Source organism: Pseudomonas sp. UM16 (assembly GCF_050312595.1).
Classification (GTDB): domain Bacteria; phylum Pseudomonadota; class Gammaproteobacteria; order Pseudomonadales; family Pseudomonadaceae; genus Aquipseudomonas.
In genome coordinates, this window is sequence record NZ_JBNPJT010000023.1 from 1 (window position 1) to 53,838 (window position 53,838).

The 53,838-nt window shown below is 59.3% G+C and carries 59 protein-coding genes, 1 tRNA gene and 1 pseudogene (1 of these 61 only partly in view); 33 read left to right on the forward strand and 28 right to left on the reverse strand.

Features of this window, described 5'->3' with window-relative positions; genetic code table 11:
• The coding region (gene tnpB, locus ACQRAX_RS22435) for an IS66 family insertion sequence element accessory protein TnpB (protein ID WP_427867757.1) at positions 1-161 on the reverse strand (161 nt) is incomplete at its 3' end.
• Positions 162-389: 228 nt separating this feature from the next.
• Here tnpB and ACQRAX_RS22440 point away from each other — a divergent pair.
• From ACQRAX_RS22440 to ACQRAX_RS22455, 4 genes are all read left to right on the forward strand, one after another.
• Complete coding sequence (locus ACQRAX_RS22440) at positions 390-1,775, forward strand: undecaprenyl-phosphate glucose phosphotransferase (protein ID WP_412040801.1); 1,386 nt, start codon at positions 390-392, stop codon at positions 1,773-1,775.
• A gap of 26 nt (positions 1,776-1,801) precedes the next feature.
• Positions 1,802-3,064 (forward strand): O-antigen ligase family protein, encoded by a 1,263-nt coding sequence (locus ACQRAX_RS22445; RefSeq protein WP_412040800.1) that lies wholly within the window; start codon positions 1,802-1,804, stop codon positions 3,062-3,064.
• A 297-nt stretch (positions 3,065-3,361) separates the two neighbouring features.
• Complete coding sequence (locus ACQRAX_RS22450; protein ID WP_412040799.1) at positions 3,362-3,688, forward strand: ComEA family DNA-binding protein; 327 nt, start codon at positions 3,362-3,364, stop codon at positions 3,686-3,688.
• 143 nt (positions 3,689-3,831) lie between these two features.
• Positions 3,832-4,626 carry an SDR family NAD(P)-dependent oxidoreductase gene (locus ACQRAX_RS22455; protein WP_412040798.1) on the forward strand — a complete coding sequence of 265 codons (795 nt, stop codon included), beginning with the start codon at positions 3,832-3,834 and terminating at the stop codon, positions 4,624-4,626.
• A gap of 30 nt (positions 4,627-4,656) precedes the next feature.
• Here ACQRAX_RS22455 and ACQRAX_RS22460 read toward each other — a convergent pair whose 3' ends face one another.
• Positions 4,657-4,824, reverse strand: a complete 168-nt coding sequence (locus ACQRAX_RS22460; RefSeq protein ID WP_010224101.1) for a DUF2897 family protein — start codon at positions 4,822-4,824, stop codon at positions 4,657-4,659.
• Positions 4,825-5,003: 179 nt separating this feature from the next.
• Between ACQRAX_RS22460 and pyrF the strand changes: the two genes are divergently transcribed.
• Positions 5,004-5,705 carry an orotidine-5'-phosphate decarboxylase gene (gene pyrF, locus ACQRAX_RS22465; RefSeq protein ID WP_038608358.1) on the forward strand — a complete coding sequence of 234 codons (702 nt, stop codon included), beginning with the start codon at positions 5,004-5,006 and terminating at the stop codon, positions 5,703-5,705.
• A 5-nt stretch (positions 5,706-5,710) separates the two neighbouring features.
• Here the strand turns inward: pyrF and ACQRAX_RS22470 are convergent, their stop codons facing one another.
• Entirely contained in the window at positions 5,711-6,715 is a 1,005-nt protein-coding gene (locus ACQRAX_RS22470; RefSeq protein ID WP_412040797.1) for an NADP-dependent oxidoreductase, read from the reverse strand.
• Positions 6,716-6,946: 231 nt separating this feature from the next.
• Here ACQRAX_RS22470 and ACQRAX_RS22475 point away from each other — a divergent pair, with 231 nt between their 5' ends.
• On the forward strand, positions 6,947-7,708 hold the full coding sequence (locus ACQRAX_RS22475) for an SDR family oxidoreductase (protein WP_412040796.1): 762 nt from the start codon (positions 6,947-6,949) through the stop codon (positions 7,706-7,708).
• Here ACQRAX_RS22475 and ACQRAX_RS22480 read toward each other — a convergent pair.
• Entirely contained in the window at positions 7,669-8,829 is a 1,161-nt protein-coding gene (locus ACQRAX_RS22480; protein WP_412040795.1) for an MFS transporter, read from the reverse strand. The two genes, ACQRAX_RS22475 and ACQRAX_RS22480, sit on opposite strands and share 40 nt — an antisense overlap.
• 114 nt (positions 8,830-8,943) lie before the next feature.
• Here ACQRAX_RS22480 and ACQRAX_RS22485 point away from each other — a divergent pair, with 114 nt between their 5' ends.
• Together ACQRAX_RS22485 and ACQRAX_RS22490 are read left to right on the forward strand one after the other, a co-directional pair.
• Positions 8,944-10,341, forward strand: a complete 1,398-nt coding sequence (locus tag ACQRAX_RS22485) for a PLP-dependent aminotransferase family protein (RefSeq protein WP_412040794.1) — start codon at positions 8,944-8,946, stop codon at positions 10,339-10,341.
• A 213-nt stretch (positions 10,342-10,554) separates the two neighbouring features.
• A pseudogene (locus tag ACQRAX_RS22490) lies at positions 10,555-10,734 on the forward strand (methyl-accepting chemotaxis protein); the annotation flags it as partial.
• Here ACQRAX_RS22490 and ACQRAX_RS22495 read toward each other — a convergent pair.
• Positions 10,712-11,905 (reverse strand): benzoate/H(+) symporter BenE family transporter, encoded by a 1,194-nt coding sequence (locus ACQRAX_RS22495; RefSeq protein ID WP_412040793.1) that lies wholly within the window; start codon positions 11,903-11,905, stop codon positions 10,712-10,714. The pseudogene ACQRAX_RS22490 and the gene ACQRAX_RS22495 sit on opposite strands and share 23 nt — an antisense overlap.
• 145 nt (positions 11,906-12,050) lie before the next feature.
• Between ACQRAX_RS22495 and ACQRAX_RS22500 the strand changes: the two genes are divergently transcribed.
• Positions 12,051-12,653, forward strand: a complete 603-nt coding sequence (locus ACQRAX_RS22500) for a glutathione S-transferase family protein (RefSeq protein ID WP_412040806.1) — start codon at positions 12,051-12,053, stop codon at positions 12,651-12,653.
• Between the two features lie 4 nt (positions 12,654-12,657).
• Here the strand turns inward: ACQRAX_RS22500 and ACQRAX_RS22505 are convergent, their stop codons facing one another.
• The 5 genes from ACQRAX_RS22505 to ACQRAX_RS22525 all read right to left on the reverse strand — a co-directional run bounded on the left by ACQRAX_RS22505 (position 12,658) and on the right by ACQRAX_RS22525 (position 15,298).
• A complete protein-coding gene (locus tag ACQRAX_RS22505) occupies positions 12,658-13,026 on the reverse strand; it encodes a glutathione S-transferase N-terminal domain-containing protein (protein ID WP_412040792.1) in 369 nt (122 codons plus the stop codon).
• A 59-nt stretch (positions 13,027-13,085) separates the two neighbouring features.
• Positions 13,086-13,631 (reverse strand): GTP cyclohydrolase I FolE, encoded by a 546-nt coding sequence (folE, locus tag ACQRAX_RS22510; protein WP_028943701.1) that lies wholly within the window; start codon positions 13,629-13,631, stop codon positions 13,086-13,088.
• A gap of 70 nt (positions 13,632-13,701) precedes the next feature.
• Entirely contained in the window at positions 13,702-14,259 is a 558-nt protein-coding gene (locus ACQRAX_RS22515; protein ID WP_412040791.1) for a Smr/MutS family protein, read from the reverse strand.
• A 52-nt stretch (positions 14,260-14,311) separates the two neighbouring features.
• On the reverse strand, positions 14,312-14,632 hold the full coding sequence (locus ACQRAX_RS22520; protein WP_412040790.1) for a hypothetical protein: 321 nt from the start codon (positions 14,630-14,632) through the stop codon (positions 14,312-14,314).
• A gap of 75 nt (positions 14,633-14,707) precedes the next feature.
• A complete protein-coding gene (locus ACQRAX_RS22525) occupies positions 14,708-15,298 on the reverse strand; it encodes a cysteine hydrolase family protein (RefSeq protein WP_412040789.1) in 591 nt (196 codons plus the stop codon).
• A 189-nt stretch (positions 15,299-15,487) separates the two neighbouring features.
• Here ACQRAX_RS22525 and prmB point away from each other — a divergent pair, with 189 nt between their 5' ends.
• Entirely contained in the window at positions 15,488-16,396 is a 909-nt protein-coding gene (prmB, locus tag ACQRAX_RS22530) for a 50S ribosomal protein L3 N(5)-glutamine methyltransferase (protein WP_412040788.1), read from the forward strand.
• A gap of 49 nt (positions 16,397-16,445) precedes the next feature.
• On the opposite strand, the gene ACQRAX_RS22535 is transcribed toward prmB, so the two are convergent.
• Entirely contained in the window at positions 16,446-17,237 is a 792-nt protein-coding gene (locus ACQRAX_RS22535) for a hypothetical protein (protein WP_412040787.1), read from the reverse strand.
• A 106-nt stretch (positions 17,238-17,343) separates the two neighbouring features.
• Positions 17,344-18,306, reverse strand: a complete 963-nt coding sequence (locus ACQRAX_RS22540) for an alpha/beta hydrolase (RefSeq protein ID WP_412040786.1) — start codon at positions 18,304-18,306, stop codon at positions 17,344-17,346.
• Between the two features lie 133 nt (positions 18,307-18,439).
• Here ACQRAX_RS22540 and aroC point away from each other — a divergent pair, with 133 nt between their 5' ends.
• Genes aroC through ACQRAX_RS22555 form a run of 3 tightly spaced genes read left to right on the forward strand, consistent with a single transcriptional unit; the run spans position 18,440 to position 21,246 of the window.
• Positions 18,440-19,531, forward strand: coding sequence for a chorismate synthase (gene aroC, locus ACQRAX_RS22545; protein WP_412040785.1), 1,092 nt, complete (start codon positions 18,440-18,442; stop codon positions 19,529-19,531).
• A 38-nt stretch (positions 19,532-19,569) separates the two neighbouring features.
• Positions 19,570-20,715 (forward strand): MFS transporter, encoded by a 1,146-nt coding sequence (locus ACQRAX_RS22550; RefSeq protein ID WP_412040784.1) that lies wholly within the window; start codon positions 19,570-19,572, stop codon positions 20,713-20,715.
• A 12-nt stretch (positions 20,716-20,727) separates the two neighbouring features.
• Positions 20,728-21,246 carry a 1,2-dihydroxy-3-keto-5-methylthiopentene dioxygenase gene (locus tag ACQRAX_RS22555; protein WP_412040783.1) on the forward strand — a complete coding sequence of 173 codons (519 nt, stop codon included), beginning with the start codon at positions 20,728-20,730 and terminating at the stop codon, positions 21,244-21,246.
• A gap of 74 nt (positions 21,247-21,320) precedes the next feature.
• On the opposite strand, the gene ACQRAX_RS22560 is transcribed toward ACQRAX_RS22555, so the two are convergent.
• Positions 21,321-21,593 (reverse strand): DUF3509 domain-containing protein, encoded by a 273-nt coding sequence (locus ACQRAX_RS22560; RefSeq protein WP_412040782.1) that lies wholly within the window; start codon positions 21,591-21,593, stop codon positions 21,321-21,323.
• Between the two features lie 272 nt (positions 21,594-21,865).
• Between ACQRAX_RS22560 and ACQRAX_RS22565 the strand changes: the two genes are divergently transcribed.
• Positions 21,866-22,390 carry an ankyrin repeat domain-containing protein gene (locus ACQRAX_RS22565; RefSeq protein WP_412040781.1) on the forward strand — a complete coding sequence of 175 codons (525 nt, stop codon included), beginning with the start codon at positions 21,866-21,868 and terminating at the stop codon, positions 22,388-22,390.
• Positions 22,391-22,450: 60 nt separating this feature from the next.
• Positions 22,451-22,981, forward strand: a complete 531-nt coding sequence (locus ACQRAX_RS22570; protein ID WP_412040780.1) for a hypothetical protein — start codon at positions 22,451-22,453, stop codon at positions 22,979-22,981.
• On the opposite strand, the gene ACQRAX_RS22575 is transcribed toward ACQRAX_RS22570, so the two are convergent.
• Entirely contained in the window at positions 22,978-23,919 is a 942-nt protein-coding gene (locus ACQRAX_RS22575) for a ZIP family metal transporter (protein WP_412040779.1), read from the reverse strand. The genes ACQRAX_RS22570 and ACQRAX_RS22575 overlap by 4 nt on opposite strands.
• A gap of 128 nt (positions 23,920-24,047) precedes the next feature.
• On the opposite strand from ACQRAX_RS22575, the gene ACQRAX_RS22580 reads away from it, so the two are divergent.
• Positions 24,048-24,239 (forward strand): PLDc N-terminal domain-containing protein, encoded by a 192-nt coding sequence (locus ACQRAX_RS22580; protein ID WP_045187011.1) that lies wholly within the window; start codon positions 24,048-24,050, stop codon positions 24,237-24,239.
• A gap of 13 nt (positions 24,240-24,252) precedes the next feature.
• Here the strand turns inward: ACQRAX_RS22580 and ACQRAX_RS22585 are convergent, their stop codons facing one another.
• Complete coding sequence (locus tag ACQRAX_RS22585; RefSeq protein ID WP_412040778.1) at positions 24,253-24,726, reverse strand: methylated-DNA--[protein]-cysteine S-methyltransferase; 474 nt, start codon at positions 24,724-24,726, stop codon at positions 24,253-24,255.
• A 233-nt stretch (positions 24,727-24,959) separates the two neighbouring features.
• On the opposite strand from ACQRAX_RS22585, the gene ACQRAX_RS22590 reads away from it, so the two are divergent.
• The 6 genes from ACQRAX_RS22590 to ACQRAX_RS22615 all read left to right on the forward strand — a co-directional run bounded on the left by ACQRAX_RS22590 (position 24,960) and on the right by ACQRAX_RS22615 (position 31,268).
• Positions 24,960-27,044: an LTA synthase family protein gene (locus tag ACQRAX_RS22590; RefSeq protein WP_412040777.1), complete on the forward strand. Its 2,085-nt coding sequence runs from the start codon at positions 24,960-24,962 to the stop codon at positions 27,042-27,044.
• A 144-nt stretch (positions 27,045-27,188) separates the two neighbouring features.
• On the forward strand, positions 27,189-27,425 hold the full coding sequence (locus ACQRAX_RS22595) for a hypothetical protein (protein ID WP_412040776.1): 237 nt from the start codon (positions 27,189-27,191) through the stop codon (positions 27,423-27,425).
• Positions 27,426-27,613: 188 nt separating this feature from the next.
• The gene (locus ACQRAX_RS22600) at positions 27,614-27,946 is read left to right on the forward strand and encodes a ribonuclease E inhibitor RraB (protein WP_274293648.1); all 333 of its coding nucleotides are present in this window, start codon (positions 27,614-27,616) and stop codon (positions 27,944-27,946) included.
• A 164-nt stretch (positions 27,947-28,110) separates the two neighbouring features.
• Complete coding sequence (locus ACQRAX_RS22605) at positions 28,111-29,520, forward strand: circularly permuted type 2 ATP-grasp protein (protein WP_412040775.1); 1,410 nt, start codon at positions 28,111-28,113, stop codon at positions 29,518-29,520.
• A gap of 3 nt (positions 29,521-29,523) precedes the next feature.
• On the forward strand, positions 29,524-30,474 hold the full coding sequence (locus ACQRAX_RS22610; RefSeq protein ID WP_412040774.1) for an alpha-E domain-containing protein: 951 nt from the start codon (positions 29,524-29,526) through the stop codon (positions 30,472-30,474).
• Positions 30,471-31,268: a transglutaminase family protein gene (locus ACQRAX_RS22615; protein ID WP_412040773.1), complete on the forward strand. Its 798-nt coding sequence runs from the start codon at positions 30,471-30,473 to the stop codon at positions 31,266-31,268. The genes ACQRAX_RS22610 and ACQRAX_RS22615 overlap by 4 nt, the downstream gene beginning before the upstream one ends.
• 3 nt (positions 31,269-31,271) lie before the next feature.
• Here the strand turns inward: ACQRAX_RS22615 and ACQRAX_RS22620 are convergent, their stop codons facing one another.
• Positions 31,272-32,075 carry a c-type cytochrome gene (locus ACQRAX_RS22620; RefSeq protein ID WP_412040772.1) on the reverse strand — a complete coding sequence of 268 codons (804 nt, stop codon included), beginning with the start codon at positions 32,073-32,075 and terminating at the stop codon, positions 31,272-31,274.
• Between the two features lie 525 nt (positions 32,076-32,600).
• Here ACQRAX_RS22620 and ACQRAX_RS22625 point away from each other — a divergent pair.
• Positions 32,601-33,329 carry an amidotransferase gene (locus ACQRAX_RS22625; protein WP_412040771.1) on the forward strand — a complete coding sequence of 243 codons (729 nt, stop codon included), beginning with the start codon at positions 32,601-32,603 and terminating at the stop codon, positions 33,327-33,329.
• Between the two features lie 9 nt (positions 33,330-33,338).
• On the opposite strand, the gene ACQRAX_RS22630 is transcribed toward ACQRAX_RS22625, so the two are convergent.
• The 3 genes from ACQRAX_RS22630 to ACQRAX_RS22640 form a co-directional block, all read right to left on the reverse strand.
• Entirely contained in the window at positions 33,339-34,310 is a 972-nt protein-coding gene (locus ACQRAX_RS22630) for a magnesium and cobalt transport protein CorA (RefSeq protein ID WP_412040770.1), read from the reverse strand.
• A gap of 65 nt (positions 34,311-34,375) precedes the next feature.
• Positions 34,376-35,098 carry a lysophospholipid acyltransferase family protein gene (locus ACQRAX_RS22635; RefSeq protein WP_412040769.1) on the reverse strand — a complete coding sequence of 241 codons (723 nt, stop codon included), beginning with the start codon at positions 35,096-35,098 and terminating at the stop codon, positions 34,376-34,378.
• Positions 35,099-35,219: 121 nt separating this feature from the next.
• On the reverse strand, positions 35,220-35,909 hold the full coding sequence (locus ACQRAX_RS22640; RefSeq protein ID WP_412040768.1) for a crotonase/enoyl-CoA hydratase family protein: 690 nt from the start codon (positions 35,907-35,909) through the stop codon (positions 35,220-35,222).
• Positions 35,910-36,198: 289 nt separating this feature from the next.
• On the opposite strand from ACQRAX_RS22640, the gene ACQRAX_RS22645 reads away from it, so the two are divergent.
• A tRNA-Ser gene (locus ACQRAX_RS22645) sits at positions 36,199-36,288 on the forward strand.
• 112 nt (positions 36,289-36,400) lie between these two features.
• On the opposite strand, the gene ACQRAX_RS22650 is transcribed toward ACQRAX_RS22645, so the two are convergent.
• A complete protein-coding gene (locus ACQRAX_RS22650; protein WP_412040767.1) occupies positions 36,401-38,557 on the reverse strand; it encodes a TonB-dependent siderophore receptor in 2,157 nt (718 codons plus the stop codon).
• 114 nt (positions 38,558-38,671) lie between these two features.
• Positions 38,672-39,052, reverse strand: coding sequence for a hypothetical protein (locus ACQRAX_RS22655; protein WP_412040766.1), 381 nt, complete (start codon positions 39,050-39,052; stop codon positions 38,672-38,674).
• 429 nt (positions 39,053-39,481) lie between these two features.
• On the opposite strand from ACQRAX_RS22655, the gene ACQRAX_RS22660 reads away from it, so the two are divergent.
• The 5 genes from ACQRAX_RS22660 to ACQRAX_RS22680 are packed head-to-tail and all read left to right on the forward strand — an operon-like array spanning position 39,482 to position 45,839.
• Positions 39,482-40,945, forward strand: coding sequence for a serralysin family metalloprotease (locus ACQRAX_RS22660; RefSeq protein ID WP_412040765.1), 1,464 nt, complete (start codon positions 39,482-39,484; stop codon positions 40,943-40,945).
• Positions 40,946-41,004: 59 nt separating this feature from the next.
• A complete protein-coding gene (locus ACQRAX_RS22665) occupies positions 41,005-41,382 on the forward strand; it encodes an AprI/Inh family metalloprotease inhibitor (RefSeq protein WP_412040764.1) in 378 nt (125 codons plus the stop codon).
• Positions 41,383-41,428: 46 nt separating this feature from the next.
• Positions 41,429-43,177 carry a type I secretion system permease/ATPase gene (locus tag ACQRAX_RS22670; protein WP_412040763.1) on the forward strand — a complete coding sequence of 583 codons (1,749 nt, stop codon included), beginning with the start codon at positions 41,429-41,431 and terminating at the stop codon, positions 43,175-43,177.
• The gene (locus tag ACQRAX_RS22675) at positions 43,174-44,487 is read left to right on the forward strand and encodes an HlyD family type I secretion periplasmic adaptor subunit (RefSeq protein WP_412040762.1); all 1,314 of its coding nucleotides are present in this window, start codon (positions 43,174-43,176) and stop codon (positions 44,485-44,487) included. Before ACQRAX_RS22670 ends, ACQRAX_RS22675 begins: the two co-directional genes overlap by 4 nt.
• An 11-nt stretch (positions 44,488-44,498) precedes the next feature.
• Positions 44,499-45,839 carry a TolC family outer membrane protein gene (locus ACQRAX_RS22680; protein WP_412040761.1) on the forward strand — a complete coding sequence of 447 codons (1,341 nt, stop codon included), beginning with the start codon at positions 44,499-44,501 and terminating at the stop codon, positions 45,837-45,839.
• Here ACQRAX_RS22680 and ACQRAX_RS22685 read toward each other — a convergent pair.
• Positions 45,836-47,029, reverse strand: a complete 1,194-nt coding sequence (locus ACQRAX_RS22685) for an MFS transporter (protein ID WP_412040760.1) — start codon at positions 47,027-47,029, stop codon at positions 45,836-45,838. The two genes, ACQRAX_RS22680 and ACQRAX_RS22685, sit on opposite strands and share 4 nt — an antisense overlap.
• A 106-nt stretch (positions 47,030-47,135) precedes the next feature.
• Between ACQRAX_RS22685 and ACQRAX_RS22690 the strand changes: the two genes are divergently transcribed.
• On the forward strand, positions 47,136-48,023 hold the full coding sequence (locus ACQRAX_RS22690) for a LysR family transcriptional regulator (RefSeq protein WP_412040759.1): 888 nt from the start codon (positions 47,136-47,138) through the stop codon (positions 48,021-48,023).
• Between the two features lie 5 nt (positions 48,024-48,028).
• On the opposite strand, the gene ACQRAX_RS22695 is transcribed toward ACQRAX_RS22690, so the two are convergent.
• Positions 48,029-48,778: a 3-oxoacyl-ACP reductase family protein gene (locus tag ACQRAX_RS22695; protein ID WP_412040758.1), complete on the reverse strand. Its 750-nt coding sequence runs from the start codon at positions 48,776-48,778 to the stop codon at positions 48,029-48,031.
• Between the two features lie 124 nt (positions 48,779-48,902).
• Here ACQRAX_RS22695 and ACQRAX_RS22700 point away from each other — a divergent pair, with 124 nt between their 5' ends.
• Entirely contained in the window at positions 48,903-49,832 is a 930-nt protein-coding gene (locus tag ACQRAX_RS22700; protein WP_412040757.1) for a LysR family transcriptional regulator, read from the forward strand.
• 29 nt (positions 49,833-49,861) lie between these two features.
• On the opposite strand, the gene ACQRAX_RS22705 is transcribed toward ACQRAX_RS22700, so the two are convergent.
• On the reverse strand, positions 49,862-50,344 hold the full coding sequence (locus tag ACQRAX_RS22705) for a GreA/GreB family elongation factor (RefSeq protein WP_412040756.1): 483 nt from the start codon (positions 50,342-50,344) through the stop codon (positions 49,862-49,864).
• 5 nt (positions 50,345-50,349) lie between these two features.
• Positions 50,350-50,724: a hypothetical protein gene (locus ACQRAX_RS22710; RefSeq protein WP_412040755.1), complete on the reverse strand. Its 375-nt coding sequence runs from the start codon at positions 50,722-50,724 to the stop codon at positions 50,350-50,352.
• Positions 50,725-50,845: 121 nt separating this feature from the next.
• Here ACQRAX_RS22710 and earP point away from each other — a divergent pair, with 121 nt between their 5' ends.
• Positions 50,846-51,979, forward strand: coding sequence for an elongation factor P maturation arginine rhamnosyltransferase EarP (earP, locus tag ACQRAX_RS22715; protein ID WP_412040754.1), 1,134 nt, complete (start codon positions 50,846-50,848; stop codon positions 51,977-51,979).
• A 48-nt stretch (positions 51,980-52,027) separates the two neighbouring features.
• Positions 52,028-52,600, forward strand: coding sequence for an elongation factor P (locus ACQRAX_RS22720; protein WP_045187067.1), 573 nt, complete (start codon positions 52,028-52,030; stop codon positions 52,598-52,600).
• Positions 52,601-52,667: 67 nt separating this feature from the next.
• On the opposite strand, the gene ACQRAX_RS22725 is transcribed toward ACQRAX_RS22720, so the two are convergent.
• The 3 genes from ACQRAX_RS22725 to ACQRAX_RS22735 form a co-directional block, all read right to left on the reverse strand.
• Positions 52,668-53,096: an organic hydroperoxide resistance protein gene (locus tag ACQRAX_RS22725; protein ID WP_412040753.1), complete on the reverse strand. Its 429-nt coding sequence runs from the start codon at positions 53,094-53,096 to the stop codon at positions 52,668-52,670.
• Between the two features lie 126 nt (positions 53,097-53,222).
• Positions 53,223-53,678 carry a MarR family winged helix-turn-helix transcriptional regulator gene (locus ACQRAX_RS22730; RefSeq protein WP_412040752.1) on the reverse strand — a complete coding sequence of 152 codons (456 nt, stop codon included), beginning with the start codon at positions 53,676-53,678 and terminating at the stop codon, positions 53,223-53,225.
• Between the two features lie 58 nt (positions 53,679-53,736).
• On the reverse strand, positions 53,737-53,838 hold the 3' portion of the coding sequence (locus ACQRAX_RS22735) for a LysR family transcriptional regulator (protein ID WP_412040751.1). It continues 852 nt past the right edge of the window; the window shows 102 of its 954 coding nt (coding positions 853-954); its start codon lies beyond the right edge, outside the window — the gene reads right to left on this strand; it ends in the stop codon at positions 53,737-53,739.

Below are 53,838 nucleotides of genomic sequence, written 5' to 3' on the forward strand. Positions count from 1 at the left end.
ATGCGGTTACGGGCTTTATTTAGGAAGACGAAAAGGACAGGGTCGAACACGGCGACTTTGATATCCAGCTCGACCAGCGCAGCCAGGCCATCGATGGACTTTCGAAAATCCACAGGCTTGGGGTAGAGATAGACTTTTTCCACTTGACTGTCGGGGCGCATCGAATTTAATTCTGGCGCGTGAAAGCATTGCTGAAAGGCCCTGATCTCAGGGTTTAGGTTTCAGTTGGTGCGGTCTGAAGAATCGAATGAGCTAGTCGATTTCCGACTGTGCACCGACCTCGTGGCAGTGCCCATGCCTGATTTCCGAGCTTTCGCTAGGATATTTATGGGAAAGGGCTTTAATATTCTCGACTTTGGTCGAATCCCGTCGGAGTTTTTGTAAAGGATATGCAAGCTATTCCTCGTTATCAGCCAACCTTTGCCGAGCGCTACCCAGTGCCCTTTTTTGTAGCGCTGCTGGATTTCTTGATAGTGATATCCGCGGGTCTCTTGGCGCATTACTACCGCTTCGGCACCCTTGAGATGACAGGACGCTACAACACCGCGACGATGCTGACTGCGATAGTGGTTGTGCTGTGTCTGGGAATGGGGGGGGTATACGGCTCGCAACGCGGCCATGCGTTTCTACGGCAATTCTCCGTACTGCTAGCCGGTTGGTTTGCTGCAGCTGGCATAATCCTTTCACTGACATTTTTCCTTAAGGTCTCAGAAAATTACTCCCGAATTTGGTTCAGCACCATGCTGGTAACCGGGGGCGGTCTGAGCCTGGTGTTGCGTCTTTCGGCATTTCTGATGCTGAGGAGGCTACGCGCTTCAGGTATGAACTTGAAGACTGTGCTGCTTGTGGATTCAGGAGGAAGCTCAGCGAGTCAGTTGAGTAACGGCCGAACCCTTGAGGAATATGGCTTCAAGGTGGTTAATAATCTAGCTTTCAGCGCGCAGCCGGATTGGACTCAGAGCTTGGTGGAAAAGGTCAATGAACTTGGGGTTCATGAAGTCTGGCTGTGCTTGCCGCTGAGCGAGGGCGGTGTGATCAGCTCGATTATGTATGCGCTTCGTCACCACACGGTAGCGGTACGATTTATTCCAGAGTGGGGTGACATTCGCCTGCTCAACCACAAGGTCAGTCATATTGCAGGTGTCTACTCGCTAGACTTGAGCTGCAGCCCGATGGATGGGCCGCCACGGGTATTGAAACGGTTGGAAGATTTGGTGCTAGGCGGCTTGATTTCGCTGTTGATCCTGCCTGTATGTCTGGTCATTGCTTTGGCTATCCGCTTGACATCTCACGGGCCCATCCTGTTCAAGCAATATCGAACCGGCATCAACGGTAAGCGCTTTAAGGTTTACAAGTTTCGATCCATGGTTGTACATCGCGAAAGTACTGGCGATGTGACTCAGGCTACTCGCAACGATGTGCGAATTACCCGAGTGGGGGCCTTTTTGCGTCGAACCAGCCTTGATGAGCTACCGCAGTTTTTCAATGTCATGCAGGGACGGATGTCCATAGTCGGACCCCGCCCTCATGCCTTATCGCACAACGAGTACTACAAGGATCTGGTCGAGTCCTACATGCAGCGCCACAAGGTCAAGCCAGGTATCACTGGATGGGCCCAGGTCAGTGGTTATCGTGGCGAGACAGACACGCTGGAGAAAATGCAGAAACGCGTAGAGTATGACCTCTGGTACATCGACAACTGGTCGCTTTGGTTGGACCTGAAAATTATCTTTTTGACTGTGTTCAAGGGTTTTATCAATAAAAATGCGTACTGATGCGCGCGTAGGCATAGCAGGAAGATATGAAGGCTAGAGAATTTCAAGGAAACGCCCACCCTGTGCCGGGGGGCTGGTGGTCTGTTGTGATGCTTTGGGCCTTGGCCATTGGCTTTTTTGTCCAGATAAGCGGCAAGGTCTGGTTGGTATCAGGTAGTGGTCGTAACGCTCAAATTTACCTTTGGCTATTGTTGCCCGCGCTGATTTTCTCGGTTTACAAGGTCGTTACACGTAAAGGTCCGAAACCCGACCTCTACTATCTGCCATGGGCTTTGTTTCTCGGCTGGGTTGCACTGAGCACGCTGTGGGCAACTGACTCGGATGCGAACGCTTCCTCCTTGGCTAAAAGAGGCCTATTTATAGGTCTTTATTTGGTAGCAATCCACCTGCTGTTTAATCGGCAAGAGGTGTTTTTTCGGCGAGCCTTATTGCTTGGTTTGGTGGCAGTGACCGTGGGGGCGCTGGCCAGCTTGATTTACCAATATGGTTTTTTGCAGCGGCCGTTAGCCTATCGCGCTTTTCGTATTGACCGTTCGGGAATTGGCGATATAGCCAATTATGGTTGGCCTGTCGCTGCTGGAATCTTTCATGGTGCCGTGGCGACTTGGGTGCTGGGGATTGCTCTGGATAAGCGCATAGGCCATCGTCTGGCGGTTTTCTGGCTTTTGTGTTTTGCGGTGTTGAGTTTGTATGTACTATTGACCTATACCCGCGGCGCCTGGATTGCGCTAATGACTAGCTGCGCGGTTGCGGTGATTATGCATAACAACCGTCGAGGTTGGCTCTTGATGGCTTCCGGATTACTGGCGCTGTTACTTGCAGTGTTCCTGTGGTGGGATAAATTGGTGTTCGAAGCAACCCACCGTCAGCTCTCTGGGCGTGGTCCGATATGGGACTACTTTTTTTCGACCATGCCGGGTAACTGGTGGTTCGGACATGGCTTGGGAACACCATTTCATTACGTCTGGCCCAATGTCAAAGCTGTTTCTCCCCATGCGCATAGCCTTTACCTTCAGCAAATCTATGACAGTGGTTTGATCTCTTTGTCATTACTCACAACAGGATTGTTGGGGCTGCTCTACAAAGTATGGATTCTTCGTAACGAGCCATGGGTACGCCTAGCCTTTCCTTCATTGATTTTCGCGTTGGTTGCAATGCTGACCGACGTAGAGCGTATTTTCACTCGGCCGGGTGACTACTGGACGGTATTCTGGTTGCCGGTAGCGGTACTGCTTGCTTTACCTCCGCGTACTAAGAAACCCGGTTTGACGGCCTGCTCTTCAGACTAAAATCAAACACAGAGTATTGATTTTTCCTACATACGAACTCTGGTTTCTTGATTCGGAAATGGACCAACGTTGTCGAATGAAGAGTAGAATTCATTTTGCGTTAATACGGGCTAACAATTTTATTCAAGATTGTTAGTCGCGCTAGCGTAAGGGACGTGTAAGGAGGTACGCGGAGTTAGTGTTTGATTTAGTAAAAATTCCCCCTTTATTGCGTGTTTGACTCTAGCAAGAGACGGTCTACGTTTCAAAGGCAGCCAAGGAAAAGCTGCCTTCGCAACCACCTAGGAGTCTCAACCCATGCGCAACACCGTCCTGTCCTACCTGCTCCTCCCCCTGTTCGCCAGCGCCTCCTTCTCATTAAGTGCAGCCCCCGCCGCTGACCCTGTTGCAGCCCCGGTCCCAGTCGTCGCGGCGCAACACCCCGTCGCCCGCCTTGACCTCAACACCGCCGACGCCCCAACCTTGCAATCCACCCTGACCGGCATCGGTAAAACCAAGGCTGAAGCCATCGTCGCTTACCGCGAGGAGCACGGCGCGTTCGCCACGGTAGATGAACTGCTGGAAATCAAGGGCATCGGCAAGGCGCTACTCGACCGTAACCGCGACAAGCTCACCATTAACTAGCGCTTTCATAACGGCCGGTCACTGACCGGCCTTCTTGTTTTGGGAATGCCTTTGGTCGCTCGGATTTGTATAAATATTATATTGGTAATATTTTCTGTTGAACCGGCTCATTCTTCCTCAGGCAGCCCCCGGAGAGCACCGCTATGACAACATTCTCGGAAACCCCCACCGCGCTCGTCACCGGCGCTTCTTCCGGCATCGGTGCGGTCTATGCCGAGCGGCTGGCAGCTCGTGGCCACGATGTGTTGCTGGTCGCGCGTGACCGGCAGCGGCTCGAAGTGCTGGCGGCGGATCTGCAAGCCCGCCATGGGGTCAATGTCGAGGTATTGGCGGCGGATCTCTCGCAGTCGACAGACCTCGCTCGCATCGAGCAGCGTTTACGCACTGATCAGAGTATCGGTGTGTTGGTCAATAATGCCGGCGTCGCCATGCACGGCACATTGGCCGAGGCGGTACCAACGCAAATCGATGCCTTGGTGGCGCTCAATATTGTCGCCGTTACACGCCTGGCTTCAGCTGCGGCCGCCCAGTTCGGCAAAGCAGGGCGCGGCACCATTATCAACCTGGCGTCGGTGGTGGCCTTGGCACCGGAGATGTTCAATGCTGTTTACAGTGCCAGCAAAGCATACGTGTTGAGTCTCACCCAAACACTGCACGGCGAGCTGAGGGACAAAGGCGTACAAGTGCAAGCGGTGCTGCCTGGCGTAACCCGCACCGAAATCTGGGAACGCTCAGGGCTGGATGTCGCGCATATCGACCCACAGATGGTCATGGAAGTAGGGGAGATGGTCGATGCGGCGCTCAGTGGCTTGGACAGCCAGGAGTTGGTGACTATTCCTTCGTTACCCGATGCTGCAGATTGGCAGGCGTTGATTAAAGCGCGCGATGCACTGGGGCCGAATTTGTCGCGCAGCTCAGCTGCAGCACGCTACAAGTGATGCTTCAGATGGAGCGAGGCACGCGCGGGCTCAGCGGTCTTGCGCATCCTTGGCATCCATCTCCGCATTGCGTTCATGCACGCGCTTGAGCTGTTCCTCGGTCAGGGGCAGCTTTTTCGCGGTATCACGCAGCAGCATCAGGCCACCAACGATGGAGCCTATTGCGAGCACCAGTATCAACCAGGCATACCAAGGCATGTAGTTCTCCTATGAGCGACGAATAATGTCGCTCCTGTAAATTGGAACCGTTCCATCATTCATTGGTTCAATTATAGGGGCGCCACCAGCGGCGGGCCAATTGGCGATCATTGGCCCCCAACAATCCGTTACATCGTTTACAATGCGCGCCGTTCAAGACTTGCCAAGAGACCCGACTCATGTCCGCCTGCCAGACGCCCATCATCGTCGCCCTGGATTTCCCTACCCGTGACGCCGCCCTGAAGCTGGCGGATCAGCTCGATCCGTCCCTGTGCCGGGTCAAAGTCGGCAAGGAGCTGTTCACCAGCAGCGCATCGGGGATTGTCGAAACCCTGGTTGAGAAGGGCTTCGAGGTGTTCCTCGATCTGAAATTCCACGATATTCCCAACACTACGGCCATGGCGGTTAAAGCCGCTGCAGAAATGGGTGTGTGGATGGTCAACGTGCATTGCTCCGGCGGTCTGCGGATGATGTCGGCTTGCCGTGAGGTGCTGGCCAAGCGCAGTGGCCCGCAGCCGTTGTTGATCGGTGTAACGGTGCTGACCAGCATGGAGCGTGAGGACCTGGCCGGTATCGGTCTGGATATCGAGCCGCAAGAGCAGGTGCTGCGTCTGGCGGCACTGGCCGAGAAGGCCGGGATGGACGGTCTGGTGTGTTCGGCGCTGGAAGCGCCGGCACTGAAGGCGGCGCATCCGTCACTGCAATTGGTGACACCAGGCATTCGCCCGGCAGGCAGTGCGCAGGACGACCAGCGTCGTATCCTGACCCCGCGCCAGGCCCTGGACGCCGGTTCCGATTACCTGGTGATCGGTCGCCCGATCAGCCAAGCCGCCGATCCGGCGCAGGCCTTGGCGGCGGTGGTCGCAGAAATCCGCGCCTGAAGGCGTTAGACCTTCAACACCAGCTTGCCGAAATTTTCCCCGCTGAACAGCTTCAATAGCGTCTCGGGGAAAGTTTCCAGGCCTTCGACTACATCTTCCTTGCTTTTCACGTTGCCGCTTGCCAACCAGCCGGCAATCTCTTGTGCTGCTTTGCCGTAATTGGCGGCATGGTCCATGACCACAAAACCTTCCATCCGCGCACGGTTGACCAGCAATGACAGGTAGTTGGCTGGGCCTTTGACCGCCTGTTTGTTGTTGTACTGGCTGATGGCGCCGCAGATCACGACGCGCGCTTTGAAGTTCAAGCGGCTGAGTACGGCATCAAGGATGTCGCCACCGACGTTGTCGAAGTACACGTCGACGCCTTTTGGGCATTCGCGCTTAAGACCTTCCAGTACCTCTTCAGCCTTGTAGTCGATGACGCCGTCAAAGCCCAGTTCTTCCTTCAGGTACTGGCATTTCTCGGCACCGCCGGCAATACCGACGACCCGGCAGCCTTTGAGCTTGGCAATCTGCCCGGCAATGCTGCCCACCGCCCCGGCGGCACCGGAGATCACCACGGTTTCCCCTGCTTTCGGCGCACCGACGTCGAGCAGGGCGAAGTAGGCGGTCATGCCGGTCATGCCCAGAGCCGACAGGTAGCGTGGCAGCGGTGCCAGTTTCGGATCGATCTTGTAGAAGCCCTGCGGCTCACCAACAAAGTAGTCCTGCACGCCGAGGGCGCCATTAATGTGGTCGCCGACGGCAAAGCCGGGGTGTTTCGAGGCGATCACTTCGCCCACGCCCAACGCGCGCATCACTTGGCCAAGCCCCACTGGCGGGATATAGGACTTGCCTTCGTTCATCCAGCCGCGCATGGCTGGGTCCAGCGACAGATACAGGTTTTTTACCAGAACCTGGCCGTCGCCGGGCTCGCTCACCGGCACTTGTTCGAAGGTGAAGTCGTCACGGCTGACTGCCCCGATCGGGCGTTTGCTGAGCAGGAAGCGGCGGTTGGTCTGAACAGTCATGACAGGGGCTCTCGTGTGTAGGGCAAAGAGTGTTGATAGACCCTCCCAGGCATTCCGGCAAGGTTTACCGGATTGGCGAATGCAATGAGATCCACAAGGGTGATTCAGCGCAGCTTGCATAATCACCTGCAGCGATAACCCTTCAACCGGCCCCCTGATGATGCTGCCCATCGCGGTGATTGCCTGCCTAGACTCCAGGCCACTGACCTCACTTTGTTGCAGGAGCTAGCGATGAGCATGAGTTTTTCTGGCCAGGTTGCCCTGGTCACTGGCGGCGCCGCGGGTATTGGCCGGGCGACCGCACTGGCCTTTGCTGCTGAAGGTTTAAAGGTGGTGGTGGCTGATCTTGACGCAGCAGGCGGTGAAACCACGGTCGAGCTGATCCGCGCGGCAGGCGGTGAGGCACTGTTTGTCGCCTGTAACGTAACCCGTGAAGCTGATGTGCAGCAGATGCTGGCTCGCACCGTCGAGGCCTATGGGCGTCTGGACTATGCCTTCAATAATGCCGGCATCGAAATCGAGCAGGGCCGTCTGGCCGAGGGCAGCGAAGCCGAGTTCGATGCGATCATCGGTGTCAACGTCAAGGGTGTGTGGCTGTGCATGAAACACCAATTGCCGTTGCTGCTGGCCCAGGGCGGCGGCGCGATCGTCAACACCGCATCGGTGGCCGGGCTGGGCGCGGCACCGAAGATGAGTATCTACAGCGCCTCCAAGCATGCGGTGATTGGCCTGACCAAGTCAGCGGCGATTGAGTACGCCAAAAAGAAAATCCGTGTCAATGCCGTGTGCCCGGCGGTAATCGACACCGACATGTTCCGCCGCGCTTATGAGGCCGATCCGCGTAAAGCCGAGTTTGCCGCAGCGATGCATCCGGTTGGACGTATCGGCAAAGTCGAGGAAATCGCCAGCGCCGTACTCTACCTGTGTAGTGATGGCGCCGCGTTCACCACCGGTCAAGCCTTGGCGGTGGACGGTGGCGCAACGGCAATCTGAAGCAGGCGTGCGCCAACACTGAGGCTGCCGATCAGCACACTGGCGCCAAATACCAGCAAGGCAGCCCTGGAGCCCAGGTGGTCGACGAGCAGCCCAGTGAAAATCACTGGCAGGCTGAAGCCCAGATACGCGAGGAGAAAGAAGCCTGCGCTCGCGCGGGCTTTTTCTGCGCGCGCCAGTATGTTCACGGCCGACAAGCCTCCCAGATAAACAAAGCCATAGCAGGCGCTGCTCGCTGCCACGGCGCCGAGCAGCACCGCTACAAGCTGGCCGCTGTCAGCGCCCCAGGCCAGCAGGGCATAGCTGCAAGGCAGGATCAGCAAGCCGAGCAGGGTCGCTTTGGCTGGCGCCAGGCGTTGGGCCAACGGTTGGAATAACAAGCCACAGCTGATAACACAGAAGGTTGAGAACCCCGACCAACTGGCCAAGCCATGCTGTTTGAGGATCGACGGTAGCAAGGCGATCACCAGGCCGACGCAGGCCCAGGCCAGCAGTATTGCCAAACCATAGACCAGGCTGCCAGCGGGGTAAAAGGGCAGGCGCAGCCACGCACCTTGCCTGTCGCCGCGTTGATCTGGCAGGCGCCAGACCGCCAACAAGGCCAGGCAGGCGAGCAGCAGGTGCAGGTAGAAACTGTCCGGTGCCAACGTTGGCCCGCGTAACAGAAACAGGCTGGTCAGGGCGGCGCCGAGGCCAAAACCCAGCGATGTGCTGGCGGTAACCCATGTCGCGGCGCGCTGGCTGTCATCGCCGGGCATCAGCTCGCTCATGTAAGCGGTACCTGTCGCCGAAGCGAGGGCGGTACCAAGTCCGAGCAGCAAGCGGGCAAGCCCCAGTGTCTCCAGGGCTGGTGCCAGCAGCATTAACACAGTGGCGAGCATCGACAAGCCCAGGGCAAGCATAATCAGCGGCCGCCGCCCGACCCGGTCCGCCAGGCCGCCGAGTAGCAACAGCACGGGGATCACCCCGACAACATAAGCCGAAAAAGCCACCGCCGTGGCCGCCGCGCCTCGTCCAGAAAGCTCGGCATAGGCGCCATACAGCGGCGCCTGCAGGTTGACCGCGAACGTGATCAGGCACAGCGCAAAGGCCAGCAGGGCAGGGGAACGCGGGTTGGGCATGGCACAGCTCCTTGTCGATGCCGCGACTATCCGGCGATCACCCAAGGCTCACAAGGCACACTCGGTGGGGATTTGTGATTAACTGTTTGGACAAAATCTACGAACACTTAGCCCATGAACCTGACACTCGACCGCCAATCCACCACACCGTTGGTACAGCAGCTCGCCGATCAGTTGCAGGCCTGGATTGAGCAGCAGCGCCTGCGCCCTGGCAGCCGCTTGCCGTCAATTCGGCAACTGGCGCGCGAGCAGGGTGTCAGCCAATCCTGTGTCATCGAGGCCTATGACCGGCTGGTGGCTAAAGGGGTGTTGGAAGCGCGCCATGGCGCCGGTTTTTTTGTCGCCGAGCAGCGGCTCAGCGAACCGCTGCGCGACCTGCCAGTGCCTGATGAAACGCTCAGCAACCGCTGGCAACAGTTCAGCGACGACCGAGCCGAGCTACTCAATCTGTGTTGCGGCTGGCTGCCTTGCAGTTGGCGCGCCAGCGAGGCGATTGCCCAGGCGGTGCGTCAGGTCAGTCGTGGGCCGCTAGTAGATTTACTCGATTATTGTCCGCCCATGGGCTTGGCCAGTTTGCGTAGTCAGTTGCACAAAGGCCTGGGGCAGATTGGTATTCAGGTCAGCCCGCAGCAGATTCTGACCACCCAAGGGGCCAGTCATGGCCTCGACCTGCTGGTGCGCACCTTGCTCCAGCCGGGCGACAAGGTGCTGGTGGAAAGCCCTGGGTACTACAACCTGTACAACCTGCTGCACGAGCATCAGGTCGAGATGCTGCTGATGCCGCGCACCGCTAATGGGCCGGACCTGCAGGTGATGGAAACACTGCTCAAGCGCCATCGTCCGCGCTGTCTGTACATCAACAGCCTGTATCACAACCCCACCGGCAGCAGCCTGACACCGAAAGTGGCGTATCGCTTGTTGGAACTTGCCCGTGAGCATGACGTGCAGATCATCGAAGACGATATCTACGCCGACTTCCAGGACGGTGCGGTGACCCGCCTGGCCACCCTCGACGCCGAGCAGCGGGTGATTTACCTCGCCAGTTTTTCCAAGACCCTGAGCAGTTCGTTGCGCTGTGGCTACCTGGTGGCAGCACCGGCGCTGATCGCTAGCCTGGCTGAGCTGAAGATGGTCTCGGGGCTGGGCACTTCGCGCTTCACCGAGCAGGTGGTGGCACAGATGCTCGCCAGTGGCAGCTACCGCAAAAGCGTCGCACGTCTGCGTCCGCGCCTGGCGCAGCATATGGCCAAGGCGCTGGGGCAGTTGGAGGCCTGTGGCTGGCAAGTGTTCACCGAGCCTTACGGCGGGATGTTTGTCTGGGCGCGTTGCCCAGGTTGGGATTTCGCCGCGCTCAACCGTCAAGCGCTGGCCTGTTCGGTGTTGTTGGCACCGGGCAGTGCTTTTGATCCGCACGGTGCTGCCAGCGATTGGTTGCGCATTAATGTTGCCTACCTCCAGGACCAGCGCGCACAGGCGTTTTTGCAGGGCACCAGGCGACCTCCGTCGTCCTGAAAGCGACGTCTCGGTAGCCATTTGCCATTAATGCGATGCCTGCATCTTGTGCCACCACCAGCGCCATTGCCACTCTGCACCCTTGAGTCTTTGCCGGGGCAGTGGGGGAGGTGTGATGAGTTCGCTCAAGCGTGGTGTATTCGACAACCTGAATATGGCGCGCAAGCTGGGGCCAGGCCATTGCGCCGAGTGATCGCGCGTGCCGAGCAGATTGCCGCAGGCGACCTCAGCGCTGAGATCACGAACCAACAGATTGCCGCTGCGGCCGAAGAGCAGAGCTCGGTGGCCGAGGAAATCAACCGCAGCGTTACCCGGATCCGCAGCAGCGCTGATCAATCGGCGCTGGCCACTCAAGCTGTAACCGCTGGATTTATACCGCCTTGCGCCAATTGAGGATCATCAGCGTCAACACCCCAGCGACAATCCCCCAGAATGCCGAGCCAATCGAGTACAAAGTGAAGCCCGAAGCGGTCACCATAAATGTGATCAACGCCGCTTCGCGCTCCTTGGCTTCGTTCATGGCCACCGTCAGGCCGTTCATGATCGAGCCGAACAGCGCCAGCGCCGCAATCGACAGCACCAGCTCTTTAGGCAGGGCGGCGAACAACGCCGCCAAGGTAGCGCCGAATATCCCGGCAATACCGTAGAACACCCCACACCAGACGGCAGCAGTGTAGCGTTTGTTCGGGTCTTCATGGGCATGCGGCCCGGTGCAGATGGCCGCGCTGATGGCCGCCAGGTTGATGCCGTGCGAACCGAACGGCGCCAGTACCAGCGAGGCCAGGCCCGTCACCGAGATCAGCGGCGAAGCGGGGACCTGGTAACCGTCGGCGCGCAATACGGCAACGCCAGGCATGTTCTGCGAAGTCATCGCCACCACGAACAATGGAATGCCGATGCTGATGGTTGCTGCCAGGGAAAAGCTCGGCGTTGTCCATACCGGCGTTGCCACTTCCAGGCTGAAGCCGCTGAAATCCAGCAGGCCCATGGCGCCAGACAAGGCGGTGCCCACTAGCAAGGCGGCAAGCACTGCATAACGCGGCGACAAGCGCTTGATGATCAGATAGCTGAAGAACATCCCCAACACCAGCGTTGTGCGGTGTTGGGCGGCGATGAAGATTTCGCTGCCGATCTTGAACAAGATACCGGCCAGCAACGCCGCCGCCAGTGACGCAGGGATGCGCTTGACCAGGCGTTCGAAGCTGCCGGTCAAGCCGCAAATCAGCACCAGTACGGCACAGGTGATGTAGGCGCCAATCGCCTCGCCGTAGCTGACGCCACCAAGGCTGGTGATCAACAGTGCGGCACCCGGGGTCGACCAGGCGATGGTCACCGGTGTGCGATAGCGCAGCGAGAGGCCGATGCTGCACACCGCCATGCCGATTGACAGAGCCCAGATCCACGATGAAATCTGCGCGCTGGTCAGGCCGGCAGCCTGGCCTGCCTGGAACATCAGCACCAGCGAGCTGGTGTAGCCGGTCAGCATGGCGATAAAACCGGCGACCACGGCCGAGGGGGAGGAGTCAGCCAACGGGCGCAATTGCGCAGACGTGGTATCGGGCATGGGGCAATCCTTGGGCTAGGTGTAAGCAGATTTTGCAGGCTAACGCGCAAGCAGCTGATGCTTGTCATACAGCAGGCATTGCATTTAGCCGTACAGTCGCCAACTATGGGCGGCGAGCAGGATGAGCTATCGAACGGGGGGAGTGATGTACAAGGTTTACGGTGATTACCAATCTGGCAACTGCTACAAGATCAAGCTGATGTTGCACCTGCTTGATCTGCCGTATGAGTGGCACTCGGTGGATATCCTCAAGGGCGAAACAGAAACCCCGGCGTTTCTGGAAATGAACCCCAACGGCAAAGTGCCGGTGTTGGTGCTGGAAGATGGCACCTACCTGTGGGAATCCAACGCGATCCTCAACTTTCTTGCCGATGGCACCGAGTACCTGCCCACCGAGCCGCGCTTGCGTACCCAGGTGCTGCAATGGCAGTTCTTCGAGCAGTACAGCCATGAGCCGTATATCGCCGTGGCACGCTTCATCCAGTTTTACCTCGGGCTGCCGCAAGAGCGCCTGGAGGAATACAAAACCCTGCACAAAGGCGGTTACAAAGCCCTGCGGGTGATGGAAAAGCAGCTACAGCTAACGCCGTACTTGGTTGGTGACAGTTATTCGATTGCCGATGTTGCGCTGTACGCCTATACCCATGTCGCCCACCAGGGTGGGTTTGATCTTGACGCCTATCCGGGCATCCAGGTCTGGCTGGAGCGGGTGGCCAGCCATCCCCGTCATGTGACCATGCTCGGTTAGGCGATCAGGCGGCAAAGCGCTTGTTGAGATACTCGATGATCACCTTGGAGTCATACATCCAGGTGGTCTGGCCGTCTTCTTCAATACGCAGGCACGGCACTTTGATCTTGCCACCTTCATTGAGCAGGGTCTGCCGATCCTGTTCGTTGTTTTTCGCATCGTGCAACGCCACCGGGACGTTCAGGCGGTGCAGGGTACGGCGGGTTTTCACGCAGAACGGGCAGGCATGAAATTGATACAGGCGTAGGCCCTTGGCCTGTTGTTCGACCAGGGCTTGAGCTGCTGCGTCGCGCTTGAGCTTGGCCGGGCGGCTGATCCAGTCGCCGAATACGATCACTTGGCCGAGGCCGACACGCAGTGCTTTGACAATCATGACAACTCCTCAGAATGAAAAAAGCCGACCCCTGAGGATCGGCTTGCAGACGCACCCGATTACTTGATCAGGCTGAGAAACTCGCTGCGGGTCGCGGCATTTTCGCGGAACTCGCCGAGCATCACCGAAGTGATCATGGTCGAGTTCTGTTTTTCCACACCGCGCATCATCATGCACATGTGCTTGGCTTCGATGACCACCGCCACGCCCAGGGCGCCGGTGACCTTTTGGATTGCCTCGGCCACCTGGCGGCTGAGGTTTTCCTGGATCTGCAGGCGACGTGCGTACATGTCGACGATCCGTGCAACCTTGGACAAGCCCAAGACCTTGCCATCGGGAATGTAGGCGACATGGGCCTTGCCGATGAATGGCAGCATATGGTGTTCGCACAGCGAGTACAGCTCGATGTCCTTGACCAGGACCATTTCACTGTTGTCGGAGCTGAACAGGGCGCCGTTGGTCACTTCTTCCAGGGTTTGTTCATAACCGCGGCAAAGGTACTGCATGGCCTTCGCAGCCCGCTTGGGCGTGTCGAGCAGGCCCTCGCGGGAGACGTCCTCGCCGAGTTGGCCGAGGATAGCGGTGTAGTTCTGTTCCAGGGACATGGATCTACCTGTGGGGAATTATCGCAAACGCGAAGGGTACGGCGGCGGCGGCGGCGCTGCAAGTACGGCGTTACTCGTCACGGCCTTCGAGCATGGTTCGTTTGAGCATTACATACACCGCTCCGGTCCCGCCATGACGCGCCTGGCACGAGGTAAACCCCAGCACCTGGGGGTGTTGGCGCAGCCAGGTGTTGACGTGACTCTTGATCATCGGCTTCTTGCCATCCAGGCGAACGGCCTTGCCATGGGTGACGCGCACGCAGCGGACTTCGAAACGGGTAGCTTCGGCGAGAAACGCCCACAGGGTTTCTCGGGCTTTTTCCACGTTCATGCCGTGCAGGTCGAGGCTGCCTTCAAAACCGATCTGGCCCAGCTTGAGCTTGCGCATCTGGCTTTCCTGGACGCCGTCACGGCTCCAGTGCAGGTCGTCTTCGGGGCCGACATCGATCACAAACTGGTCCGACAAGCCATCAACCACGCTCTGGTCGCTACGCACGGTAGCGGCTTGACGCAGGCCGGCCAATTGTTTGCGGTCGGCCTTGGGTTTGCCAACTTCGGCGCGATCATGCGTGATCGGCTTGACGCCGCGCATCTCGCTTTTGAACAGGGAAAAATCGTCGTCTTGCATGTAAGCCTCCGCCTGGACGGCGCAGTTTACGCGACTCCTGCTCAGGTTGCAGTCAATCGTGTTTTTTCATCAAGTGCGGTGACAGGTTCAGCTCGCGGCTGCGGCGCAGGCGTAAACGGCTGCGCCGCCAGAACCAGATACCCAGGTACAGCAGCACCAGGCCGCCGGCCAGGATCACCGCCGCGCCGCCGCGGTTGGCGTTGAGCTCGGCCAGCGCTTCGAGGTTGCCGAGCAGGCTGGCAGCACCGGCCATGGCCAGCAACACCCCGACGGTCGCCAGCAGCGCCGAGAAAGCTGCGGCCAGGCGTGCGCCCCAGTTGCGTGGCTGACGCTGGCGCAAGCGCTTGGCATCAAAACCGTCCTTCAACTTCATGCCGATTCCTCTATGGATATCCGCTGTTGGACTGATGCGCCGCCCGCTGGTTCCACCAGCCCGTCGGACGGCCTATCAGATCAGGCTGCTGGTCGGTGCCACGCAGGCAAAGTTGTCAGCCATGATCGCCATCTCACTCTGCTGGATCTGCGCGGCTGGGATCACCCCGTCTTTGAACGGCAGGTCACGGGTGGCGCAGGCATCCTCGATCAGGGTGCAACGATAACCATAGTCCTTGGCCCGGCGCACGGTGGTGCTGACGCTGGAATGGCTCATGAAACCGCAGACGATCAGGTCCAGGTGTCCGTATTTTTGCAGGGTTTCATGCAGGGTGGTGTTCTTGAAGGCGTTGGGCATGCGCTTTTCGATGATCACTTCATCGCCCTGTGGCTCAAGGCCAGGGATGAACTCACCGCGCGGTCCCTGAGGATCGAACATGCCACCAACGGTGCCCAGATGGCGCACGTGGATGATCGGGCGACCGGCCTTGCGGGCAGCCTCGAGCATTTTAGCGATGTTCTTCACAGCTTCGTCCATGCCCGACAGGCCCAGAGGACCACTGAGGTACTCTTTTTGCGCGTCGATAATGACCAGGCTGGCATTGTTCAGCTTCGCCGGTGGATAACCACGGCCGCTGAGGTGGAACATCGTCATTGGAACAGACATCAAGGGCTCCTTTGGGTGGGGCTTTTCACCTATTGTCCCCTGCCTGAGCACTTATGTGAATCGCTTCGCGTACAAGCAGCGTCGTTAGTGGCCTGCAGCCATGTCGGTGAAATGCTTACAGGCCATTTCCAGCGACCTTTTCTGTGGTTGGGCTGTTAGAATTGCAGGTCGTCTTTCAAGGAGTCTGTTGTGATCACTTCTCGCTTGCGCACCCTGCGCGATCATATCCGTTGGGCCGTCAGCCGTTTCCATGAGCATGGCCTGTTTTTCGGACACGGCGCCGACAACGCCTGGGATGAAGCCCGGTTGCTGGTGTTGGGCTCGGTCCACCTGCCTTGGGAGGTTGCCGACAGCTATCTGGATTGCCAGCTGGAAGACGATGAGCTGGTGCACCTGCAGCGTCTGCTCAAACGCCGCATCGAAGACCGCGTACCCACCGCCTACCTATTGGGGGAGGCGTGGTTCTGTGGCCTGGCCTTTATCGTCGACGAGCGCGTGCTGATTCCGCGTTCGCCGATTGGCGAGCTGATCGAAAAGCGTTTCGAGCCGTGGCTGGCCGCTGAGCCTGCGCGCATTCTCGACCTGTGTACCGGTTCCGGTTGCATCGGCATCGTCAGCGCCGAAGTGTTCCCAGACGCCGAAGTGGTGCTGGCTGACCTGTCCTTCGAAGCGCTGGAAGTGGCCAACCAGAATATCGAGCGCCATGGCCTGGAAGAGCGTGTCTATACCGTCCAGGGCGATGGCTTCGACGGTTTGCCGGGGCAGCGTTTTGACCTGATCCTGTCCAACCCGCCGTATGTCGATGCCGAGGATTTCGCCGACATGCCGGATGAATACCATCACGAGCCGGAACTGGGCCTGGCCTGTGGCAACGATGGCCTGGACCTGGTGCGACGCATGTTGGCCGAGGCGGCAGAGCACTTGACCGAGAAAGGCTTGTTGATTGTCGAGGTTGGCAACAGCCAGGTGCACGTCGAGGCGCTGTATCCACAGGTGGACTTTGCCTGGCTCGAATTCGAGCGTGGTGGGCACGGGGTGTTCATGTTGACGGCAGAGCAATGCCGCCAGCATCAGGCGCTGTTCGCTTCGAAGGTGTAAGGCGTCAGGTCTGCAGTGGATTCATCGCCGGCCTTGCCGGCGATGGGTTTCAGCGGTGCGTGGCAATCCAGATCAGCAAACCGGCCTGGAACACCGCAAAGGCCACCAGGCAGGTAATGGTAAAGCGCAGGCCGCTGTCTTCGCGGCGGTATTTGCTGACTCGCTCATCGCGTTCGCGCAGTTGCGCTTCCTTTTCCTGCAGGTTCTGTTCGGCCTGCTGGAGCATTTGCGCAGCGTCGAGAATCTCCACGCGCTGCACTTTGTCAGTGTTCCAACCGCCCTTGAGCTCACCGACCTGCACGTCGATGTAACGCCCCTTTAAGTGCTGGGCATCGGCGTATTCCACTTCCAGGCCATGGCTGCGCAACAGGTGGTCACGGCGCAGGCGGGTGTCTTCGTTGAGCGCGTCCTTGTTGGCCAGGGCAGCACCTTCGACCCGGTAGTGCGACCACTTGCGCTGGGCCCAGCTCACCGCTTGGGCTAGCAAGAAGCGCCCAAGGCCACGGCTTAACGGTTCGAGCTGCAGGCCGCTGTCGGGGCCGATGCGCACGCGTTTTTCCTGGTGATCAACCCAGATATCCAGGTGGTTCTGTTCCTTGCGCACTTTTTGCCCAGGCAGCTGGATAGCCATGCGCAACAGGCTGGTGTCTTTGTTGTGGCGCTCGGCAAAGCCGTACTGGACGAAGCGCAGCGGTCGTGCGCCGCTGTTGCGGTCAGTCGGCAGCGGCGCCAGGCGCAGCATCTGGAAATGTTCCGGTGCAACCTCGGCCCACGGCAGTGGGGCGGGTTCCGGCGCGGCCTCTGGGGCTTCGGGGGCTTCCTGGGGGGCGGCTTCAGTCATCACGGCAATCCTCTTGTGCACAGCAAGCTGGACACAATCACGATGCCAGCACCGGCTTATCGGCAGAATCGACCGGGACTGGAGACTGAATTTCGCTGAAATTCGCTCAAGCCGCGGGCAGCCTGTGGATAAAGTCGACGACCTGGGTACCCAATTCGCTGGCTTGCGGCAATTTCGGGTTGAGGTAGCTGTCACGCTGCTCGCTGGCGGCTTGCGGAGCAATCCTGAGCATGTGGTTCATGCCTTGGATCAAGGCCAGTTCGGCATCGGGTTTGGCCGCTTTAAGTCGTTGAGCGTTGCTGACATCCACTTGTATATCGTGGGTGCCCTGGATAATCAGTGCCGGCACCTCCACTTTGGCGAACGCTGCCGCCGGGTCCTGGCGCAACAGTGAAATCAGGTAAGGCTGGACTGATGGGCGAAACACGTCCTGTAACGGTCCAGGAATACCGGCGGCCATGCGCCCGGCTTTGAGGTTGTCCAGTATGTGCAGGACACGTTGGTTGTAGCGCGGTGGGATTTGTCCGGCAAGTTGCGCACGAAACACCTCATCAATCGGTCGACCACTGCCCGCCACGCTGATCACGGCGCTGGCACCGCTCGCCGGTGCAGCCAGGCTGGCAATCAGTGCGCCTTCACTGTGGCCCAGCAGGATCAATTGGCCAAAACGCGGGTCAGCCTTGAGTTTGTGACTCCAGGCCACGGCATCGGCGACATAGCGTTCGACCGTCAGGTCGCGTTCGTCCGGAGTCGCCGCGCGGCTGGCGGCCACGCCGCGCTTGTCGAAACGTACGCTGGCGATGCGGTTTTTCGCCAGCACCAAGGCCAGTTGCCGCAGGTTGTCGGTGTGGGCGCCGTCTGGGCTGTTGCCATTGCGGTCGGTCGGGCCTGAGCCGGGGATGATCAACACCACTGGCGGCGGCTGTTCGGTGCGCGGCAACAGCAAGCTGCCGTAGAGCACACCGCTGCCGGTATCGAGGCTGATTGGGCGTTGCAACACAGTGGGGGCAGCGGCCTGGACCAGGCCACTGAACAGCAGGGCGATTACCGCGAGGACGCGCAACATCATCAGGCCACTATCGAGGAGATGGCTGTTGGACCGGGGGTTGCGCAGAAGGTTCGCTGTCAGGGATGAACTGAATGGTTAGCCTGCGTATACTGGCGGCCTTGTTCAAATCAGGCTGATTCGCGGAGCGTCCTGCATGTCCGGCAATACCTACGGCAAGCTGTTCACTGTCACCACCGCTGGCGAAAGCCATGGTCCGGCGTTGGTCGCCATTGTCGACGGCTGTCCGCCGGGCGTGGAAATTTCCCTGGCCGACCTGCAGCATGACCTGGACCGGCGCAAGCCCGGCACCAGCCGGCACACCACCCAGCGCCAGGAAGCCGATGAAGTCGAGATTCTCTCCGGGGTTTTCGAAGGGCGCACCACCGGCTGTTCGATTGGTCTGCTGATTCGCAACACCGACCAGAAGTCCAAGGACTACTCGGCGATCAAAGACCTGTTCCGTCCGGCCCACGCCGACTACACCTACCACCACAAGTACGGTGAGCGTGACTACCGTGGCGGAGGCCGCAGCTCGGCGCGGGAAACCGCCATGCGCGTGGCTGCTGGCGCCATTGCCAAGAAGTACCTGGCCAGCCAGGGCATTCGTATTCGTGGTTACATGAGCCAGCTTGGGCCCATCGAGATCCCGTTCAAAACCTGGGAGTCGGTGGAGCAGAACGCCTTCTTCAGCCCTGACCCAGACAAGGTGCCAGAACTGGAAGCCTACATGGACCAACTGCGCCGCGACCAGGATTCGGTCGGGGCGAAAATCACGGTAGTGGCTGAAGGGGTCATGCCCGGCCTGGGTGAGCCGATCTTCGACCGTCTGGATGCCGAACTGGCTCATGCCTTGATGAGCATCAACGCGGTCAAGGGCGTCGAGATCGGTGCAGGTTTCGCCAGTGTGGCGCAGCGTGGCACCGAGCACCGTGACGAGATGACGCCACAAGGTTTCCTCAGCAACAACGCGGGCGGTATTCTCGGCGGCATTTCCTCTGGTCAGCCGATTGTTGCCCACCTGGCCTTGAAGCCGACCTCAAGCATCACCACCCCGGGTCGTTCGATCGATGTCGACGGCAACCCGGTGGAGGTGATCACCAAGGGCCGTCACGACCCGTGCGTGGGTATCCGCGCCACGCCAATCGCCGAAGCGATGATGGCGATCGTGTTGATGGATCACCTGCTGCGTCATCGTGGCCAGAATGCCGATGTTCGAGTAACCACGCCGGTGCTGGGTCAGCTGTAATGCCATCACCTGGCATGTGCGCTGCGGCCTGCTGAGCCGTGGCGCCGATTCCCTACTGGCGGTTGTCCAGCTTTTACCTGTTCTACTTCGCCTTGCTCGGTTCTACAGCGCCTTTCCTGGCGCTGTATTTTCATCACTTGGGTTTTTCCAGCGCGCGCATTGGCGAGCTGGTCGCCATCCCTATGCTGATGCGTTGCGTCGCGCCCAATCTGTGGGGCTGGCTCGGTGATCGCAGTGGTCGGCGCCTGTTGATCGTGCGCCTGGGGGCGCTGTCGACGCTGGCGAGTTTCTCGCTGATCTTTTATGCCAAGAGTTATGCTTGGCTAGCGCTGGTGATGGCCTTGCATGCGTTCTTCTGGCACGCGGTGTTGCCACAGTTCGAAGTCATTACCCTGGCGCACCTGCAGGGGCAGACCGCCCGCTACAGCCAGATCCGCTTGTGGGGCTCGATTGGTTTCATCCTCACTGTGGTCGGTCTGGGACGGTTGTTTGACTGGCTGAGCCTGGATGTCTATCCGCTGGCGCTGATGATCATCATGGCGGGTATTGTCCTGGCCAGCTTCTGGGTCCCCAATGCCCAGCCACCCGGGCAGAACGAACGTAGTGGCGGCGGTTTTCTCAAGCAGTTGCGCAGCCCCGGCGTGGCGGCGTTCTATGTTTGTGTGGCGTTGATGCAGCTCAGCCATGGGCCGTACTACACCTTTTTGACCCTGCATCTGGAGCAATTGGGCTACAGCCGCGGGGTTATCGGTTTGCTCTGGGCGTTGGGCGTGGTCGCTGAGGTGTTGATGTTCCTGGCCATGAGCTGGATCCTTGCACGAGTTTCGCTGCGTCGGGTGCTGATGGCCAGTTTCGCCTTGGCGGCCTTGCGCTGGCTGCTGCTTGGCAACTTTGCCGAGCAACTTTGGGTGCTGTTGTTCGCTCAGGTTTTGCACGCGGCCACGTTCGGCAGCTTCCATGCCGCCGCCATCGCCTTTGTGCAACGCAGTTTTGCTGCCCGTCAGCAAGGCCAGGGCCAGGCCTTATACGCGGCCTTGGCCGGCACCGGTGGTGCCTTGGGCGCGCTGTATTCCGGCTACAGCTGGAACCTGCTCGGTGCCACTACCACCTTTAGTATTGCCAGCGTCGCAGCCTTGGCTGCAGCCGTTATCATTGCAACCCGAATGCAAGAAGCCCAGCCATAGGAATTGCCGCTGATGAGCAGCCTGACCGTTTACCACCAGTCCACCCCTGATATTCCCAACAAGGTCCTGACCCATCTTGAGGACATCGCCGCCACCCTCGCTGAGCAGGGTGTGCGCTTTGAACGCTGGCAAGCCGAAGCGCCAATCCAGCCGGGTGCCAATGAGCAGCAGGTGATCAGCGCTTACCAGCAGCGTATCGACGCATTGATGACTGAGCAGGGTTATCGGCAGGTTGATGTGCTGCGTGAAGCGCATACCAGCCTTCGCAACGAACACACCCGTGGGGAAGACCTGGTGCGTTTCTTCGCCGCTGGTCGCGGGCTGTTTACCCTGCACATCGAAGATTATCTCTACGCGGTATTGTGCGAGAAAGGCGACCTGATCGTGGTGCCGGCAGGGGTCAAACACTGGATCGATATGGGTGAGGAGCCGCGTTTCGTCGCGATTCGGTTGTTCAACCAGGCGCAAGCTCAGGTTGAAAACTTCACGGGCGATAAGATCGCCGAGGCTTTTCCCCGGCTGGACGACTGATTTTCTGCGCTCGTGAGGCTAGCAAAGGGTGAGAGCCGGCGTTGCTGGCAAGGCCAGCTCTCACAAGCTCAGCTTCAGCGATAGGTCGGTAGGGCGAACCGTTGCTGACTCTGCAGCATCGAAATCACCGGCAGTTCGCTGGCTTGCTCGGCCAGGTCACGGCGAATCGCACTGATCGCCCAAGACAGCTGTTCGGCACTGTGCAGTTGCGCATAGGAAAGGCAGCGCTTGGTCTGCATACCGTCGGCGGCACGCAAGGTCAGCAGAATACCGCCGTCGGGGCGCGCCTGGGTGGTGACTTCGTAGGCGGAGAATACCGAGGCGAATTTTTCCTGGATGAGGTCCATATCAGCTCCTGACTGTTAGTGGCAGACATGGAGTGATAGGTGCAGCGAGCGTGCCAGCCTTGATTTTGATTAAAATTCTTTTAAATCAATAAGTTACTGCGAGGTTCTGTAATTGGTGCCGTGCAATCTGCATGGTCGTGCAATTTGCACAGTGCATTTTGCAGGGTTGCCGAGCCAATAGATTTCCTCTGTCGGGGCCATGACTTATCCGCAGTTGACCCCGCGTGCGTACTGACAAAGACTTGGGTTTTCTGGCAGCCAGGAGGTTCCCCATGTCCGACCAACGTAGCCCAACGCCTATGAATGATGAAGAAGCTGCAGCATTTGCTGAGGAGGTCTTCGACCGGGCGCGCAATGGCGATGCCGAGATGCTTGGGCGTTTGCTCGAGAAGGGGCTGCCGGTCAATCTGCGCAATGGCAATGGCGATACTTTGCTGATGCTTGCCAGTTACCACGGTCATCTCGAGGCGGTACGGGTGTTGCTTGCCCATGGCGCTGACCCGCAGATGGCTAACGACAAAGGCCAGCTGCCTATCGCCGGGGCGGCGTTCAAGGGTAACCAGCAGATGATCGAACTGTTGGTCGAGCAGGGTGCGCAGGTCGATGGCACTTCGGCTGATGGCCGCACGGCACTGATGCTGGCGGCCATGTTCAACCGTACCGCTATCGTCGAGTACCTGTTGCGTCAGGGGGCCAACCCTGCGCACCGCGATGCTCAAGGCACGACGCCTCTGGCTGCTGCCCAGACCATGGGGGCCGTCGATACCGCCGCGCAATTACAAGCGCTGGCCGGCTAACCCTAAGGGGCCTTTTGCGGCTATCCTTGGCGACTTTTTTCAGTGTCGCAGGGCCCCTTCATGAAATCCCAACTGGTCGAACTCATCGGCAAAATCAGCGCTGGTTGCCTGCGCGAGGAAGACATCGCGCGCATCGCCGACGAAGCCGCCCAGGCCTATGCCGACCCGCAAGCCTTCCTTTCCGCCAATCCGGATATCAACTACGACGACAGCTTCCCAATCCCACTGGGGGAATGGGTCGTCGTTGGCAGCCTGCCAGACACCGTGCTGTTCCAGGCCGATACCTACCAGGACCTGTTTGCCCAGATCGTCGACTCCTTCGACAAGAGCGTGGACTTCAACCTCAAGCCCAAGCAGTTGGCCAAGGTCGAGCCGTTGACCGCGCTTAACCGCATCCAGGTGCAGATGGGCGCGATGAACAAAGACGTTGGTGGCTATGTGCTGATGAACTTCAGCCAGTTGCTCGACGACGAGCTGCAGATGGTCATGGTTGGCGGCAACGATGTGCCGCGCGTGCTGGAGTTGTGTGCCGAGGTGGGGATTGCCGCAGCGCCTGCGCTAGAAGCGCTGCGGGTGGCCGTACACGTTTAACCAAGGGCGGTATCGAGGAACATCATTACCGCAAAGCCGCCCATCAGGCCGAGGGTCGCCGAGGTTTGGTGGCCATTGCGGTGGGTTTCCGGAATCACCTCGTGGGAGACCACGAAGATCATCGCGCCGGCCGCCAGGCCCATGCTCACCGGGTAGGCGATGGCAAAGCCGGTGGAAATCCCTAGGCCAATGACCGCGCCGATCGGTTCCATCAGGCCGGAGCCGATCGCCACCAAGGCCGCTTTTATCGTCGAAAGTCCGGTAGCGCGCAGCGCCAGGGCCACGGCCAGGCCTTCAGGAATGTCTTGAATAGCGATGGCACTGGTCAGTGGTAAACCCACATTAAGGTCGCCGTTGGCAAAGCTGACGCCGATGGCCATCCCTTCAGGCAGGTTGTGCAGGGTGATCGCCAGCACAAACAGCCAGACCCGGTTGATGCGTTCAGCCTGCGGCCCGCAGGGGCCAGTGCTTTCGTGCTCGTGGGGGGTGAAGCGGTCGAGGCCGAGCATTAGCAGCACGCCCAAGCCCATGCCTACCACTACCGTCAGGGCTGCATAGGGGCCATTGCCGGTAATCTCGCGTGCGGCATCCAGCCCCGGCAGAATCAGTGAGAACGAGCTGGCAGCGAGCATCATCCCGGCGGCAAAACCGAGCATCACATCCTGGCTGCGTGCGCTGACTTCGCGCAGCACCACCGCCATGATCGCGCCCAGCGCCGTGGCCGCAAAACCGGCCAAGCCACCGAGCATGGCCATGTGCAGGTTTTCTTGCTGATCACCGTGCACGGCATTCCAGGCGCTGGCCATCAGCAAACCGAGCACCGCCAGTAGGCTCAAGCCCAACCCGGCGCTCAGCCAAGGGGTGTTTTGTGCCTGTTGCAACCAGGCGTTCCAGAGCGACACCGGCGCAGGGCTGCTGGAGCTGTGAGCGGGGGGCATATCAACCTCACTGAATCAAATCAATGCGTCGAGTGTAACCAGTGCGTTGGCGGCGCGGCCAACGAATAGCCTCTATGGGCTTCATAGCCAGCTATCCTTTGGGCAAACTTGATCAAGGGAGCGATAGCATGGGTTCCACATTCAATGGCCTGGTAGGCCTGATTATCTTCGCGCTGGATATCTGGGCCATTATCAATGTGGTCAAAAGCGGTGCCAGCATGGGCAGCAAGATCCTCTGGATCCTGTTGATCGTGCTACTGCCGGTGCTTGGCCTGATTATCTGGGCGATTGCCGGGCCGCGGGGGGATGTGCGGATGTAATGGGGGCCACGGTTTAAATCAACCACGTGCCCTCAAGCTCCAGCAGCAACTGCTTGCGCTCCACGCCACCGGCATAGCCGGTCAAGGTGCCGTTGCTGCCAATGACCCGATGGCAGGGCACGATGATCGCGATCGGGTTGGCACCATTGGCGGTACCGACTGCCCGCACTGCGCGCGGACGGCCGATTTGCTGCGCCAGGTCACCGTAGCTGCAGGTGGTGCCGTAGGGGATGCGCTGCAAGGCTTGCCAGACTTCATGCTGAAACGGTGTTCCGACCGGGGCCAGCTTGACCTCAAACTGTTCGCGCGTGCCGGCAAAATACTCATCCAGCTGTTGGGCCACTTCATCCAGTTGATGCGTCGCTGGCTGCCATGACGCTGGCAGCTCCCACGGTTGTGCGCCATCCATGTGCAACAGATGCAGGCCTTGCTCGTCGCCGGCCAATAGCAGCGGGCCGAGCGGGCTGGGTAGGTAGCGGTAATACATGGCATGGCACCTTGAGCGATGAACCCTTAGCAACAATACCGCAAGCCTGGCTTGTCATCATCGGTAACTTAAGCGCCCTGTTGGACAACGAAATTTTCACATTCGATTATGGAAAATTCGCGCGCGCAATTATCCGTTCGCCGAATGGCCGTGCATTGCCCTCGGGTTTAGTGCACATTTGCCGATTCGTTTTTTCGCCTTCTTGAATCTGAATCCTAGGGATCTTCCAATCCATGGCTAACACGGACGCCTTGAGTGAACAGCGGGCTGCGTCGCGCCCGTTGCAACCAACGCTAAAATCGCACCTGGCCTACACCCTGCTGTGTGGCCTGGTGATCATGATCATGCTCAGCCTGGTACGCCTGGCGCTGCTGATCTACAACAGTGACATGATCGGTGACACGCCGATGTCGACCGTGGCCGAGGGTTTCCTCAATGGTCTGCGCTTTGACCTGCGCGTTGTCATTTACCTGAGCATTCCCTTGCTGCTGGCTACCCTCAGCGCTCGTGCCATGGCTGCCCGCGGCCTGTTCCGGGTATGGCTGACGCTGGCCTCGAGCATTGTCATGTTCCTCGGCCTGATGGAACTGGACTTCTACCGCGAGTTCCACCAGCGTCTTAACGGTCTGGTGTTCCAGTACGTCAAGGAAGATCCCAAGACCGTACTGAGCATGCTCTGGTACGGCTTCCCGGTGGTGCGTTACCTGTTGGCGTGGGTTTTCGGTACGTGGCTGCTGAGCCTGCTGTTCAAGGGTGTCGACCGTCTGACCCGTCCGCATGGCGCTTACCAGAACCAGACCGCAGACAGTCGTGCGGTGGCTCCGTGGTATGTGCGTGGCGTGGTGTTCTTCATGATTTTGCTGGTGGCGGTCATCGCCGCTCGCGGCACGCTGCGTCAAGGCCCGCCGATGCGCTGGGGTGATGCTTTCACCACCGACTCGAACTTCGTCAACCAGTTGGGCCTCAATGGCACCCTGACGTTGATCGACGCGGCCAAGAGCCGTTTCGGTGAAGACCGCGCCAACGTCTGGAAGTCGACCATCGAGCAATCGCTGGCCACCCAGACTGTGCGCGACATGCTGCTCACCGAAAACGACAAACTGGTCGATGCTGATGAGGCTGCGGTGCGCCGTGATTTCACCCCGCCAGTCACCAACACCCTGCCGATCAAGAACGTCGTGGTGATCCTCATGGAGAGCTTCGCCGGTCATTCGGTAGGCGCCTTGGGCAGCCCGAACAACATCACCCCGTACTTCGACAAACTGGCCAAAGAAGGTGTGTTGTTCGACCGTTTCTTCTCCAACGGCACCCATACCCACCAGGGTATGTTCGCCACCATGGCCTGCTACCCGAACCTGCCAGGTTTCGAATACCTGATGCAGACTCCGGAAGGGGGGCACAAGCTGTCTGGCCTGCCAGCACTGCTCAGCGCCCGTGACTATGACGATGTCTATGTCTACAACGGCGACTTTGCCTGGGACAACCAGTCCGGTTTCTTCGGCAACCAGGGCATGACCACCTTCATTGGCCGCAACGACTTCGTCAATCCAGTGGTCTCCGATCCGACCTGGGGTGTGTCCGATCAGGACATGTTTGACCGCAGTGCCGAGGAGCTGGCCAAGAACTATGGCAAGAAGCCGTTCTATGCGCTGCTGCAGACACTGTCCAACCACACCCCGTACGCCTTGCCTGCCGATCTGCCGGTAGAACCTGTGACCGGCCAGGGCCGTCTCGATGAACACCTGACTGCCATGCGTTACTCCGACTGGGCGCTGGGCCAGTTCTTCGAGAAGGCGCGCAAAGAGCCGTACTTCAAGGAAACCCTGTTCGTCATCGTCGGTGACCACGGCTTCGGCAACCACCAGCAAGTGACCGAACTGGACCTGGGGCGTTTCAACGTGCCGCTGCTGCTGATTGCCCCTGGCATTCAAGAGAAGTTCGGTGCGGTGAATCACACCGTCGGTACCCAGATCGACATCGTCCCGACCATCATGGGCCGTTTGGGTGGCGAAACCCGTCACCAGTGCTGGGGGCGTGATCTGCTCAACCTGCCGGCGGGTGATCAGGGCTTTGGCATGATCAAGCCATCGGGCAGTGAGCAGGTGGTTGGCCTGATCAAGGGTGATCGCATCCTGATCGAGTCCAAGGACATGGCGCCACGCATGTATCGCTACGAGTTGGGGGCCAACTTCAAGGCCGAGCTGATCGAAAGCCCGGACCAGCAAGAGCTGACCCAAAAGCTTGAGTCGTTCATCCAGACCGCGACCAAGAGCTTGCTCGACAACACCGCCGGTGTAGTCCACGGGACGCCGGACTAAGCGGTAAACCTTTGCTGAACAGAAGAGGCCCAATCGGGCCTCTTTTTTTTGCCGATGGCGCGCTGCAGCTGAACATTCACCTGCGGTGCGGGTCAACGGAAGGTAAGTCGATTCACCCTGAGTGCCTGTACTGAGGAGAATCCAATGAAAGCGTGGGAAATTACCTTTGTCGATCAGAAAGGCGAGCGTACTTCGTTACCCGTCACTTGCGAGCAACAGCCCAGTGTCGAAGAGGCCGCGCGGCTGATTCGCTCCCACCTCTATCCGGTTATGGACGAACTGGACCTCAATGATTTCCAGGATCGTGACACTGCCCCCACCGCCAAATGGCTCAAAGAGCAGAGCGGCGTCGAGATCACCGCGATCACGGAAAAGCCCTGACCCGCTGTTTTCTGGCACAGCGGTCAACTTGGCGCTACGCTGCAATCAAGGTCGGGCCGCTTTTTGCAAGCGCCCGGACTTGCCGATCCACGTCATGCATCAGCTCGAATTGCCCTCACACGCCTTGTGTGACGGGCAGGTGCGTTTTGCACTGAAAGTCTATCCATCGGTAGTTAGGAGGACGATTCATGAGCAGCCAATACGAGGACATCAGCAGCACGGTTCTACGCCAGATGAAAGAGGGCGGTTTCAATTTTGCCCAGATTCATCCTATTGAGTTCTATGCAGTTTTTCCTGATGAGGCACGGGCAAGACGGGCAGCGGGACAGTTTCGCGGAGAGTCGCTCAGCGCCCAGGTGCATGAGCGCGACGATGGTGCCTGGCACCTGGAGTTGAGCAAAGTGATGTACGCCACCTACGGCGGTATCGATGAATTCGAGCAGGACTTCGAAGCCGTGATCGCGCCGTTGGGCGGTGAAATCGAAGGCTGGGGCGTGAAACAGGAACGTCCCCTGGCCTGACCAACGCTTCGCAATGAAGCGTTGATCGCTGCACAGCCGCAGCGGTTGCACGCATCTGGTGCAACCGCTGGTCTTTGAAAATACAACCTACTGAAATTCAAGGAATTATGCCGCTGGCACGGGGCTTGCGAAGGCTCAGGTGCACGGGTGACAAGGAGTTCGGCATGATCCGCACCTTTTACGATGAGATGTACAGTGCAGACGGCCAGGTCCGTGCGCACTACCGGGAGTTCGCCCGCTGGTTGGCCGACACCCCGCCGGAACTGCTGGCGCAACGTCGGCGTGAAGCCGACCTGCTGTTTCATCGCGCCGGTATCACCTTCACCCTTTATGGCGATGAGCAGGGCACCGAACGCCTGATTCCCTTCGACACCATTCCACGCAGCATTCCCGCCAGTGAATGGCGGATGGTGGAGCGTGGCTGTATCCAGCGGGTCAAGGCCCTGAACCTGTTTCTCGCCGATCTCTACCATGGTCAGCGGATTATTCGCACTGGGATCATTCCGGCCGAACAGGTGCTGGCCAACGAGCAGTACCAGTTGGCCATGCAGGGCCTGGACCTGCACCGCGACCTCTATGCGCATGTCTCCGGCGTCGATCTGGTGCGTGATGGCGATGGCAGCTACTACGTACTCGAAGACAATCTGCGCACCCCCAGCGGCGTCAGCTACATGCTCGAAGACCGCAAGATGATGATGCGGCTGTTTCCCGAACTGTTCGCCGCCCAGCGCATCGCGCCGATCGACCACTATCCCAATCTGTTGCTCGACACCCTGAAAAGCGCCAGCCCGCTGGATGACCCCAGCGTTGTCGTGCTGACGCCAGGGCGCTTCAACAGTGCCTTTTTCGAGCACGCCTTTCTGGCCCGGGAAATGGGTGTCGAACTGGTTGAAGGCGCTGATCTGTTCGTCCGTGATGAGCGGGTGTTCATGCGCACCACCGACGGGCCCAAGGCGGTTGATGTGATCTATCGGCGCCTGGACGACGCCTTCCTCGATCCCCTGGCGTTCAATCCCGAGTCGATGCTCGGTGTGCCCGGGCTGCTCTCGGCCTACCGCTGTGGCAATGTCGTGCTGGCCAATGCCATCGGCACCGGGGTGGCCGACGACAAGTCGATCTATCCCTACGTCACCGACATGATTCGCTTCTATCTGGATGAAGAGCCCATCCTCAAGAATGTCCCCACCTGGCAGTGCCGCAAGCCGGAGGAACTGTCTCACGTGTTGGCGCATTTGCCGGACCTGGTGGTCAAGGAAACCCAGGGCTCGGGGGGCTACGGCATGCTGGTCGGGCCGGCCGCGACACGTGCTGAAATCGAGGCCTTCGCTGCGCGGATCAAAGCCCGTCCTGCGGCGTACATTGCCCAGCCAACCCTGTCATTGTCGACCTGCCCAACGTTTGTCGAAAACGGCATTGCTCCGCGCCACATCGATTTGCGTCCGTTCGTGTTGTCTGGCCGGGAAACCCGCGTGGTGCCCGGTGGCCTGACCCGGGTCGCGTTGCGTGAAGGTTCGCTGGTGGTCAACTCGTCCCAGGGCGGCGGTACCAAGGACACCTGGGTGGTCGAGGATTAAGCCATGTTGAGTAGAACTGCCTCTGATTTGTACTGGATGTCACGCTACCTGGAGCGCGCTGAAAACCTCGCACGGATGCTCGACGTCAGTTATTCACTGTCACTGATGCCCCAGGACGGCCGTGGTGATGGTCTGAATGAGTTGGCCATGCCGCTGCTGATCACCGGCACCCTCGACGATTACCTGGAGCGCCACGGCCAGTTGCATGCCGAGCGTCTGCTGCACTTTTTCGCGCTCGATCCGGACAACCCAGCGAGCATCTACAGCTGCCTGGGCGCCGCACGGGCCAGTGCCCATGCGGTGCGTGGGCGGATTACTGCCGACATGTGGGAAAACATCAACGCCACCTGGCTGGAGATTCGCGGCATTGCCGAACAGGGCCTGGGCCGCTACGGCATGAGCCGTTTTTGTGAATGGATCAAGGAGCGTTCGCATCTGTTTCGTGGCGCCACTTACGGCACCATCATGCGCAACGATGCCTTTCGCTTTATCCGCCTGGGCACCTTCATTGAGCGCGCCGACAACACCCTGCGCCTTCTTGATGCCCGCTACGAAATGTTTGGCGATGAAGCCGAGGCGGTCAGTGACAGTTCGGCCCGTGGTTATTACCAATGGAGCGCTTTGCTGCGGGCGTTGTCGTCGTTCGAGGCCTACACCGAGATCTATCGTGACGCGCTGGCCGCCCGGCATGTCGCCGAGTTGCTGCTGTTACGCGCCGACGTGCCGCGTTCTCTGCGTGCCTGCACCGAGGAGATCGATCTGATTCTCGCCAGCCTGCCAGGCAGTAACGGTCGCGCCGCCCAGCGCCTGGCCGCTGAGGTGGATGCGCGGCTGCGCTACACCGGCATCGACGAGATCCTCGCCGAAGGCTTGCATCCTTGGCTGAATCACTACATCCCTCTGGTGCGCCAGTTGGGCAACGCCATCCACAGCGCTTACCTGGAGGCTGTATGAGACTGACAATTAGCCATGAAACCGCCTACCACTATGAAGATCAGGTGCGCGCCAGCATCCAGTACTTGCGCCTGACTCCCCATGACAGCGAGCGTCAGCAAATACTCGTGTGGCAGTTGGACCTGCCACGCCCGGTGCGTGCGCAACTGGACCCGTTCGGCAACATTCTCCATGTGCTGAGCCTGGAAGAGCCGCATTCGGAGCTAGTCATCGCTGCGCGCGGCCTGGTCGAAATCGACGAAAGCCGCGAAGCCGAGCACGAGGCGCAATCGCCGTTACCGTTCCTGCGTTTCACCCGCCTGACCGAAGCCGACGAAGCCTTGCGCGCCTTTGCCAGTCAGCAATGCCGCAAGCGTCGTGACCGCTCAGCGTTGATTGAATTGATGAACGCGCTTAACCAGCGCATGACCTATCGACCTGGCAGTACCGCAGTGGATACCAGTGCCGCTCAGGCGTTTGCCGGTGGCGAGGGCGTCTGTCAGGACCATGCGCATGCCTTTCTGGCCTGCGTGCGCAGCCTTGGGGTGCCAGCGCGGTATGTCTCGGGTTACCTGTTTGACAGCCAAAGCCAGCAGATGGCCAGCCATGCCTGGGCCGAAGCCTGGCTGGACGATGCCTGGTACAGCTTCGATGTGACGAACCAGTTGGCCAAGCCCGAGCGGCACCTGAAGCTCGCCGTGGGCCTGGACTACCTGGACGCTTGCCCGGTGCGCGGCATGCGCCGCGGCGGCGGTTTTGAGCAGATGCACGCTAAAGTTGTGGTAATGCCGAGCCTAAGCGCCCAGCAGCAGTGAATATCAGGGTTGCTTACGGGTGGCCATGTGCGTGAGGTAAGCAATCAGCGCATCGAGTTGCGGGTCGCTGAGCACGGCGTCGCTGAACCCGGGCATTTTGGCCTGTGGCCACTGGCGCAGGCTCTGCGGGTCACGAATATAGCGACGCAAAAACGCCGCCTGGAAGTATTCGGTGGGATTGTGCGGTAGGTTCAAGTCCGGACCGAACTGGGCGTCGCCAGCGCCATTGAGGCGGTGGCAGGCCAGGCAGTTTTTCTGGAACAGCGCGAAGCCCAGGTTGACCGGATCGTCACTGGCAAGATCCGCTGCCGGCAACAACGCCGGGAAACGCGCGGCGACCGGCGCCAGACGGCGAATGCTGGCGACCTGGAAGGGCCATTGTTCCGGGCTGATGCCGCCGGCTTGCGGGTTGCTCCAGACCAGGTAAAACGGACCAGCACTGGGCTTGCCAGCGCCTAGCGGCGGCCAGGGCTTGGCCGGGTCCTCAATGGCCAGCCAGGCCCGTGCCGGACCCTCCTTGAGCAATGGCGCAGCGGGCATTTCGGCAGCAAAGCCGTCATCGGCAATCGCTTGCAGGTGATCCTCTGGCGCAACGCCTGCAAGCAATACTGCCAACGGCACTGCACGGTAGTGCATGACTTTCTTGTAGGAGACGTCGCTGTCGATCTGAATATCTTGCGCTTCGGGATGGGCAAGCAGTTCGGCGCCCTGCCAATGGCGGCTGACGCTTCCCAGTTCCAGGGTCAACTGCGCCGCCTGCAAGGGCAGGCAGAACAGGAACAGCAACAGGACGAGGCAATGACGCACAGGCGATCTCCAGCAAATCAAGGCTGGCAGAGTACCTGCGCAGGACCATAGAGGGCCATAGTGAGGTCAGCCAAACAAGCGTGACAGGTTCGGTAGAATCAACAGTAATGTCGTGGCGAAGAGAATAAGCCCGGCTTGGCGTACTTTGGATTGTTTGAACATGGCTGACCGCCTTTTTGTTGTTATTCCTGAGTGCCCAATGGCTTCCTTGTCGTCGATCCGGCAAACGGGTAACGCGGTTTGACGTCCAGACGCGAACCTTTGCTAATGGGTATACAACTAACCTTAGGGTCAGCGTCAGCAATGTTTTAGAACGCTTTGGTATTTCTATATAACTTAATCTTTCTTTTAGTTGTAAGGCCTTGTGCCATCCATCAACTTTTCCCCTTGCTAGACGCTTGCGCTCATTCAATCACTGGAGCCACTCGTGCTGACCGTTCGTCAGTGCATCCTACTTGCTTGCAAGCCTTATTCGGGGCAGGCTCTAGGGGGCAATCCCGCCTTTTGTCGTTCAGGACTATTTTTATGTCGTTACGCATCTGCATCCTGGAAACCGACGTCCTGCGACCCGAGTTGGTCGGGCAGTATCAGGGCTACGGACGGATGTTCGAGCAACTGTTCAGCCGCCAGCCGATCGCCGCCGAATTTCACGTCTACAACGTGATGAACGGCGAATACCCCGATGATAACCAGGTATTCGATGCCTACCTGGTGACTGGCAGCAAAGCCGACTCGTTCGGTGATGATCCATGGATTGAAAAACTCAAAGCGTTTTTGCAGGATCGTTATCAACGCGGTGACAAGTTGCTGGGGGTGTGTTTCGGCCATCAACTGCTGGCGCTGCTATTGGGCGGCAAGAGCGAGCGTTCGACCCAGGGTTGGGGGGTGGGTACCCACCGCTATGTGATGAACGCCAAGGCGCCGTGGATGAGCCCACAGGTCGAGGAGCTGACCCTGTTGATCAGCCACCAGGACCAGGTCACCCGGTTGCCGGAAAACGCCACGGTGATTGCCTCGAGCGATTTCTGCCCGAACGCGGCGTACCACATCGGCGACCAGGTGTTGTGTTTCCAGGGGCACCCGGAGTTCATCCACGACTATTCGCGGGCGCTGCTTGAGTTGCGCCAGGATAATCTCGGCCAAGAGGTGTACCGCAAGGGCATCGACAGCCTGGCCCATGAGCACCAGGGCAGCACGGTTGCCGAATGGATGATGCGCTTCGTCGCGCACAAACCCCAGGGTACGTCCCTCTGAGGTTGCTTGTTACAGCCAGCCGGAGCGTTTGAAGCTGGCAAACAGCGCCGTGCACCCCACGGCGATACCGCCGAGCACGGCAAAGTAGCCGTAGTGCCAGCTCAACTCCGGCATATTCTGAAAGTTCATCCCGTATATCCCCGCCACTGCGGTGGGAAATGCCAGGATCGCCGCCCAGGCGGCGAACTTGCGCTGGACGATGCTTTGCCGTGATGACTCCAGCAACATGCCGATCTCGATGGTCTGGCTGGCAATGTCGCGAATCCCGGACAGGTCTTCCATCTGCCGGGTTACGTGGATCTGCACATCACGAAAGTACGGGCGCATGTTCTTGTCGATAAAGGGGAAGGTCAGGCGCTGCAGTTCTTCACTGACCTCAACCATCGGCGCCACATAGCGGCGCAGGCGCAGAATGTCGCGGCGCAGGCTGTGCAGGCGACGGATGTCTTCTTCCTGCAGCGAATGGCTGAGCACGCTCTGTTCCAGCTCTTCAATCTCGCCGTGGATCGCTTCAGCAATCGGTTGATAGTTCTCGGTGACGAAGTCGAGCAGGGCGTAGAGGACGAAATCCTCACCATGCTCCAGCAGCAAGGGGCGCGCTTCGCAACGCTGGCGGACCAGGGCGTAGGACTTGGAGTGACCGTTGCGGCAGGTAATGATGTAGCCGTTGCCGGCAAAGATATGGGTTTCGATGAACTCTAGCTTGCCTTCTTGGCGTACCGGCGAGTAGGTGACGATAAACAGCGCGTCGCCGAAGGTTTCCAGCTTCGGCCGGCTGTGTTTTTCCAGGGCATCTTCAATGGCCAGTTCATGCAGATTGAACTGGCATTGCAGATTGGCCAGTTCCTGGGCATTGGGTTCTTCCAGGCCGATCCAGACAAAATGCCCAGGTTTGCTGGCCCACTGACTGCCTTCATCGATACTGATGTTGGTGACTTTTCTGCCGGCGCTGTACACCGCCGCCGCAACGACTCGTCCCATGCTTGTTCGCTTCTTCTGATGTGCGTGCCAGTAGCTTGGTCTGCCACACAGATTTCAGCAACCACTCATGCCCGCGACAATTCAGCTTCCATCAGATCGATACAGCGTTGCATCTGCAGTCGGCATTGTTCGGCCAGCGCCGGTACATCCTGCTGGGTCAGACCGCTGGTGGCAATCGGCGGTAGCGAGCGGATGATGACTTTGCTGCGCCGCCAGCTGTTCAGGCTCAAGCGCCGGGCGTAGCGGCTGACACACACCGGCACGATTGGCACACCGGCTTCTACCGCCATATGAAAGGCGCCTTTCTTGAACGGTATCAGCTGCTCACCGGCGTTGCGGGTGCCTTCCGGGAACACCCAGATCGAAGTGTTTTTTTCACACAAAGTGCGCGTGGTGGTCTGCATCGCACGGCGCGCCAGGTAGGCATTGCCGCGATCAATCAGCACATTGCCGCCCAGCCAGAACAGCTGACCGAACAGCGGTACCCATTTCAGGCTTTTTTTGCCAATGCACACGGTACGTGGCGGCACCACGTGGCCCAACACAAACAAGTCATGGTTGGACTGATGATTGGCGACAATCACGCAACCGGGCGGCTGGTCGAATAAAGGACCCACTTCGGCTTTGACATCCAGGTGCATCAGCCAGGTGGCGGGCAATCCATACAGACGCGCGTAGATACGGCTGTTGTCTGGATTGAATGGCCGACACAGGCCGATCAACACACCGACAATTCCGATAAGAACAAAATGCAGCCCCAACAAGAGCATGCGGATAAGAAAAAGCATCGTACGACTCACACCAGGCAAACGCGGCGCAGTGTACGGGTGTGCACTTGTACGAGCAAACGCTCAATGCGGTAGGAACGGCCTGATTATGTAAGCAAACGCAATCAGGCCTTGGTAGGGGTCAGCCCAAGTGTTGCTGATCGCGGATGATCGCCTCGTCGAGGGTCTCGAGCAGCGCTTTGCGGACCTTAAGCTTGGTGTGTTTATGCGCGTTCATATTGATCTTCTTCAACTGCCGAGCCGCGGTCAGGGCGGCTTCCTGCAGCTGTTCGACGGCGACCACCTTGTCGAGGAAACCGGCATCCACAGCGCTGCTCGGGTCGAACATCTCGGCGTTGATCACCGAGCGGTGGAAGGCCGAGCGACGCAGGCGGTCACGGGCCAGCTCGATTCCGGCGTGGTGCATGGTCATACCGATCTGCACTTCGTTCAGGCCAATGCTGAATGGGCCTTCAACACCGATGCGGTAGTCGGCCGAGAGCAACAGGAATGCGCCTTTGGCCACAGCATGGCCAGGGCAGGCGACAATGATCGGGAACGGGTGCGCGAGCATACGCCGGGCCAGGGTCGAGCCGGCAGTGACCAGGTTGACGGCCTCTTTAGGGCCTGCGGTCATTACCTTGAGGTCATAGCCGCCGGAAAGAATCCCGGGCTGACCGGTGATGATTACCACGGCACGGTCCTGCGTGGCCTGATCGAGGGCGGCGTTGAAGGCGGCGATGACGTCTGGCGAGATAGCGTTGACCTTGCCGTTGTTCAAGGTCAAGGTCGCGATGCCGTCTTCGAGATGGTAGGTAATCAGCTCACTCATGACACAGTTCCTAAAGGGAGAGTGGGGCAGACGTTACTCACGCTGGGCTGTCAGGTAAAGCGCTGTGACTGACTGGCCGGTCAGCCTTGGGCCGCTGTAGCGTGCAAGTTGGGGGGAGGCGCTGACGGGCTGCCGAAGCACGTCAGAGATTGGCAGCATTGCCCTGTGCGCCGCAGCTTTTTGCCTAACTGGCTTAAGCGCATGAATATTCTGAAAAAAACCTTTGCCATCAGCACCTGTTTCGACTACATTAGCGCGCCTCGACAGGCTGAACAGCTTGAAGAGAAACGGTGAAGTGTCCGAGTGGCTGAAGGAGCACGCCTGGAAAGTGTGTATACAGGAAACTGTATCAAGGGTTCGAATCCCTTCTTCACCGCCACATTTAGAAAAGCCCCCGGTCTGTAAAGGCCAGGGGCTTTTTGCATTTGCAGCCCTGGTATCATCCTGCAGGAGCGGATGAATCCGCTCGGGCATTTTCCACGATCAGGCTTTCAGAAGCTCACAGACGCTGACACCCGCGCCGTCCTCGGCGCCCCCTGAAACAGATAACCATCTCCCAGATACTCGCCGGCATCGCGCCAGTAACGCTTGTCGAAGACGTTATCGACCATCACCCGCAGCACCGTGTCGTAGCCGCCGATCCTGGTGCTGTAACGGCTGCCCAGGTCGAACACCGCATAACCGCCCACTTCTACTGTGCCCGCCTGATTGGCGTATTTGCTGGCGCTATAACGTGCGCCACCGAGCAGTGCCAGGCCGGGAATCGGCAGACTGTAATCAGCCTGTACTGCGGCGCGAAAATTCGGCACGTTGATCGCCTGGTGGTCTTCATAGTCGGTGGTGCCAGTGCTCTTCACCCGGGCGCGAATGGCGGCAGCGCTGGCATTGATCTGCAGGCGCTCATTCAGCCAGCCGCTGGCGCCCAGCTCCAGGCCGATGTTCTTTTGCTGACCCTGTTGAACGTAGGTGAAGCTGCCTGCGCCGTCCGGGCGGGAATACTGATAGGCCTGACGCAGCTGGAACAGGGCTGCGCTCAAGCTTAAGCGCTGCCAGTCGCGCTTGATGCCGACTTCCAGCTGGTGTGACAGGGTGGGGGCGAGGATTTCGCTACTGTTGCTGGCGAACCAGGGCGCGGTGCCACCGGACGAGATGCCTTTGCTGTAGCTGGTGTACAACGTGACATCCGCGCGAGGCTTGTAGATCAGCGCGGCGTTGGGCAGCAGCTGATAGTCACGGGTATGGCGTCCCGGGTTGCCCTGTTCATTAAAGGTCTTCTCGTCCAGGCGTACCAGGCGTGCACCGAGCACGGTCTGCCATTGCTCATTGAAGCTAATCCGGTCGCTGGCAAACAGCCCGTACTGGCGACTGTCCAGGCGGCGGGTGCTATCGCCAACGGTTTTGTCAGACGGCAGCAATACCGGAGTCGGCTGGTAGATATTGCCGCTGCCGATCATTTCGTTGAAGTAAGGACGCTGATCCAGCGTACGGCGTTGGGCGCTGGCGCCAACCGTCAGTTCGTGGCCCAGGCCCATGGCTTCGAAGTGTCCGTTGAGCGCCGCCTGTGCCTCATCGGTGCGGCGCGTATCGTCGGGGCTGCGGTAGTCATAGATGTCGTAGTCGCCTTCCGGGCTGAAGTAATTCGGCACGCTGGAAGTGGCGCAACTAGGGGCGCCATAGCAGCCCCAGGCAAATGAACTGTAATCATCGATCACCACTTTGCTGCGCGAGGCGCTGAGCGAGCCGGTCAAGTTGTCGCTAAAGCGATAGTCGAAGCGCCCACCCAGATTCAGCGAGTCGATGGTCACAGGATTAGCCCATTGCTGGTAGGCCAGGCGGTCATGGGGGTCGATATCGTGGGGCGGGCTGCTGCCGCCGAGCAGTTGATAGCCTGGTACCGAGCGCTGCTCGCGCTGCTGATATTCAGCATCCAGTTGTAATACGGCATCCGGACTAATTTGCCAGTCAAAGGCCAGGCTGGCGAAGTCGCGCTTGCCGTCGGCATGATCTACGTAGGAGCGGATGTCTTCATGGGCCAGGTTGGCGCGTATGCCAAATTGGCGCTCACTGCCAAACCAGCCGCCGAGGTCGGTGGCGATGTAGCGTTCACCTTGTTCGTTGCTCGATACCGTCACCGAGCGCACATCTTCCGGGCGCTTGGTCACGTAATTGATCAAGCCGCCGGGCTCGGCAACGCCGCTCTGCAAGCCGGACAAGCCCTTGAGCAATTCGACTTGCTGCTTGTTTTCCAGCGCCACGTTCTGTTCGCCGGCGATGGTCTGGCCGTTGATCTTGTAGCTGCTGGCGGCGTTGAGTTCGAAGCCACGCACGTTAAAGTTTTCGTAGTAACCAATCGGCGCGTAGCTTTCGCCCACCGACGCGTCGCTTTGTAACACTTCACTGAGTTTGCGCACTTGGCGGTCAGCCAGTAGCTGTTCACTGAATACTGCTATCGAGGCCGGTGTATCGAGCAATGGCGCCGGGGCAAAACCCGTCACCGATGCTTGCTCTACCTGATAGCCCTCGCTGTAGACCTCGGAGACGTGTACCGGGGCCAGGGTAATGCTGTCCTGGGCCAGGCTGTGGCTGGCAGGCAACGCCAGGCTCAAGCCAAGCAGGCTCAAGGGCAGGCGAGGGTGGGGCAGGGTCATGCACAAAGCTCCTTGAACACATAACAGCAGACGCGCGTGCCGACGTTGCGTCGGGCGGGCGGGCATCTTAGCAGGGTGCCTTGAAGCGATGTAACGAATCCCGCGAGCGTCGATTCAGCGATTGGCCGCCGGTAGCGCATGGCGCTGCCAGTGCGTGTTGAGCTTCGACCAGGTCTTGCTGTCGGTGATCGCCATGAGCTTGCGACCATCCTTGAAGGTGGCCAGGAAGGTCACCTCCTCTTCCTTGCCGCCGAGCCAGAAGCCGGCGATCAAACCTACCGGGCCTGCCACCAGTGCGCCGGCCATGCCCCAACCAAGGGCGCTGCCCAGGCTGCGACTGGACTCCTGGTTGGCGAGCAGCAGTTCGCGGATACCGGAAAGGGCAATTTTTTCCCCAGAAGAAGGGTTGCGGCAGCTTTTGAGTGTGAGCGATCCATTGCGGTACTCGCCTTCACCTTGCAAGAAGTCGCCGGACTGAACCGTGAGCCTTGTCATTGTGGCATCCATTAAGAAGGGGGGGTGAGCAATCGCTACTCAGCACCCGGCGCTACGACAAGTCAATCGTTAAGCGACGGAGGGTAATTCGTCCGAGTTGTCACAAAAAAGTCATTTGTTCAAGGCTCAGATTTAATTACGTATTGTCGGGCGTCGCATTCAGGTAATAAAAGTTCGTTTTTTAAAACTAAATTTGTGCCGTTGGTTTTCGTCAGTTGCACACATTTAAGATATATCGCGTTTGCGCAAATAGGTTAAGAATTTCTAAATAAGCGAGTGCAAAAAAGTGCGCTAAGAAAAAGCTGGACAGTGCATTTGTAAATGTGTCAGCTTTTCCCGGCCTCATTTAAGGCGAGTGATAGGACGATCTCGCCGCGGGAGCGTCCTGTCGGACAACAACTGCTTTTTTGTAAACAAGGAAGTGTCTGTATGTCGAAAGTAAAAGAAAGCGCTATTGTTTCTGCCGGCTCTGTATTGCAACCCCTGGGTGCAAGTTCCGCTTTCGGTCTGATCAATAGTTTCAGCCACCAGTATGATCGCGGCGGCAATGCGACCGTCAATGGCAAGCCTTCGTTCTCGGTCGATCAGGCCGCTACCCAGTTGCTGCGAGATGGCGCGGCCTGGCGAGACATGAACAAGGACGGCACCATCAGCCTCACCTATACCTTCCTGACCAAAGCCCCGTCCGATTTTTATGGCCAGGACTTGGGCTCGTTCAGCGCTTTCTCGGCGCAGCAGAAGGCGCAAGCGCAGCTGTCCATGCAGTCCTGGGCCGACGTGGCCAAGGTAACCTTCAGGGAGTCGGCCTCAGGCGGCGACGGTCACATGACCTTCGGCAACTACAGTGATGGCAGCACGGGCGGGGCGGCATTCGCTTATCTGCCGTTTTATGGCCCGGGCTCGAACATGGGTGAATCCTGGTACCTGATCAACAGTCAGTACCAGGCCAACATCAACCCACAAAACGGTAACTATGGTCGCCAGACACTGACCCACGAAATCGGACATGTGCTGGGCCTGTCTCACCCTGGCGACTACAACGCCGGTGAAGGCTATCCCAGCTATGCCGATGCCTCGTACGGCCAGGACACCCGCGGCTACAGCGTCATGAGTTACTGGAGCGAAAGCAACACCGGCCAGAACTTTACCAAAGGCGGTGTGCAGGTCTACGCTTCGGCGCCGTTGATGGATGACATCGCGGCGATCCAGAAACTCTACGGTGCCAACTACGCCGCTCGCTCCAGCGATACCGTGTACGGTTTCAACTCCAGCGCCGATCGCGATTTCTACTCGGCCACTTCGGCCTCGTCGAAAATCGTGTTCTCGGTTTGGGACGGCGGCGGTAACGACACTCTGGACTTCTCCGGTTTCACCCAGAACCAGAAAATCAACCTCAATGAGGCCTCGTTCTCGGACGTCGGCGGCATGATTGGCAATATCTCCATTGCCAAGGGTGTCACCGTCGAGAATGCCTTTGGCGGTTCCGGAAACGACCTGCTGATCGGCAATGCTGTTGCCAATGAACTCAAGGGCGGTGCCGGCAACGACATCATCTACGGGGCCGGAGGCGGTGACAAACTCTGGGGCGCAAGTGGGGCCGATACCTTCGTGTTTGCGGCTAGCAGCGACTCGACCCCGAGTGCAGCTGACCGGATCATGGATTTTGTCAGTGGTCAGGACAAGATCGATCTGTCGGCCATTGCCAGCTTTGCCACAGACAAGCTACCGCTGCAGTTCGTCGATGTCTTCACCGGGCATGCCGGCGAGGCGGTATTGAGCTTCGATCAGGCGAGCAATCTGGGTAGCCTGTCTATCGACTTCACTGGCAACAGTCTGTCTGATTTCCTGGTGACTACCGTAGGTCAAGCTGTCGCCACGGATATCGTGGTCTGATTGCAGTGTGGGGGCGGTGCGCAAGCGCCGCCTTTGGCCCATGGGAGAACGGAGCGAAGATGGCTTTCAAGCGAATGATCGCGCTCGGCGCGGTTCCCCTGATGTTGATCACAGAGGTTGGTATGGCCGGTAGCCTGCTGTTGCCCAATCCCGCGCAGTTGGCCGGTGACTGGACGCTTTACCCCGAAAACGAACCGGTGGCGGCGTGCCAGTTGCGGCTATATGCGCCCGAAACCCGGTTGGGCGGAGACCTTCAGTGCTTGCAGCAATTACTCGGTCAGTCCGCCAGTAGTTGGCTGGTAACGCCGGACACATTGGCGCTGGTCGGCGCAGATGGCAGTGCCGTTGTGCACTTTAATCGTTACAAACCCGATAGCTACAAGTGGATAACGCCCGCCGGCAAGACACTACTGTTGAAACGTAAGAATAAAGATTAAACACGTGTAAGCAAGTGCCGATTTTTCAGGGATAGAAAGGCGGACAATGAACAGGTCGAATACTAAGGCCGAGGCCCCGTTATGGGCGGCACTGGCCCGCTATAAGTCGATATTGATCAGTGTTGGTTGTTTCACAGCATTGATTAATATCCTCATGCTGGTGCCCTCGGTTTATATGCTGCAAGTCTATGATCGAGTGTTGTCGTCACAAAACCACACCACCCTGTGGATGTTGACCTTAATGGTCGTCGGTTTTTTTATATTTATCGGTATGCTCGAGGTGATTCGCAGTTTTATTGTTATTCGCGTGGGCCAGCAGTTGGAACAGGGGTTCAACCTGTCGGTCTATCGCGCTGCGTTCGAACGCAACTTGCGTCAAGGCGATGGTCAGGCTGCGCAATCACTCAATGATTTGACCCAGTTGCGTCAATTTGTCACCGGCCCGGCATTGTTCGCCTTCTTCGATGCTCCATGGTTTCCGATCTACCTGGCGGTGATGTTTGTCTTTAACGTCTGGCTTGGGGTCATAGCTTGCGTGGGTGCGTTGCTGTTGATTGCGCTGGCGGTGCTGAACGAGCGTCTGACCCATAAGCCGCTGGTGCAAGCCAGCGGCTTTCAGCAACAGTCCAGCCAACTCGCCGACAGCCAACTGCACAACGCCGAAAGCATCCAGGCCATGGGCATGCTTGGCACCTTGCGCAAGCGTTGGTTCATCTTGCATGCACGTTTTCTGGCGTTGCAGAACCGGGCCAGCGATACCTCGGCAGTGATCACCGCGATCAGCAAATCCTTGCGCCTGTGCTTGCAATCATTGGTGTTGGGCCTGGGTGCTCTCTTGGTGATCGAGGGGCAGATGACCCCGGGAATGATGATCGCCGGTTCAATCCTCATGGGCCGGGTGTTGAGCCCCATCGACCAGTTGATCGCCGTGTGGAAGCAGTGGAGCGGGGCGCAGTTGGCCTACCAGCGCCTCGATGGCTTGCTGCGTGAGTTCCCAGAACCACCGGCACCGATGGCGTTGCCGGCCCCGAGCGGGCGGCTGAGTTTCGAGCAGGTCAGCGCCGGCCCCCCCGGCAAGCGGGTGGCGACCTTGCAGCAGATCAGTTTCAACTTGCAGGCGGGAGAGGTGTTAGGCGTGTTGGGGGCCTCGGGTTCTGGCAAGTCGACGTTGGCCAAGGTATTGGTGGGTGTCTGGCCGACGCTGGCGGGCATCGTCCGGCTGGATGGCGCCGACCTTCACCGCTGGGACCGAGAGGCGCTCGGCCCGCATATCGGTTACCTGCCGCAGAACATCGAACTGCTGCGTGGCAGCATTGCCGAGAACATCGCCCGGTTCGCCGAGCTCGATGGTCACAAAGTGGTCGAGGCTGCGCGTCAGGCCGGCGTGCATGAGATGATCCTGCGCTTGCCACAAGGCTATGACACCCGGCTTGGCGAGGGTGGCAGTGATCTGTCCGGTGGGCAGAAGCAGCGCATTGCCCTGGCGCGTGCCTTGTACGGTGAGCCCCGGCTGATCGTTCTGGATGAACCGAACTCCAACCTCGACACTCAGGGCGAAGCTGCCCTGGCGACGGCCATCGCCCAGATGAAAGCCCAAGGCCGCAGCGTGGTGCTGGTCACGCACCGTTCGGCTGCCTTGGCCCAGGCCGATAAACTGCTGGTACTCAATGACGGCCGGTTGCAGGTCTTCGGCCCAGCCCAGGATGTGCTGCACGCCCTGAGCCGGGCCCAGGAGCAGGCCGTGCGTCAGGCCCCGGCAGTGAATGCTGCGGCGGTTGCCGGAGGTGGCGCATGAGCCAGGTTGCAACCGATACAACCGCCAACGGTCGTGATGCACGCTTTTTTGTTCGACTGGGCTGGCTGCTGACCTTGCTCGGCTTCGGCGGCTTTCTCGCGTGGGCAACCTTCGCCCCCCTGGACCAGGGCGTTACTGTGCCGGGCACGGTGGTAGTTTCAGGCAAGCGCAAGGCGGTGCAGTCCTTGGCGGGAGGCGTGGTCAGCCGGATCCTGGTCGGTGAAGGGCAGAGGGTCAAACAGGGGCAGCCGCTGTTTCGCCTCGATCAAACCCAGGTCCTGGCGCAGGTGCAGTCCCTGCAGGCTCAGTACCGAGTGGCCTGGGCCAGCCTGGCGCGTTGGCAAAGCGAACGCGATAACCTGGCGCAGATCACCTTTCCTGCGCAACTCAGTGATGATCCTGACCCGCAGTTGAGTCTGGTGCTGGAATCCCAGCGCCAGCTGTTCAGTAGCCGCCGCGACGCGCAAGCCCGCGAACAGTCCGGGCTGACGGCAAGCATCGAAGGGGCCGTGGCGCAACTGGCCGGGATGCGTCGCGCCAGAGGCGATTTGCAAGCCCAGGCCGACTCTTTGCGTGAACAACTGGACAACCTCAAACCACTGGCCAGTCAGGGCTATATTCCGCGTAATCGCTTGCTGGAGTACCAGCGTCAGTTGTCCCAGGTTCAACGTGACCTGGCGCAGAACAGTGGGGACAGTGCGCGACTGGAGCAAGACATTGTCGAGTCGCGCCTGAACCTGCAGCAGCGCCGCGAGGAGTACCAGAAAGAGGTGCGCAGCCAATTGGCCGAAGCTCAGCTCAAGAGTGTAACCCTGGAGCAGCAACTGACTTCCGCCGGGTTCGACCTTCAGCACAGTGAAATCCTCGCGCCGGTCGATGGCATTGCCGTCAACCTCGGTGTGCACACCGAAGGCGCCGTTCTGCGTGCCGGAGAAACGCTGCTCGAAGTGGTGCCCCAGGGTACCGCGCTGGAGGTCGAAGGGCGCTTGCCGGTCAACCTTGTGGATAAAGTCGCGGTGCAATTGCCTGTGGACATCCTCTTCACCGCGTTCAACCAGAGCAGTACCCCGCGGGTAGTGGGGGAGGTGGTGCTGATTTCCGCCGACCAACTGCTCGACGACAAGACGGGCCAGCCGTACTACGTGCTGCGCAGCACCGTCAGTGAACAGGCCCTGACCCAGCTTAATGGCCTGGTGATCAAGCCGGGCATGCCGGCCGAACTGTTTGTGCGCACAGGCGAACGTTCGCTGCTCAATTACCTGTTCAAACCCCTGCTCGACCGGGCAGGCAGCGCCTTGACCGAACAATAGGACGTCCGCGAATGAAAAGCTTGATGACCGGGCTGCTGGCGGCGTTCGCCCTGACCACCGGGGACGCTGTGCAGGCCATGGGACCGTTTCAAGTCTACGAGCAAGCCCTGCGTAAGGACCCAGTGTTCCTTGGCGCGCTCAAGTCCCGTGAGTCGGGACAGGAGAACCGGGCCATTGGCCGCGCCGGATTGCTGCCTAACCTGTCCTACAACTACAACAAGGGCCGCAACGATTCCAAGGCCAGTTATCTGGGCGATTCGCGACGTGAAAGTGATGATCGTCACTACGACAGCTATGGCTCCAGTTTCATCCTCCAGCAGCCGCTGTTCGATTACGAGGCCTATGCCAGTTATCGCAAGGGTGTGGCCCAGGCGCTGTTTGCCGACGAGGAGTTTCGCGGCAAGAGTCAGGAGCTACTGGTGCGGGTGATGACCAGCTATACACAAGCGCTGTTCGCAGAGGATCAGATCGGCATCAGTGTGGCCAGCAAGCAGGCTTATCAGCAGCAGTTTCAGCAAAACCAGCAGTTGTTTCAGCAAGGTGAGGGTACCCGCACCGATATTCTTGAAGCCCAGGCACGTTACGAGCTGGCCGACGCTGAAGAAATCCAGGCGCGCAACGATCAGGATGCCGCGTTGCGTGAGCTCGGCGCGTTAATCGGCGAGCCTGCGGCGCTGATCGAAGAGCTGGCTCCGCTCAATGACGGCTTTTCGTTGCTGGCCGTGCAACCGTCCAGCTTCGAGGCCTGGCATGAACTGGCGCTGGCCAATAACCCGCAGTTGGCTTCCCAGCGTCAGGCATTGGAAGTGGCTGCGTACGAAGTCGAACGCAATCGCGCAGGGCACTTGCCCAAGGTGACAGCCTATGCCACCTCACGGCGCATGGAGTCCGATAGCGGCAACACCTACAACCAGCGCTACACCACCAACACCATTGGCGTGGAAGTCAGCCTGCCGCTGTTTGCCGGTGGCGGCGTATCGGCGTCGACCCGCCAGGCCAGCCGCAACCTGGAACAGGCGGAGTACGAACTGGACGGCAACACCCGCAGTACCTTGATTGAGTTACGACGCCAGTACAATGCCTGCCAATCCGGCGCCAGCCGCCTGCGTGCCTACGAGCGGGCGCTGGCTTCGGCCAAGGCCCTGGTGATTTCGACCCGTCAGAGCGTGCTGGGTGGCGAACGGGTCAACCTCGATGTGCTCAATGCCGAACAACAGCTTGCCACCACCCGTCGCGACTTGGCCCAGGCGCGCTACGACTACTTGCTGGCCTGGATCAAGCTGCATTACTACGCCGGCACGCTGCGCGAGGAGCACCTGGCCAAGGTCGATGAAGCCTTCATCCGCCGTTAGGCTGTGCGCGTGCGCAGGTTGCGCTGACGTTCGGCCAGGGCCCAGACCAGCAAGGCCAGGCTGCCGATCACCAGGCCGGCGAGGACGATGCCGTTCCAACCATAGGACTGGAACAGCTGGGTGCCGAGCAGTGAGCCCAGCGCACCACCAATGAAGTAGCAAGTGATGTAGCCTGCGTTCAGGCGATTGCGAGCTTCTGGGCGCAGCACAATCACCGCGTTCTGGTTGCTGACATGCACCAGTTGCACGGCCAGGTCGAGCAGCAGCACGCCGATCAGCAGCGCCACCAGCGACGTTTGCGCGAACCCTAGCGGTATCCATGACAGCAGCAGCGCCAGCAAGCCGACCGTGGTGCCCAGCGGCCCCTTGCCGCGATCAGCCAGGCGCCCAGCCCAATTGGCCGACAGCGCGCCAGCAGCACCGGCCAGACCAAACAGGCCGATCACGGCGTCCGAGTACTGGTAGGGTTCAGCCGCCAGAAGAAATGCCAAAGGGGTCCAGAACAGGGCGAATAGGCTAAAGGCCAGCAACCCGAGCAACGACCGCAGGCGCAACACCGGTTCGTCGACGAACAAACGAAACACTGAAGCAATCAGCGCGGGATAGCTGAGCCCAGCGTGTTGGTGGCGTTCCGGCAACGCCCGTGCCAAGGCAATGGCACACACCGCCATCAACGCTGCCGCCAGCAGGTAGATGCTGCGCCATCCGCCCAGTTCGGCCATGAAGCCGGCCGCCGTACGGGCCAGGAGGATGCCCAGCAATAAGCCGCTCATCAACGTGCCGACCACCCGCCCGCGCTGGCTCGGATCGCTCAAGCCTGCTGCCATCGGCACCAGAATCTGGGCCACAACCGAGAACAGGCCGGTCAAGGTGGTACCCAGTAACAGCCACACCAGGCTTGGTGAGAAGGCACTGATCAACAAGCCCAGGGTACTGATGGCGATCATGCTGACGATCAGCCGGCGTTGTTCAAACATATCGCCCAATGGTGCCAGCAGCAGGAGACCGGCGCCGTAGCTCAGTTGTGCAGCAATGACGATGGCCCCGGCGCTGGCGGTGGTCAGGCCGAAATGCTCGGCAATGCTGTGCAGCAATGGTTGCGCGTAGTAGTTGCTGGCCACGGCGAGGCCGGTGGCAGTTGCCATCAGCAGGATCAGGCCGCGGCTTAAGGGAGAGGTGGAGGAGGTCATGGACCGTCTCAATTAGTGGCAGTTAGGGAGTGACAGTATCGGAAATGCGCTAGCATGACGCCAATGTATCGTTTTCATTCTATCCATCTTGAAAATAGATCGTTCCATGAATTTGAAGCAGATCGAATATGCCTTGGCGGTAGTCGACACTGGCAGTTTCACCCGCGCTGCTGAGCGTTGCCATGTGGTGCAGTCGGCACTGAGCCACCAGATCGCCCGGCTTGAGGAAACCCTCGGTGTCATTCTGTTCGAGCGTAGCTCGCGACGGGTACGCCTGACGCCTGCAGGCGAGGCCTTCGTACACAGCGCCCGACCGGCCCTCGAAGCTACCCGGCGCATTGCCGAAGATGTAGCCGCAGCGTGTGGTGAGGTGCGCGGGCAATTATCCATCGGCGAGATTACCTCGCTGACCGAGCTTGACTTGGTCGATTTGCTGGCCGGGTTTCATCGTCAACACCCGAAAGTCGATATCCGCTGGCTGATGGCCAAGAGTGAACTGCTGATCGCCGATGTTCAGGAACGGCGCCTGGATGTCGGCTTTATCGGCGTCTGGCCGGGACAGCGCCTGGAAGGCGTCGAATTCCGCTTGCTGGCCGAAGAAGAACTGGTGGCCGTGTTGCCGATGGGCCATGCACTGACGGCAGTAGAGGCGTTGACCTTGGGGGATCTGGAAGATCAGCCACTGGTGGATTTTCCAGCTGGCACTGGTGCCCGGCGGCAAACCGATGAGGCTTTCGCTGCTGCGGGTGTGCGCCACCGGGTGCAATTTGAGGTGACCAATGTGCGCCTGGTGGAGAAATTCGTGCAGCGCGCCCTGGCCGTGGGGTTGGTGCCGGCGCGTATCGCCAGTAGCTTCAAAGATGTTGCCATTGCAGCGATTCGCGATGCACCTCAGCGTCGTCTCTACGCCATCTGGTCGAAAACCCCCACCCCGGCTGCGCGGGCTTTTGTTCACATGATCGAACAAAGTTTGGCGAACCGGGAGGGCAACTGAGTGCATCAGGCAGCAAAACCACCGTCGATGGTCAGGCTGGCGCCGGTGATGTAGGCCGCTTCAGGGCTGGCCAGGTAGGCGACAAAGCTGGCGATTTCCTCGACTTCACCGTAGCGACCTACCGCCATGTAGCCCATCAGGCTGTCGGCGAACTCGCCATGGGCCGGGTTCATCTCGGTGTCGACCGGACCAGGTTGCACGTTATTGATAGTGATGCCCAGTGGGCCAAGGTCGCGAGCCAGGCCACGGGTTAGGCCGACCAGCGCTGACTTGCTCATGGCATACGGGCCACCGCCGGCGAAGGGCATGCGTTCGGCATTGGTACTGCCAATGTTGATAATCCGGCCACCCTGACCCATGTGGCGAGCGGCAGCCTGAGTGGCGACGAAGACGCTGCGCACGTTGACTGCCAGGGTCCGATCAAAGTCGTCCAGGTCGAACTCCAGCAGCGGGGCGACCGCCAGGACACCGGCATTGTTGACGAGGATATCGAGCCTACCGAAAGTTTCGACGGTCGTTTCTACCGCGCGTTGCACGGCGCTGGCATCAGCGCTGTCGGCCTGGATCGCCAATGCGTTGCCGCCACTGGCAAGGATACTTTGTTGCAGCGCCTGGGCTTGCTCGGTGGCATTGGCGTAGGTGAAGGCGACACTGGCGCCTTCGCTGGCCAGGCGTTTGACGATGGCCGCGCCGATACCGCGTGAGCCGCCCTGGATCAAAGCTACTTTGCCGCTGAGACGAGTTTGAGTCGACATGTTCTGCTCCCGAAAGAACCAGGCTGGATGCCTTGGATGAGGCTCAGTATCGACGGCAGATTACCCTCTGTGTAGCCACTAATCGCTATAGTCTGTGTAAACCAGAAGTATGGAATCGCTTGTTGTGGAAACGTTTAGCAGTATCGAATGCTTCGTCCGTAGTGCCGAAGTTGGCAGCTTCGCCGAGGCTGCCCGGCGCTTGAGTTTGACGCCAGCTGCTGTGGGCAAGAACGTTGCTCGCCTGGAGACGCGCCTGGGCGTGCGCTTGTTTCAACGCAGCACGCGGCGCCTGACCTTGACCGAAGCCGGTCAACGCTTTCTCGGCGAAGTGGCCAGCAGCTTTCAGACCATCCAGCATGCCGTCGCCAACCTTGCCAGCGCCCAAGGGCAGCCGGCCGGAACCCTGAAGGTGAGCATGGGCACGGTGTTCGGGCGTTTATACATCGTGCCGTTGCTGGCTGAATTTCTGCAGCGTTTTCCGGCGATCAATCCGGACTGGCATTTTGATAATCGCCAGGTCGACTTGATCGGTCAGGGGTTCGATGCTGCTATTGGTGGTGGTTTCGACCTGCCTCAAGGCGTTGTCGCCCGCAAGCTGACCCCGGCGCACCGGATTTTGGTGGCGGCTCCGGCGTACCTGGCGCGGCACCCGGCGATCTGCCGACCGGACGACTTGCAAGCGCTCGATGGGATCCTCATCCGTTCACCGCAAACCGGGCGGGTGCGCACCTGGCCGCTGACCAACCGTCAGCAGGAACAGAGCCCGTTGAAGATTCGCTTGCGCATGACCATGAGTGATTCGGAAGCCGGCTGTGCTGCGGCACAGCAGGGGCTGGGGGTGGCTCTGGTGAGCATGCCGTTTGCCGTACCGTACCTGCAGGCAGGTAGCCTCTTGCGTGTGTTGCCGGACTGGTATGTGGATGATGGAAACATCAGCCTGTACTACGCCGAGCACAAGTTGTTGCCGGGCAAAACACGGGTGTTTGTTGAATACATCATTGAGCAGTTTGCGCAGCAGGGATTGGCGCAGCGATTCAATGCGTTGGGGGCCTGAAAACAACGCCAGCAGCGCCGGCGCTACATTCAGCTAACGCCAACCACCACAAAGTGCTGCTGCTTTGCACCGAGAACCAGGCTGACGTCATCATCCTCGCGTTTACCCATCAGGCTTTGCCCCAACGGCGAGCGCGGAGTAATCACCGTCACCAACTGCTCGCCCTGGCCAATCTTCAAGCCAGCGCCTTCAGGTCCGAGGAATAAGCGCTGGCAGCGACCGTTCTCAGCTTCCAGTGTGACCAGATTGCTCACCTGAATGCCGAGTGCAGGATCGTAATCGCGCAACAGTAAATGCTGATACGCCGCCCGTGCCTGACGAATCTCTTCCATGCGCCGGGCTTGTCCGGTTGCCAGGTAGGAAGCCTCCAGGCCCAAGGTGTCGTACTTATTTTCAGCGATGTTTTCTTCGGCGGTGGCCGCTTCATAGGCAGTCTGTGCCGCGCGCTGGGCCACATCCAGGTCACGGCTCAAGGTGTCGATGATGCGTTGCAGCAGGTCGGCTTTGTTCATGGCGATCAGTTACAGAATTCCAAAACCAGGGCGCGGCTCTTTTCGGTCGGCGCGGTGCGGTTCTGTTGCAGCCAGAACTGGCACTTGGGGTTGGCCAGGTTGCGCAGGTTACCTTCAGCCTGATCCTCGGCTTGCTGAGCCTGCTGCTTGTGCAGGATCTGTTTGTACTGCTCGAACATCTGGCTCTGCGGATCGGCAGCCGGAGCAACTGCTGGCGGCGTCAGCACTTGGCTCAAGGGGTGTACGCTTTCAGGTATCAGGCGCCACGCCAACCACAGGCTCAAGGCAATAGCTACTGCGCCGAGCCACAGACCTAGGGCGATGCACAGAGTCAGTTGCACGGGCTTTAAGGTGATTTTCAGTTCACGAGGGCGGGGCATGGTGGCCTCCTGGCCAGGGCACGGGCGCTCATTGTCGCATGCCGCAACGGGTTTTTTTCGCGGTACGCTTTTGTCTGCGATGATTTACCCGGACAATCGGCGCTTTTTTCAGGGGCCAGCGATGAAAACGCACTGGGACATTTTCTGTTGTGTCGTCGACAACTACGGCGATATCGGCGTGACCTGGCGCTTGGCCCGGCAACTGGTGGCAGAACAGGGCGTGGCTGTGCGCTTGTGGGTGGATGACCTCAGTGCTTTCGTGCGCATCTGCCCCGAAGCTGACGCCCAGGCTGCACAGCAATGGCAACAGGGCGTGCAGGTTTGTCATTGGCAGGCAGACTGGCAGGAAATCTCAGTAGCCGATGTAGTCATTGGCGCTTTTGCCTGTCAGTTGCCGGCTGCCTATGTGCAGGCAATGGTCGATTGCCCACGTCCGCCGCTGTGGCTGAACCTGGACTACCTCAGCGCTGAAGGCTGGGTTGAAGGCTGCCATGGCTTGCCTTCACCGCAGCCCAATGGTCTGCGCAAGGTGTTTTTCTTTCCTGGTTTTACCGCTAAAACCGGGGGCCTGCTGCGCGAGGCGACACTGCTGGCGCGGCGTGAAGCGTTCGAGCAGAACCCGGCCGCACGCCAGGCATTTCTTCAGCACCTGGGTGTGACGCCCGCCAGCGACGCTCGCCTGATCTCGCTGTTCGCCTACGAGAATCCGAGCCTGGCCAGTTGGCTCGACGCCCTGGCCGCTGATAGTCGCGCCAACCATCTGCTGGTCCCCGAAGGACGTGTTCTCGGCGATGTGCAGGCCTGGTTCGGCGCGCAGCCTTTGCCTGTAGGCGCTGTAGCAACGCGTGGCGCCCTGACCGTGCAGATCCTGCCCTTCGTCAGTCAGGATGAGTACGATCAACTGCTCTGGTGCTGCGACTTCAATGCTGTGCGCGGCGAAGACTCGTTCGTACGCGCGCAATGGGCTGGCCGCCCGCTGCTCTGGCATATCTATGTGCAGGAAGAGTACGCACACTGGGAAAAGCTCGAAGCGTTTCTTGATCACTACGTTGTCGGGCTGTCGCCGCTGGCGAAAGCCGCCATGGTCGATTTGTGGCGTGCCTGGAACATGGATCGCGATATGGGGCCGGCCTGGAAACAAGTGCTTGAGCACTGGGCCGAACTCGACCAGCATGCTCGGCGCTGGAGTGCCGAGCAGGCCGCTCAGCCGGACCTTGCCGCGGCGCTGGTACAGTTTTACCGAAATTGGCTATGATATGCGGCCTCGATTTTTGTAAATCCATCCAAATTCGGATATCTCGCAATGAAAACTGGTAAAGAGCTGAAACCTGGTACCGTACTGCGGATCGACAACGACCCGTGGCTGGTTCAGAAAGCTGAATTCACTAAGTCGGGCCGTAACAGCGCGATCATGAAGACCAAGCTGAAGAACCTGCTGACCGGCTACAAGACTGAAACCGTTTACTCGGCCGACGACAAGCTGGACGACGTGATCCTGGACCGCAAAGAAGCGACCCTGTCGTTCATCAGCGGTGACACCTACACGTTCATGGACACCACTGACTACACCATGTACGAACTGAACGCCGAAGACATCGAGGCCGTTCTGCCGTTCATCGAAGAAGGCATGACCGACGTCTGTGAAGCCGTGTTCTTCGAAGATCGTCTGGTTTCGGTTGAACTGCCGACCACCATCGTTCGTAAAGTTGCCTACACCGAAGGTTCCGCCCGTGGCGATACTTCCGGCAAGGTCATGAAGCCTGCCAAGCTGAGCAACGGTACCGAACTGAGTGTTGCCGACTTCATCGAAATCGATGACATGATCGAGATCGATACCCGCGAAGGTGGCTCCTACAAGGGCCGCGCCAAGGTTTAAGCCTGGCGTCTGCGCGAACACGAAAAACCCGGCCTAGGCCGGGTTTTTTTATGCCTGGGCTTTACCCTCAGACCGTGACGTTCAGGCGCACATCGACATTGCCGCGGGTAGCGTTGGAGTACGGGCAAACCTGATGGGCTGCGTCTACCAGCGCTTGTGCCTCGGCCTGTTCCAGCCCCGGCAGGTTGATGTCCAGGTCAATGTCCAGGCCAAAGCCACCGGGGATCTGGCCAATGCCGACCTTGGCGGTGATTGAGCTGTCAGCCGGAAGGGCTTTTTTCTGCTGACCGGCGACGAACTTCAGGGCGCCGATAAAGCACGCTGAGTAGCCGGCAGCGAACAGTTGCTCGGGGTTGGTGCCTTCACCACCCGCGCCGCCCAACTCCTTGGGGGTGCTCAGCTTGACTTCCAGCTTACCGTCGCTGGAGCACGAACCGCCGTCGCGACCGCCAGTGGACTTGGCTTCGGCAATGTACAGGGGAGTGACCTTTTGCATGATGAGCCTCGCGTGCTTGCTGCGCCGTGGCGCTGGTGGGTGTGGAAATTAAATTAGCGCGCAATTATTTAGCGCGCAAGTTAATTTTTCGACTTTCCGCATGAGCGGTCATACACAGCATAGTCCTCAGAGGCTTTTTTGCAGGTTGGCGCGCAGTTCCAGCAGGTCGGCTTGCAGCTGCTGCAGGCGTTCGAGGCTCTGGCCGCTGGCGCTCAAAATGCACGGCGGTACGCGTTTGGCTTGTTGCTGCAGAGCGCGGCCTTGATCGGTCAGTTGCACTTGCACCACCCGTTCGTCGTCACGGCTGCGCGTGCGCTTGAGCAAGCCTTCGGCTTCCAGGCGTTTGAGCAGCGGGGTCAGTGAGCCGGGGTCGGTCAACAGGCGCTGACTGATTTCACCAACGGTCAGGCCGTCCTGTTGCCATAGCACGAGCATGGCCAGGTACTGTGGATAAGTCAGCCCCAGCGCTTGCAGCAATGGCTTGTAAACCTTGGTCATGAGCAGCGAGGTGGAGTGCAGGGCAAAGCATACCTGATTGTCCAGCAGCAGTTCGTCGCACGGAGCATGGGTGTCGGCGTTCATGCAAATCCTTTGATCAATTGATCGATTAAATTTAGCACGCTGTTGATTGGTGCGCTGACTACCAGCGCAGCTCGCTTTGCAGGGCCAGGTCCCAAGGGGGCACCGGGCTGAAGCGGCTCTTGAGGAATTCGAGCAGCAAACGGCTGCGAGAGTTCGTTTC

Coding starts and splice junctions, on each gene's coding strand:
- ACQRAX_RS22615 (WP_412040773.1), top strand. CDS start 30,471: ATGAGACTGACAATTAGCCATGAAACCGCCTACCACTATGAAGATCAG.
- ACQRAX_RS22535 (WP_412040787.1), bottom strand. CDS start 17,237: ATGACTGAAGCCGCCCCCCAGGAAGCCCCCGAAGCCCCAGAGGCCGCG.
- ACQRAX_RS22650 (WP_412040767.1), bottom strand. CDS start 38,557: ATGACCCTGCCCCACCCTCGCCTGCCCTTGAGCCTGCTTGGCTTGAGC.
- ACQRAX_RS22685 (WP_412040760.1), bottom strand. CDS start 47,029: ATGACCTCCTCCACCTCTCCCTTAAGCCGCGGCCTGATCCTGCTGATG.
- ACQRAX_RS22475 (WP_412040796.1), top strand. CDS start 6,947: ATGAGCATGAGTTTTTCTGGCCAGGTTGCCCTGGTCACTGGCGGCGCC.
- ACQRAX_RS22585 (WP_412040778.1), bottom strand. CDS start 24,726: ATGTATTACCGCTACCTACCCAGCCCGCTCGGCCCGCTGCTATTGGCC.
- ACQRAX_RS22665 (WP_412040764.1), top strand. CDS start 41,005: ATGGCTTTCAAGCGAATGATCGCGCTCGGCGCGGTTCCCCTGATGTTG.
- ACQRAX_RS22625 (WP_412040771.1), top strand. CDS start 32,601: ATGTCGTTACGCATCTGCATCCTGGAAACCGACGTCCTGCGACCCGAG.
- folE (WP_028943701.1), bottom strand. CDS start 13,631: ATGTCCCTGGAACAGAACTACACCGCTATCCTCGGCCAACTCGGCGAG.
- ACQRAX_RS22730 (WP_412040752.1), bottom strand. CDS start 53,678: ATGAACGCCGACACCCATGCTCCGTGCGACGAACTGCTGCTGGACAAT.
- pyrF (WP_038608358.1), top strand. CDS start 5,004: ATGTCCGCCTGCCAGACGCCCATCATCGTCGCCCTGGATTTCCCTACC.
- ACQRAX_RS22610 (WP_412040774.1), top strand. CDS start 29,524: ATGTTGAGTAGAACTGCCTCTGATTTGTACTGGATGTCACGCTACCTG.
- ACQRAX_RS22470 (WP_412040797.1), bottom strand. CDS start 6,715: ATGACTGTTCAGACCAACCGCCGCTTCCTGCTCAGCAAACGCCCGATC.
- ACQRAX_RS22600 (WP_274293648.1), top strand. CDS start 27,614: ATGAGCAGCCAATACGAGGACATCAGCAGCACGGTTCTACGCCAGATG.
- ACQRAX_RS22670 (WP_412040763.1), top strand. CDS start 41,429: ATGAACAGGTCGAATACTAAGGCCGAGGCCCCGTTATGGGCGGCACTG.
- ACQRAX_RS22690 (WP_412040759.1), top strand. CDS start 47,136: ATGAATTTGAAGCAGATCGAATATGCCTTGGCGGTAGTCGACACTGGC.
- ACQRAX_RS22660 (WP_412040765.1), top strand. CDS start 39,482: ATGTCGAAAGTAAAAGAAAGCGCTATTGTTTCTGCCGGCTCTGTATTG.
- ACQRAX_RS22560 (WP_412040782.1), bottom strand. CDS start 21,593: ATGGACCTCATCCAGGAAAAATTCGCCTCGGTATTCTCCGCCTACGAA.
- earP (WP_412040754.1), top strand. CDS start 50,846: ATGAAAACGCACTGGGACATTTTCTGTTGTGTCGTCGACAACTACGGC.
- ACQRAX_RS22720 (WP_045187067.1), top strand. CDS start 52,028: ATGAAAACTGGTAAAGAGCTGAAACCTGGTACCGTACTGCGGATCGAC.
- ACQRAX_RS22580 (WP_045187011.1), top strand. CDS start 24,048: ATGGGTTCCACATTCAATGGCCTGGTAGGCCTGATTATCTTCGCGCTG.
- ACQRAX_RS22445 (WP_412040800.1), top strand. CDS start 1,802: ATGAAGGCTAGAGAATTTCAAGGAAACGCCCACCCTGTGCCGGGGGGC.
- ACQRAX_RS22710 (WP_412040755.1), bottom strand. CDS start 50,724: ATGCCCCGCCCTCGTGAACTGAAAATCACCTTAAAGCCCGTGCAACTG.
- ACQRAX_RS22605 (WP_412040775.1), top strand. CDS start 28,111: ATGATCCGCACCTTTTACGATGAGATGTACAGTGCAGACGGCCAGGTC.
- ACQRAX_RS22540 (WP_412040786.1), bottom strand. CDS start 18,306: ATGATGTTGCGCGTCCTCGCGGTAATCGCCCTGCTGTTCAGTGGCCTG.
- ACQRAX_RS22635 (WP_412040769.1), bottom strand. CDS start 35,098: ATGCTTTTTCTTATCCGCATGCTCTTGTTGGGGCTGCATTTTGTTCTT.
- ACQRAX_RS22655 (WP_412040766.1), bottom strand. CDS start 39,052: ATGACAAGGCTCACGGTTCAGTCCGGCGACTTCTTGCAAGGTGAAGGC.
- ACQRAX_RS22505 (WP_412040792.1), bottom strand. CDS start 13,026: ATGATTGTCAAAGCACTGCGTGTCGGCCTCGGCCAAGTGATCGTATTC.
- ACQRAX_RS22455 (WP_412040798.1), top strand. CDS start 3,832: ATGACAACATTCTCGGAAACCCCCACCGCGCTCGTCACCGGCGCTTCT.
- ACQRAX_RS22595 (WP_412040776.1), top strand. CDS start 27,189: ATGAAAGCGTGGGAAATTACCTTTGTCGATCAGAAAGGCGAGCGTACT.
- ACQRAX_RS22515 (WP_412040791.1), bottom strand. CDS start 14,259: ATGCAAGACGACGATTTTTCCCTGTTCAAAAGCGAGATGCGCGGCGTC.
- ACQRAX_RS22695 (WP_412040758.1), bottom strand. CDS start 48,778: ATGTCGACTCAAACTCGTCTCAGCGGCAAAGTAGCTTTGATCCAGGGC.
- ACQRAX_RS22575 (WP_412040779.1), bottom strand. CDS start 23,919: ATGCCCCCCGCTCACAGCTCCAGCAGCCCTGCGCCGGTGTCGCTCTGG.
- ACQRAX_RS22675 (WP_412040762.1), top strand. CDS start 43,174: ATGAGCCAGGTTGCAACCGATACAACCGCCAACGGTCGTGATGCACGC.
- ACQRAX_RS22555 (WP_412040783.1), top strand. CDS start 20,728: ATGAGCAGCCTGACCGTTTACCACCAGTCCACCCCTGATATTCCCAAC.
- ACQRAX_RS22440 (WP_412040801.1), top strand. CDS start 390: ATGCAAGCTATTCCTCGTTATCAGCCAACCTTTGCCGAGCGCTACCCA.
- ACQRAX_RS22565 (WP_412040781.1), top strand. CDS start 21,866: ATGTCCGACCAACGTAGCCCAACGCCTATGAATGATGAAGAAGCTGCA.
- ACQRAX_RS22570 (WP_412040780.1), top strand. CDS start 22,451: ATGAAATCCCAACTGGTCGAACTCATCGGCAAAATCAGCGCTGGTTGC.
- ACQRAX_RS22705 (WP_412040756.1), bottom strand. CDS start 50,344: ATGAACAAAGCCGACCTGCTGCAACGCATCATCGACACCTTGAGCCGT.
- aroC (WP_412040785.1), top strand. CDS start 18,440: ATGTCCGGCAATACCTACGGCAAGCTGTTCACTGTCACCACCGCTGGC.
- ACQRAX_RS22485 (WP_412040794.1), top strand. CDS start 8,944: ATGAACCTGACACTCGACCGCCAATCCACCACACCGTTGGTACAGCAG.
- ACQRAX_RS22500 (WP_412040806.1), top strand. CDS start 12,051: ATGTACAAGGTTTACGGTGATTACCAATCTGGCAACTGCTACAAGATC.
- ACQRAX_RS22640 (WP_412040768.1), bottom strand. CDS start 35,909: ATGAGTGAGCTGATTACCTACCATCTCGAAGACGGCATCGCGACCTTG.
- ACQRAX_RS22590 (WP_412040777.1), top strand. CDS start 24,960: ATGGCTAACACGGACGCCTTGAGTGAACAGCGGGCTGCGTCGCGCCCG.
- ACQRAX_RS22495 (WP_412040793.1), bottom strand. CDS start 11,905: ATGCCCGATACCACGTCTGCGCAATTGCGCCCGTTGGCTGACTCCTCC.
- ACQRAX_RS22630 (WP_412040770.1), bottom strand. CDS start 34,310: ATGGGACGAGTCGTTGCGGCGGCGGTGTACAGCGCCGGCAGAAAAGTC.
- ACQRAX_RS22725 (WP_412040753.1), bottom strand. CDS start 53,096: ATGCAAAAGGTCACTCCCCTGTACATTGCCGAAGCCAAGTCCACTGGC.
- ACQRAX_RS22460 (WP_010224101.1), bottom strand. CDS start 4,824: ATGCCTTGGTATGCCTGGTTGATACTGGTGCTCGCAATAGGCTCCATC.
- ACQRAX_RS22480 (WP_412040795.1), bottom strand. CDS start 8,829: ATGCCCAACCCGCGTTCCCCTGCCCTGCTGGCCTTTGCGCTGTGCCTG.
- ACQRAX_RS22680 (WP_412040761.1), top strand. CDS start 44,499: ATGAAAAGCTTGATGACCGGGCTGCTGGCGGCGTTCGCCCTGACCACC.
- ACQRAX_RS22525 (WP_412040789.1), bottom strand. CDS start 15,298: ATGTCTGTTCCAATGACGATGTTCCACCTCAGCGGCCGTGGTTATCCA.
- ACQRAX_RS22520 (WP_412040790.1), bottom strand. CDS start 14,632: ATGAAGTTGAAGGACGGTTTTGATGCCAAGCGCTTGCGCCAGCGTCAG.
- ACQRAX_RS22450 (WP_412040799.1), top strand. CDS start 3,362: ATGCGCAACACCGTCCTGTCCTACCTGCTCCTCCCCCTGTTCGCCAGC.